Consider the following 54,412-nt stretch of genomic DNA (forward strand, 5'->3'; position numbering starts at 1 on the left):
TAGGACAGGTTGTCGTCGTTGCTCACGATGGCTTCGAGAAGTCCAGGATCCTCGCGCAGCAGGCTGGCGACATGGGCGATGGAGCAGACGTAGGTCGTCGCTGCCATCACGCAGCCTCGCTGCGTTTCTGATCTGCTGGCTTCCAGTTCCAAGGGAGCAATTCGGCCAGCCGGTTGACCATGTGATCGTGGATACGGTCCAAGACATCTGCGAGGTAGGCCTGCGGATCGAGGCCGTTCATCTTTGCCGTCTCGATGACGGTCATGGCGCGGGCGAGCGTTTCACCGCCGGTATCCGAACCCGCGAATAGCCAGTTCCGCCTTCCAACGCCAATGGGCCGCAGCGCGCGCTCGGCGGGATTGTTGTCGATGGCCACGCGCCCGTCCTCCAGAAACAGCGTGAATGAAGCCCAGCGGCTCAGCCCGTAGCGGAACGCTTTGGCCAGATCACTCTTACCGGGAATACGGGTGAGCTGCCTTTCGGCCCAGTCCCGGAACGCATCAACCTTGGGCTTGCTTTCCTTTTGGCGCACGGCCAGCCGCAGTTCGGCAGGCTTGCCGCTGATTTCCCGTTCGATGTCGTAGAGCTTGCCGATACGGTCGAGCGCCTCGCGCGCGATTGCGGATTTCGTCGCGGTCCAGACATCGTGAAAGTCGCGGCGAAGATGCGCCCAGCACGCGGCCTCCCGGAACTGGCTCTTGCCGTCCAGGTCCGCGGCATAGAGCTTGGCATACCCCTTGTAGCCATCAGCCTGGAGAATGCCGCTGGTCTCGCCAAGATGGGCGAGGACATGCTCTTCCTTCCAGTCCGGGGCAAAGTGATAGACCGCACCGGGCGGGGCCGTGCCCGCCCATGGGCGCTGATCCCGGACATAGGCCCAGATTCGGCCTTTCTTGACGCCCTTTCCGAGCCCCTTGTCGCGGCGGCCGCGATCGAGAACCCGGATGGGTGTGTCATCTGCGTGCAGAAGATTGCTGGCCATAATCTCAGCCTCGATCTTCTCGATCAGCGGCGCCAGCGTCTTCATTGCCCCGCCGCACCAATCGACCAGGGTCGTGTCCGGGATGTCTGCCCCCATGCGGGCGAAGATCTCGTTCTGACGATACAACGGCACGTGGTCGTCGAACTTCGAGGTCAGCACATAAGCCAGAAGGTTCGGGCCCGCCATGCTCCGTGGGATCGGACGGCTGGGTGCCGGGCTTTGAACCATACGCTCGCAGCGCCGGCAGGATTTCTTGATACGCGCGATCTCGATGACCTTCAGCTGGGCTGCAATCATGTCGATCAGCTCGCTGACATCCTCCCCGACCACACGCAGATCACCCCCGCAATCCGGGCAACTGTCGCCGGGGTCAAGCTCGCGGCGTTCGCGCGGCGTGTCCTGCGACACCTTCGGACGACGGCGCCTCGACTCCCGCGGTTCGGCTGGTTCCGGGGGCTGGTTGTCCGTCTCCGGCTCATCGTCGCCATCCGGCGGCAGTTCATCCGCCTCGGCGAGCGCAACCTGCAGGTCCTCCAGCGCCAGTTCCAGTTGCTCGATCTCCCGCTCGATCTTTTCCGAACTGGAGCCGAATTTCTGCTTCTGCAATCTGGCAATCCGGACGCGTAGCGCCTGAACCAGCAGATCATGCGCCCGCAAACTGGCGGACATCTTCTGGTTTTCCGCCTGCAACGCGGCGATCATCGCCTTCAGAACGGCGGGATCATTGGGGAGAGGCATGGCTTCTGCGGACATGGCCGTGGATACCATACCTCCAGTCCAGGCACCATAAAAACAAGAGATTTCAGGGGGATAAATCAGCCTGTCCGGGCTGGTGGCGCGCCCCAATCCGGCCTGCGCCAGTCGATCCCCTCCCAGAGCATGGCCAACTGAGCGGGGGTCAGGCGCACGCTGCCATCAGCTGCCGCGGGCCATGGGAAACGCCCTTTCTCGAGGACTTTGTAATACAGGCAAAAGCCCTGGCCATCCCAGTACAAAAGTTTCACCCTGTCGCCGCGGCGCCCACGAAACGCGAACACGGCACCGTTTGACGGCCTCTGCCGCAAGATATCCTGCGCGATGGCCGACAGGCCCGCGATGCCCTTGCGCATATCAGTGTGACCGCAGGCCAGGTAAACGCGAACGCCGGTGCCTGGGCCGATCATGCTGCCTCCACCGCTTGGATCAAACGGGTCAGAACCGCCGGCTCCAAATGGGCATCAACCCGCAAGCTGCGGCCATTGCGCAAGACAACCTCAATCAACGCCAAGCTCGCTTCAGGGGCGCACGCTTCCGGCGGCGACGTAATATCGACGGGCAGGAATAGCGTCGCGTCGTCTGGCGTCAGAAGCCCCTTCCTCCTCAGCTCGTATCGCCAGGCATAGATCTGCTGCCGCCTGATCTCGTGGCGCTGTGCGACCTGCGACACGGTCGCGCCGTTCTCCCCGACCGAAAGCACAATCGCCAACTTCTCGTCGTCACTCCAGCGGCGCCGACGCTCCAAGCCAAGAATTTCGCCCCGCACAGCTGCCTCCCTCCCTGTAGGAGACGTCATTAAAGACGTCTTTATGGACGTCTCTTAGCAATCTCCGGCACACACGAGCAGGCGGTTCAAATCGGGCGGTTACCAGATCTGCTGCCGCCTGATCTCGTGGCGCTGTGCGACCTGCGACACGGTCGCGCCGTTCTCCCCGACCGAAAGCACAATCGCCAACTTCTCGTCGTCACTCCAGCGGCGCCGACGCTCCAAGCCAAGAATTTCGCCCCGCACAGCTGCCTCCCTCCCTGTAGGAGACGTCATTAAAGACGTCTTTATGGACGTCTCTTAGCAATCTCCGGCACACACGAGCAGGCGGTTCAAATCGGGCGGTTACGCCGGGTCCATATTCCGATCCGCGTGGTTAGCAGCCAGCCGCCCGCCGCGACCACCAAAAATGCCGTCAGCGCCACAAGAAAAATAGGACCGTTTGCCAGCAGGTTACGTGTTCTTGCTGCGATCCGTTCCATCGCCGGGGCCAGCCGTTCCTCCAAAGTTCCGCTGATCTCGGTTTCGTTTTCGATCGCAACCACGCCCTCAACCCGGTTGATGATCTGGTTCAGCCGGTCCTGCGCCGCATTGTCGATCACTTGTCCGGTAATCCTGACGACACCCTCGGAGACGGACACGTCCACGGCGGCGAAACCATCAATCTGCGCCAGCAGCTTTTCGATCCGGTTGAGGATCTCACTATCGCGCACAGCCTCGGCGCCAACTTCGATCTGGCCGTCTGTCTGAACCGTACCGTCTGCGGATTGCGCCAGGCTGCCCGACGCAGTGAAAGAAAGCACCGCGGCTGCCGTCACCCCCAGAACCTTACGCAATAGAACGCGGCTTGCATTCGCGGACCTCTTAACTCCCCCATTCAGCCTCAACTCGACTTCCTCCTCAGAGCAATTGCGGCGTTAAAATACACGGCCTGTTCCGCGACCAATACCCCGGTGGATCCGACGGAGCATTACTTAAAGCAGAACAGCGGGGCCGAACTCGCAGAGTGATACATCACTGCGCCACTGAGAAGGTCCGCGGAGGGATCCTTGCAGCTGTCCGCCTCGGCTCGCTCATCGGTTTTTCTGAAGTATTGCTGCGCTCCTCGCCGGGGCTAATTAATCTGCGACAACTAAAACGCCAAGGAAGAAGGCCAGAGAAAGAGCCCGGAAACGACAAAAGCTCCTTCCTGCCTGCGGTCTAAAGTTGGAGGTATTACTTTGAAAGTAAACAGAAAAACCGAATGGTGAAACAACGACTCCTGTTCCGCAAACCAGCTCTGACAGAGCTGTAATTTTTTTGAGTAACTGCACACTAGTATGTCACAGTTTAATGCGGTTCTGCTATTCAAGTGGCATGGCTCCTTCATCACTTAAGGAGACCTTATGGGCACTGAACCTAGTAGTGCGGACGCACCTATTCTAATTCTGACCGAAAACACGTTCGAGGCCCTCGACATCAACGACTACTTGATGCGCCGGGGACTGGACAACATTGTCAGCGAAACCAAGATCGAGCATTGCGATACATTCCTGGATGACAGCACGCCGCCTCCACGGCTGGTGTTCTTCGCATTCTCCCTCGGCGTTCCTGCGGCCCGGAACTGGATTCTTGCCGCGCGTGACAGGGTGTGGCGCATCATTCTGATAAACGGGAAAACCACAGACCCGGATGTGAAGGGGTTGCCAATGCTGACCAGGCCATTCGCGACCGCGCATCTGGACGCAGTCATGAACCAAATCGGGGAATAGCCACTGCTGGCCTCATCACGCACGGCAAAAACAACTGAAAAGGCGTCATGGCCTTTTCAGACCATTCCCTAGGCGCGTACTGCAGATTTCCTTGAAGGTTTTTCAGAAACAGGAGTTCCCCCTGCTCCTATTTTCAGGCGTCCAATTCGGTATCCCAGTACAGGAAGTCCATCCAGCTTTCATGCAGGTGGTTCGGCGGGAACTTGCGCCCGGTATTCCGCAACTCCTCCGCTCCGGGCCGGCGCGGCGGCTTGCGCAGCGACATCCCGGCCCGGTGCAGAGATTTTGACCCCTTTTTGAGGTTGCAAGGGCTGCAGGCCGCAACAACATTTTCCCAGCTGGTCACCCCGCCGGCCGCCCGCGGCACTACGTGGTCAAACGTCAGTTCACCCTTGCTGCCGCAATACTGGCAGCAGAATTCATCCCTCAGAAACAAATTAAAGCGCGTGAAGGCCACGCGCTTTTGAGGTTTTACGTAATCTTTCAGAACTACCACAGACGGTATTCGGATCTCTGTACTCGGACTGTGCACCACCTCGTCATATTCGGCCACAATGGCCACCCGATCGAGCCAGGCCGCCTTGACCGCGTCCTGCCAGGACCATAGTGACAGCGGATAGTATGAAAGCGGCCGGTAGTCCGCATTCAAAACCAATGCCGGGTGCTGTTTCAGCGCCCCCGGAGATCTGACAAACTCTGCCCTGAAATCGCCATCCATTTTTGAACGTCTTCCTCGCCCTGATCTTCCGTTTCCCGGAACCAGAGCGGGGAACCCGCCCCAGCCTGACTTTGACTATATATCGTGGTTGGCACCTGACAAGCCCCAATGATCCACAATATGTCGGGAGCAAGCTGCGCTGATTCCATAACAGGCCTATGACAGTTATCCACAGGCCGGAACGTGGACAGCCTCTTGCCTTGCCACCCTGGTCCGCCTATTGCCCAGCCATGACCCGTCTGATCCGCTTCAACAAACCCTTTGACGTGCTACCGCAATTCACCGACCGCGGCAGCCAGGACAACCCGCGGCCAACGCTCAGTCAGTTTATCGACTGCCCCGGCGTCTATGCTGCCGGCCGTCTCGACCGCGACAGCGAAGGCCTGATGCTGCTGACGGACAATGGCCGCCTTCAGTCCTGGATCACCGATCCCAAGCACAAGATGGACAAGACCTACTGGGTCCAGGTGGAGGGCATTCCCAGCGCCGAAGCACTCAGGCTGCTGGCGGAAGGCATTGATCTGAATGACGGAAAAACCCGGCCCGCCAAGGTTCAGGTTATCCCGGAGCCGCCCGGTCTTTGGGCGCGCACACCGCCTGTCCGTATGCGCAAGACGATCCCCGATAGCTGGATCACGCTAACCATCCGTGAAGGACGCAACCGCCAAGTGCGGCGGATGACTGCGGCTGTCGGGCACCCGACCCTGCGGCTGATCCGCTACAGCATCGGCGCCTGGACGCTGGACGGGCTGGCACAGGGCGCCTGGGAGGACCTGGAACCGCCCCGCGTGCCCGGCCCGCCCAAGCCGTCTCAGAAACCGCCGCGGAGGCCCAAGGCCGCATCGCAGCGCCCGGCAAGAGGTGACAGGCCCCGGCGCCGCTGATAGCCTGCCATCATGCTGCCTCAAGCCCCTTCCCCCGATGCCATTCTGGAAGCGTCGCTTTATGTCGACGATCTCGACGCGGCTGAAGAGTTTTACGGCAACCTGCTGGGGCTCGAATGCATCCAGCGGGTGGGCAACCGGCATGTGTTCTTTCGGTGCGGCAGTTCTGTCGTGCTGCTGTTCAACGCTGCAGAAACTGTGAAACCTCCCGGCAATCCACGCTTGCCGGTGCCGCCGCATGGTGCGCATGGGCCTGGGCATCTGTGTTTCACGCAATCCCGCGAGGATCTGCTGCGCATGCGGGCGCGGCTGCTGGCAGCAGACGTGGAGATCGAGGCCGAATTTGACTGGCCCAGCGGCGCGCGGTCGGTCTATTTCCGGGACCCGGCAGGCAATTCGCTTGAGATCGCAGAGCCGCATCTGTGGGCCCAGTGACCCACAGATCAGACTTGTTCTAATTCAGCGCTTTACAGGCTCAGCTTGTCCCGCATGAAGGCCAGTGCGACACTCAGCCCGTCCGGCGCAATGCCATGAGCGGTGCCCTTCTGGATATGGGCAAAGACGTCCTGGAAACCGGCCTCCTGAAGTGCTTCCGCGGCTGATGGCAGCGACTGCACCGGCACCACGTCGTCCTGATCGCCATGCACCAGCAGAACCGGCATCTTGGAAACCGCTTCATCCTTCAGCAGTTCCGGCGCCAGCAGACGGCCGGAGAACGCAACAACCCCTGCCACTGCATCCTCGCGCCGCGGCGCCACATGCAGACTCATCATCGTCCCCTGGCTGAACCCGAACAGAACGACCTGCTCTGGCAGCACGTCCTCGTCCACCATGAGCGCATTAAGGAAGGCGTTCAGATCCTCGACCGCGGCCTGCATCCCGCGCATGCTTTCTTCTTCCGACGAACCGTCAATCCACGGAATCGGAAACCACTGAAATCCAAACGGGGCTCCGGCGCAGGCCTCCGGTGCGTCAGGTGCGACAAACAGCGTGTCCGGCAAATGCTCGCCCAGCGGATCCGCCAGGCCCAGCAGGTCCGCGCCATTAGCGCCATAGCCATGCAGAAACACCACAACGGAGCGGGTTTCGCCGGAGAGCGGCTCCTTGCGGCCGGCATTCAGTACACGAGTCATCGGATTCCTTCCCTGTCCTTTACCACCCGGTAATAGGCCCAGAGAATGCGCGCCGCAACCGACCGCCACGGCGACCAGGCCTCGGCGATTTGCCGCATCTCCCGCTCCTTTGGACGTGCGGGGAGGTCAAACAGAACCCGCGTGGCCTCCTGCAGGGCCAGGTCGCCATGGGCAAACACGTCCGCACGGCCCAGCGAAAACATCGCGTAAATCTCCGCTGTCCAGACGCCAATCCCTGGAACCTGAACCAGCGTGGCAATCACCTCCGCATCAGGAGCATTACGCAACGCCTTGAAATCAATGCGCGCCTCCGCCAGCGCCCGGGCATATCGTATCTTCTGACGGCTAAGGCCGACCGCGCGCAGATCCCCGTCCGTTGCCCACTGAATCTTACGAGGCCCGGTCAGCTTGGCGTCTTTCATCCGTTTCCAGATCGCATTGGCGGAAGCCACGCTCACCTGCTGGCTGACAATAGCGCTCAGCAGTTCGGCAAACCCCTCTGGCTTGCGCCGCAACGGCAGCGGACCAGTCAGTTCCAGTGCTCGGGCGAAACGGCTGTCTTGAGCTGCCAGCCATTCGGCACCCTCTATGACACAAGCGCCGCATTGAATGATCCGGCCCGCGCCGGGCAGAAACTTCTGCTGATCTGACGCCACGTCACCCCCTTTGGCCACGGCAAAACGGCGGCCCTACAACGCGGCAAGCGCCTTGCCCCGCCCCCGGTTCACCGCTACGCATCCCATATGAGCATGACCATGACCACCCCCAGCGACGCGGTCGCCAAGAAAAACGTTGCCATCCTGGTGCTGGCCCAGGCGATCCTCGGCGCGCAAATGCCGATGATCTTTATCATTGGCGGCCTGGCGGGCCAGTCGCTTGCGTCCAATCCCTGCTTTGCGACGCTACCGATCTCGCTGATCGTGGGCGGCTCGATGCTGGCGGCCACGCCGGTTTCGGCAATTATGCAGCGCTGGGGTCGCCGGGCTGGTTTCTTTGTAGGCGCCGCCTTTGGCGCGACGGGCGGGCTGGTTGGCGCCTACGGTCTGTATCTCGGCTCCTTCCCGGTCTTCCTGCTCGGCAGCCTGATGACCGGCGTCTACATGAGCGCGCATGGCTTCTACCGGTTCGCAGCCGCTGACACCGCCTCAGAGGCGTTCCGTCCAAAGGCGATTTCCTATGTGATGGCCGGAGGCCTTGCAGCTGCCCTGATCGGCCCGCAACTGGTCAAGCTGACCAGCCAAGCCTTTGTTATTCCGTTTCTTGGTACCTACCTGACGGTGATTGCCGTCAACGTGTTCGGCGCCGCTCTGTTCCTGCTGCTGGATATTCCCAAACCACCAGCGCCCAGCCATGACAGCCCCAAGGGGCGCAGCCGTCTTGAACTGCTGAAGACGCCGGTTATCGCCGTCTCGGTAATCTGTGCAATGGTTTCCTACGCATTGATGAACCTTGTCATGACATCGACCCCGCTGGCCGTGGTAGGGTGCGGTTTCACTCAGGGCAATGCCTCCGATGTGGTGATGTTCCACGTTCTGGCGATGTATGTGCCGTCCTTTTTCACCGGCCATCTGATTGCCCGTTTCGGCGTGGAAAAGATCGTCGCTGCGGGTCTGATCATTCTCGCCGGCGCCGGCGCAGTCGCGCTCCAAGGCGTTGAACTGGAAAACTTCTTCATCGCGCTTGTGCTGCTCGGCCTTGGCTGGAATTTCGGCTTCATCGGCGCCACCACCATGCTGGCCGGCGCCCATGACAGCCACGAGAAAGGCCGGATGCAGGGGTTGAATGACCTGCTTGTATTTGGCGGTGTCACCATGGCGTCGTTGTCCTCCGGCGGCCTGATGAACTGCTCCGGTGGCAATCCGGTGGACGGCTGGAACGCGGTCAACATGGCCATGGCGCCCTTCCTGGTTCTTGCAGGCGGTGCGTTGATGTGGCTGGTAATGCGGCCCAAAGAGGCCTGACCGGCTCCGCTTGAAACTCAGGAGAAATTAATACAGGCGCCGAAACGGGCGCCTATTATTTTCAATCACGTTCGTTACCAGCGCCCGGTGACCGCCCGCCGCATCAACCCCGCCCGGCGCCGGAACTCGCTCAGGCCTAGGCCCCCCTGCGCAACCCGCTCAGGCTCCCGGACGGCCTGTTTAAGAACCGCTTCCGCCTGCCAGCCTGCGAGCAGCGCTGTCCCAGCCGGCTTCGAAACAGCCGCCCTCGAAAAATGCGCTTCTTTTAGTTTTTTCAGCCCCTTGCGCGCCAAAGCTTGCACCCCTTCCAAGGTGCCATCCAGCAGCGGAATCCGCTTCTGCGACTCCAGTTCAGGGATAGCGCGCAGCCAGCTAGCAACACCCGCGCCATAGCCGAAGTCCCTGACCACTGCCTCATCGGCCGGCCCCAAGGAGGCTGCCGCCATCCACATCAGCGAGCCGCTGGTGCGGTTGATGTAGCGGTCAAACTCCGTCTCATCTTCAAAGGGGTCCTTGTAAATGTCCCAGCGCCGCGCCTCTGCCATGCCGTCGATACAGGCCGCCAGTTCGGGCTTCAGCAACCTCGCCAACGGTGTCGCCACATAGTGGCGGCGGACCGGCTTGCCCTCCGCTATCTCCGCGCCAACGTCGCGCCACCATTGCACCCTCATCTCCGCAATCATGCTCTCCTGGCTAGCCCAGGGCGCCCGCGCCAGTTCAATATTGAAAGCATACAGCGCAAACAGCAGCGGCCGCGCCTGAACCGGTGCCGCCATGGTGGCGAGAAACCGGTCCGGGTCGCTCTTCTGAACCAGGTCCGCGCAGGCGGTCAGGTCAGCGTCAAACTGCATCCGCCAGCCCGGCCCCGCTGTCATGGATCAGCTTCCAGCGGATTGCGTCCAGCAGCGCCTCGAAAGAGGCGTCGATTATGTTCGCGCTGACGCCGACGGTAGACCAGCGATGGCCCTGGCTGTCCTCGCTGTCGATGATAACCCGGGTAACGGCCTCGGTGCCGCCCTGGGTGATCCGCACCTTGAAGTCCACCAACCGCATGTCCTCCAGCTGTGCGGAGTAACGCCCCAGATCCTTGCTCAGCGCCCGCGCCAGCGCGTTCACCGGCCCGCGGTCGCTGCCGGTTTCATCCAGCGATTCACTGACCGACAGGCGTTTCTCGCCATCAACCTTCACCACGACCACCGCCTCGGACAGACTGACCATGCGGTTATACTTGTTCTTCCGCCGCTCAACGGTGACCTTGTAGCGCTTGACCTCAAAGAAGTCCGGCAGCTGGCCCAGCTCCTTGCGAGCCAGCAGCTCAAACGACGCTTGCGCGGTGTCGTAGGAATAGCCCTCAGCCTCGCGCTCCTTGATCCGCTCCAGGATCCGTGCCAGCGCCGGGTCGCCGTTTTCAACGCTCAACCCTGCATCGGTCAAACGCTTGCGCAGGTTCGACTGCCCGGCCTGGTTCGACATCGGGATCACCCGCGCATTGCCGACCCTGCCCGGCTCGATGTGTTCATAAGTGGACGGGTCTTTCAGGATCGCGCTGGCGTGCAGCCCCGCCTTATGGGCAAAGGCCGAGGCCCCCACATAGGCCGCCTGCCGCACCGGGACGCGGTTCAGGATATCGTCCAGCATCCGGCTGGTCCGGGTCAGGCCAGCCAGCGCCTCCAGGCTCACCCCGGTCTCGAACTTGCTGGCATAGGGCTCCTTCAGCAGCAGCGTCGGGATCAGCGCGGTCAGGTTGGCATTGCCGCAGCGTTCGCCCAGACCGTTCAGGGTTCCCTGGATCTGCCGCGCCCCGGCATCCACCGCCGCCAAGGAGCAGGCCACAGCATTTTCTGTGTCATTATGGGTATGTATGCCCAGTTTCTCACCTGGAATTCCGGCGGCAACAACCTCCGCAACGATGCGGCTCACCTCGGCTGGCAAGGCGCCGCCGTTGGTATCGCACAGCACCACCCAGCGCGCCCCGGCCTCCAGCGCGGCGCGGCAAGCCGCCAGCGCGTAAGCCGGATTGCCCTTGTAGCCGTCAAAGAAATGCTCGGCATCAAACAGCGCCTCGCGCCCCTGCGCCGCGATATGGGCGACCGAGGCGCGGATGTTGTCGAGGTTCTCTTCCAGCGTGATCCCCAGCGCATGGGTCACGTGGTAGTCGTGGCTCTTGCCGACCAGACAGACGGCCGGAGTGCCGGCGTTCATCACCGCCGCCAGCACATCGTCATTTTCCGCGGACCGCCCGGCCCGTTTGGTCATGCCGAATGCGGTCATGGTGGCGCGGGTTTCCGGCGCCTCCCCGAAAAAGGCGCTGTCGGTCGGGTTTGCACCCGGCCAGCCGCCTTCGATGTAATCGACCCCCAGCCCGTCCAGCGCCTGGGCGATCTGCTTTTTTTCAGCGGTGGAGAACTGCACCCCCTGGGTCTGCTGCCCGTCCCGCAGGGTCGTGTCGTAGAGGTAAAGGCGTTCCTTGGCCATCACAGCGCCTCCAGCTTGGCCGGATCAAACCCGGCTCCCGGCAGCAATTCGACCCCGGCCTTGCTCATCCGCACTTCCAGTCCCGCCTCTACAAAGGCAGCTTTCAGTTGATCGACTTCCGAAAAGTTCTTGCTTTCCATAGCCTTCTGACGGGCTTCGAACAGCTTTTGCTCAAATGCGGAAAGGTCGACAGAGGGCGCGGAGGCCCAGGCGCCCATCTCATCCGTCAGCAGACCCAGCATCTGCGCCGACGCCAGCAGCCCGGCGGCATCGCCCGCCGCTGCCAGCTTGTGCAGCTCGGCAATCGCGCCGGCCGAATTCAGGTCATCGGCCAGTGCATCCAGGACCGCGGCAGCAGCGCTGGACGCAGGTTCGATGCCCGCGGTCAGCGCCCGCCACTTGCGCAGCGTGGCTTCTGCTTCCTTGGCCTTCTTGTCGGTCCAGTCCATCGGCTTGCGGTAATGGGTCTGCAGGAACACCAGCCGGATCACCTCACCGGGATAACCCTGGTCCAGCAGATCGCGCACGGTGAAAAAGTTGCCTAGGGATTTGGACATCTTCTTGCCTTCCACCTGCAGCATCTCGTTGTGCAGCCAGAAACGTGCAAACTCACCTTCCGGATGGGCGCAGCAGCTTTGCGCAATTTCATTCTCGTGGTGCGGGAACATCAGGTCGTTGCCGCCGCCGTGAATATCGAAGGTCTCTCCCAGCAGCTCAAAAGACATCGCCGAGCATTCGATGTGCCAGCCCGGCCGTCCGCGGCCCCAGGGGCTGTCCCAGCCCGGCAGATCGTCGGTGGAGGGTTTCCACAGCACAAAATCCATCGGGTTCTTCTTGTAGGGCGCCACTTCAACCCGGGCACCGGCGATCATGTCATCAACAGACCGGCCCGACAGTTTGCCATAAAGCTCCTTCCAGCTGTCGACAGCAAACAACACATGGTCCTCCGCTGCATAAGCGTGGCCCTTGGCTATCAGATCCTCGATCATCGCCACCATCTGCGGGATGTATTCGGTTGCCCTTGGCATGTGGTCCGGCTCCAGGGCGCCCAACTCGCCCATGTCGTCAAGAAACCACTGGGTCGTCTCGGCGGTAATGTCCCCGATCGGCCGCCCGCTCTCGGCGGCGCGGTTGTTGATCTTGTCGTCAACGTCCGTGAAGTTCCGGGCGTAAGTCACTTTATCTGCGCCATAAACCTCGCGTAGAAGGCGATACAGCACGTCAAACACCACCACCGGCCGGGCATTGCCCAGATGCGCCCGGTCATAAACCGTGGGGCCGCAGACATACATCCGCACTTTGCTGGCGTCGATCGGCTCAAAGACCTCTTTCTTGCGGGTCTTCGTGTTCTGCAGCTTGATCACTCTGTCCTTGGTTCCCATGCCCGGTTCCTTTTGCATGCCCAGCTCTAAACGGCCGGCACCACCCATTGCGCGCAACGCGGGCTTAGCAACTTGTCAGGGAAATGAAAACGACAGAAACCAGCCCGCTGATATGTCAGCAGGTAATGCAGCAGATAATGGTGGTGCATTTCTGGTTCATGCAGGCTGCTTAGCACGGGGCGGCAGCCCCGCCAAGCCTTTTGGCAGCCTGAAACGGAAGAGGCCGCCCGGCCTGCCTTGGGTACAGACCAGGCGGCCAGCGGCGCGGCGGAACTAGAGTGCCGCGCCGGTGCTTGTGTCAGTTTAGAACTTGAAAGATGCGCGCAGCGACACCGAGGTGGCATCCGAGCCAACGCCCGAGGTGCCGAACTCGTCGAAGTCATGCTCCAGCAGTTCGCCGCCGATCTGCCACTGGTCGGTCACCTGATAGGCCAGGCCGACACCATAGAAGTCGCCGGTTTCGCTGCCCAGCGAACTGTCGGCCTCAGCCACTCCGCCGGTCACATAGGCCAGCACCCGGCCGAAGTCATAGCCGGCCTTCACCTTGGCGCGGGCCACCGAGTCGACAGTTGCGCCGCCGCCCAGATCCAGGTCGGTTGCGTCATAGTCCAGTTCCCCGCCCAGCACGAAACGGCCGAAATCATAATTGTAGCCGCCGTGGACACCGTAAGCGGTATCATCACCCGAGGCACCGTTGCTGGCATCCGCGTCCAACTGGCCGATCTGGCCACCCAGATAGAAACCGGTCCAATCGCCGCCCTCATTGACCACAACCGGCGCCGGAGCCGGCGCGGGTTCAACCACCGGCTCAACCAGATTGCCGGCAAAGGCCGCACTGCCCATTACGGTTGCGATGGCTGTCATAGCTACGAAACGAGTCATTCAGACTTCTCCTTTTGCAGTCCCGGCGCAGGCTGTGCGCCGTTGACGCCTACAAAAGGTCTTTGCCCCGTAGTTTCCAGAGCCGCCCGGTTCACGAGCTTTGACTTGGCGGTGAGTGGCCGAAACCCCGTACCCAAACGCGCTTTTCCGCCGGTGTCTGGAAGCGAAATTCCGCCAAGCCATTGAAATACCCAAGAGCTTTTCCTACCGCCGGGCTGAAACACGCTGACGCGCGATCAAAACCGGAATGCAGCACCCAGGGCCAGGGTTTCGCCGCGCGGACTGCCGCTGCCATCTCTCGGGCCGGCCTCATGATGGAGCAGTTCCCCGGTCAATTGAAGGGCGCGATTCAAGGAAACTCTCATACCGAAGCCAAACAGGGTCCCATGGCGGCTGCGGCCCGAATTTTCGGCCCGCAGCCCGCCGACAGTTACAAAGCCGGTTGCAGGTCCAAAGTCGTACCCCGCATGCAGGCGCAGCTGATGTGTTTCCTCCGCCTGCAGGGCCCGCGCAAGCGGCCCTGTCTGCCCGGTTGCAACGCTGCCTCCCAAGATCAACCCCTCCGAGTCCTGACCGTAACCAAAAGCAAAGGAACGGCCCTCCCCACCCGGAATGCTGTATGTGAACGGGCCTGATCCATCAGAAGCAGATCGACCGCGATCCTCGGCCAACCCGGATTGCCCGTGCAATGCGGCAATGGCAAATACCGCGGCGAACGTTTGGCAGAGTTTGGTCATCCTAACCATCGGCATGTGGCTTTGCCTTCTTGCAATGCGCCGTTCAGCGCGCCATCCCCCTAGCCCCCCGCTTATAAGCATTAATGCTTAATATTTCGTTCCAAGACTGCCTGAAAACCTGCTGTTCAAGAAGCGTTAAAAGCGACGCCTTCACCATAAAAAGTAGAGAAATTTATTTACTGTTCACGCTTAAGGGACTCCTCCCCAGGCCGCCATGAAAAAAATGTCGCATTTTTCACCGAAGTCGTTATCGTGCTAGAAACTTCGCAAATGCATGCCAAACTGCCGCGAAGACCACAGGAGACCGCATGCAGGAAGAACGCAGCCTTCTTAACCTCGTCTGCCGCACCATAGGCGCGGCACGGGGACGCGCCGCCAGGGGCAGGCCGTACTGAGTTGAAATAAAACACGTTTCAACTCACATACCTGAAAGGCTCCCAAAATGAACGACCAAGCCTCCCCTGCCCGCGCCACCCGCAGCGGCGGGCGCAATGCACGCCGTGCAGCCCGTGCCGCCGCCCTCCCGGATCATCTGCGCCCGGTCCGCCCCGGCATGGAATCCACCGCCCTGAAGATGCTGAGCCAGGCTGACATGGAAAAGATCCACGAGGCGGCCCTCACCGCGCTTGAGGAAATCGGCCTTGCTGACGCTCCGCAGAGCGGGATCGACTACCTGACTGCCGCAGGCTGCACTCTTGGCGACGACGGCCGCATCCGCTTTCCCCGCGCTCTGGTGGAAGACACAATCGCCAAGGCAAACCGCTCCGTCACCCTTTTCAGCCGCGATGGAAAATCCGATCTGCAGCTGTCCGGCGGCCGCGTCCACTATGGCACCGCAGGTGCGGCAGTCAGCGTGGTCGATGTGCAAGGCAGGAATTACCGCGATTCCACCGTGCAGGATCTGCATGACGCGGCCCGCATCTGCGACCAGCTGGACAACATCCACTTTGTCCAGCGCCCGATGGTATGCCGGGACATCCCCGACAATTGCGAGATGGACTTGAACTCCATCTACGCCTGCACTGCAGGCACCACCAAACATGTCGGCGTCTCCTTCACGGAACCAGGCTTTGTCAAACCAGGCCTTGAACTGCTGCACATGATTGCAGGCGGTGAGGACAAATGGCGCGAGCGCCCGTTTGTTTCCAACTCCAACTGCTTCGTTGTTCCACCGATGAAGTTCGCCACGGAATCCTGCGAAGTAATGGAGGAATGCATCAAGGGCGGCATGCCTGTGCTTCTTTTGTCGGCAGGCATGGCCGGCGCAACCGCTCCCTCGACCATTGCCGGCGCGATCACCCAGGCGGTTGCCGAATGCCTGGCAGGACTAGTTTATGTAAACGCTGTAACGCCCGGTGCCCCGGCGATTTTTGGCACCTGGCCCTTCGGCCTTGATCTGCGCACAGGCGCCATGTCCGTCGGCTCCGGCGAGCAGGCTTTGCTGACCGCGGGCTGCGCCCAGATGCACAAGTTCTACAACCTGCCTGGCGGCGCCGCCGCTGGCGCCTCGGATTCAAAATTGCCGGACATGCAGGCCGGCTGGGAACAGATGTGTTCCGCCGTTATGGCGGGGCTTTCAGGGCTCAACATGGTCTATGAGGCCGCGGGGATGCATGCCTCGCTGCTTGGCTTCTGCCTGGAATCGCTGATCCTGGACAATGACCTGCTGGGCCAGGCGCAACGCTGTGTCCGCGGTATTGAGGTCAACGACGAAACTCTCGCCCTCGACCAGATGCGCGCCACCTGCCTTGGCGGACCCGGGCACTACCTGGGCACTGATCAGACACTTGGCCGCATGCAAGTGGACTATGTGTACCCGGATCTGGGCGACCGCACGTCCCCTAAAGAATGGGCAGAGCGCGACAAGCCGGACCTGATTGAAAAAGCGGTCGCCAAAAAAGAGAAAATCCTGTCCGAACGCGCTGCAGCACGGTTTGACGCGGAAACCGACATGGCAATCCGCCGAAGATTCAATATTCATCTGCCTGCCTGACGCGGAGCTGGATGACTTTTCATCGGGCCGGGTTGACCGGCCCGTTTTCTTTTGGCTGACGGCTTTGGCATCAGTCAGAAGTGGCGCATTTCATTTCTGAAAATTTTCTTAACTTCAAACTTGAAGCACCCTGCCACCCAGGTTAACCTCTTGTTAAGAAGCGCATATTCACACACCGGAGCATCACTTCTGGCGTCTCAACCTGCAGAAATGAGACTGCAGGCGCACAAAACCGCCTTGCAAAATCGCAAAACATGCCGGTTTTGGGAAAACCTGAAGGCAGACGCATTGCAAAAATGCTGGAAGCGGCGCGCGAGCTGACCCGCGCACTAAAGTTTGCGCTTTTGCTTGCAAATAGCCGCGAGAGGTGAAAGCAAACGCCGATCTCTACAAAACAAAGTGCGCGCGTTAACTTTTCATTCGGCGGCACAGTGTTGCCGGGTTCAGAATTCACCGTATCTGACGACTGTCGCGTTAACTTGTTTCTAGGCGCTCGGAGACCTCTCCGGCACCGTCAGCAGCGCCAGTTCCTTTGCAGAACTCCCTGCCCGGACCGAAAATGCAAAAACGCAATTCGGTCTTGCAAAACCGCAGCTCGGAACGGTCTCCGCGCTGCGGTCTGGCGATCAGAAAAACGCCTGCAAACCAGTTTGGGCACGGCCCAGGATCAGCGCATGGACGTCGTGGGTGCCCTCGTAGGTGTTCACGGTCTCCAGGTTCACCATGTGCCGGATAACATTGAACTCCAGGCTGATACCGTTGCCGCCGTGCATGTCGCGGGCCATCCGGGCAATCTCCAGCGCCTTGCCGCAGTTGTTGCGCTTGATGATCGAGATCATCTCCGGCGCGGCATTGGCCTCATCCATCAGGCGGCCGACGCGCAGAGACGCCTGCAGACCAAGGGTGATTTCAGTCTGCATGTTTGCCAGCTTCAGCTGGAACAATTGGGTGTTTGCCAGCGGCCGGCCGAATTGGGTGCGGTCCAGCCCGTACTGCCGCGCGGCGTGCCAGCAGGCCTCCGCGGCCCCCATGGCGCCCCAGCTGATACCGTAGCGGGCGCGGTTCAAACAACCGAACGGGCCTTTCAGCCCCTGCACGTGCGGCAGCAGCGCATCTTCGCCAACCTCGACGCCATCCATCACAATCTCACCGGTGATCGAGGCGCGCAGGGAGGCCTTGTTTTCAATCTTCGGCGCGCTCAGGCCTTTCAGGCCTTTGTCCAGCACAAAGCCGCGGATCTTGCCGCCATGCGCTTCGGACTTGGCCCAGACCACAAACACATCGGCGATCGGCGCGTTGGAGATCCACATCTTGGAACCCGTAAGCCTATATCCGCCTTCGGTTTTTTCGGCGCGTGTCTTCATGCTGGCGGGGTCTGAGCCAGCGTCCGGCTCGGTCAGGCCAAAGCAGCCGATCCATTCGCCGGTGGCCAGTTTCGGCAGGTATTTCTGGCGCTGCTCCTCGCTGCCGTATGCATAGATGGGATACATCACCAGCGAGCTTTGCACCGACATCATCGACCGGTATCCGCTGTCGACACGCTCTACTTCACGTGCCACCAGACCGTAGGAGACATAGCCGCCGCCAAGCCCGCCGTATTCCTCCGGAATGGTGGTGCCGAGGAGGCCCATCTCGCCCATCTCGCGGAAGATCTCAGGATCAGTTTCCTCGTTCTCAAAAGCACTTAGCACGCGCGGCTGAAGTTTCTCCTGCGCGTAGGCCCGGGCCGAGGCGGAGATCATCCGCTCATCCTCGGTCAGCTGGTCCTCCAGCCGCAGCGGGTCTTCCCAGTTGAAACGGCCCAGATCCGGGGCATCCTTGGCGCGCAGGGCGGGTTTGTCGGTCATCTTGTCACCTCAGTGGTTCGCGATTTGAGCAAACCCTAACGGGAGGTGAACGGAAAAAACAGCGAGACTTTCGCAACTATCCATGACAAACACTCATACATGACCGTGCCACGCAAATTCCTTCCCTCGATTTCCTCGCTGCGCGCCCTGGAAGCGCTCGACCGGCTCGGCAGCGCCTCATCCGCCGCCGATGAACTGGCGCTTACTCAGGGTGCCGTTAGCCGCCAGTTGCAAACGCTGGAGCGGCAATTGGGGATGGACCTGGTGCAGCGCGACCAGAAGCGGCTGACCCTGACAACGGAAGCGCAGGACTACGCGGCTGAGATCCGCCAGGCATTGAACCAGATCGTGCAATCCACCCTGCGTTTGCAGGCTGCACCGCTGGCCGGGACGCTTAACCTGGCGATCCTGCCGGCCTTCGGGATGCGCTGGCTGATGCCGCGGCTGCCGGAATTTGCCCGGCACCACCCCGATGTGACCATCAATATGGCCACCCGGCTGGAACCATTCAATTTTGCCACCGAACCCTTTGATGCAGCGATACATTTTGGGGACGCATCCTGGCCCGGCACCCAGTCTCTGCTGCTGAAGCACGAACAGCTGCTGCCCGTCTGCGCACCGCAGCTGCTGGAGGGGCGGACGGTCAATCAACCGAAGGACATCCTGAAGCTGCCGCTGCTGCACATCCAGACCCGGACAACCGCCTGGAAAGACTGGTTTGAACAGCAAGGCATTGAGGCCGGCGCAGATCTCGGTGGGACGATCTATGATCAATTCGCAACTATCACCCAGGCAGCGATGCACGGGCTGGGGGTCGCCCTGATGCCGGATTACCTGGTGGAGCAAGACCTGGCCACCGGCCGCCTGGTGGCGCTTCATCCGGAGCCGGTGGAGACCGCAGGCGCCTATTACCTGGTCTGGCCGGAGCGGAAATCACACGCCCCGGCGCTGGTAAAGTTCCGTACCTGGCTGGCCGGAAAAGCGCAGCCGGAAGACCCGCTGCCGCGGTGAAACACAGGGGGTGGCATGCGTGCACCCCCTGTGCACCCTTTGTGCACCCCCTGGTGCCGTTTCAGCCCAGGCTTCAGCCCAAGGCGTAGCCCGCGCCGCGCACAGTGCGGACCGGATCGTCGCCGCCATGCTGGGTCAGCGCCTTGCGCAAGCGGCCGATGTGAACGTCGACGGTGCGGGTGTCGACATAGATGTCGCGGCCCCACACCCGGTCCAGCAGCTGCTCCCGGCTCCAGACCCGGCCCGGCTTCTCGATAAAGGTGGACAGCAAGCGGAACTCGGTCGGACCCAGCTTGAGCGGGTTGCCGCCCCGGCTGACCTTGTGGGTTTCCGCATCCAAGACGATGTCGTCATACTCCAGCCGCACGCCGACAGTGGAGGGCCGGACCCGGCGCAGCTGGCTGCGCACGCGGGCCATCAGCTCCACCACCGAATACGGCTTCACCACGTAATCATCGGCACCGGTTTCAAGGCCGCGCACCTTGTCCACTTCCTCGGACCTTGCTGACAGCATGATCACCGGAATATTGCGGGTCTCAGCACGGGTCTTGAGGCGGCGGCAGACCTCGATGCCGCTGAGGTTGGGCATCATCCAGTCGAGGATGATGATATCGGGCATATCCTCTTCCACCACCAGCAGCGCTTCTTCGCCATCCCTGGCCTTGAGCACGCGGAAGCCGTCGGCTTCGAGATTGTAGGCCAGCACTTCCCGCTGGGCCATTTCGTCTTCTACAACCAGAACGGTGGGCTGGTCGGCAGCCATCGGTCAGATCTCCTGCGGTGTGGTCGAGGTGATGTCGGCTTTCTTGCGGTCTTCCTCCGGTTTTTCGCCGGTGACCAGATAGATCACCTGCTCGGCGATCGCGGTCACGTGGTCGCCCATGCGCTCGGTGTTTTTTGCTATGAAATGCAAATGCATACAGGCCGAAATGTTGCGCGGGTCTTCCATCATGTGGGTCAGGAACTCGCGGAACAGGGCGTTGTACATCTGGTCCACGTCGCGGTCGCGGGCAATCACGTCAGCCGCCAGTTCAGCGTCACGCTGGATGTAGGAGTCCAGCGCGTCCTTGAGCATCCGCTCCACCTCGCGCGCCATGCGGCGCAGGGCGGCGGCGCCTTCGCTGGTGTTCGGCCCCTGCGCCAGCACAGTGGTGCGCTTGGCCATGTTTTTCGCATAATCGCCAATACGTTCCAGGTTGCCGGCAATCTTCATCACCGACAGCACCAGCCGCAGGTCGGAGGCGGTCGGCGACCGCAGGGCGATCAGCCGGGCGGTTTCCTCGTTGATCAGCTCTTCCAGCCCGTCGATGGCCTTGTCACCCTGGCGCACGGTCAGCGCCAGCTCCTCGTCGCGGGTTTCCAGCGCGCGGGCGGCTTCGCGGATCGCGTCCTCGACCAGGCCGCCCATTTTCATAATCCGAGCCTGAATTGCCTCCAGATCACGGTCGAAAGCAGATGCAATATGCTGTGCTACCATTTTGATTTTCCTTGAAATCAGCCGATTCGGCCGGTGATGTAGCTTTCGGTGCGGGGATCTTCGGGGTTGGTGAAGATCTGACCGGTCGGACCGAATTCAACCAGATTGCCAAGATGGAAGAAGGCAGTTTTCTGGCTGACCCGCGCGGCCTGCTGCATCGAGTGGGTAACGATCACCACAGAATACTGGCTGCGCAGTTCGTCGATCAGCTCCTCCACCTGCGCGGTGGCGATCGGGTCAAGCGCCGAGCAGGGTTCGTCCATCAACAGCACCTCAGGCTCCGTCGCGACGGCGCGGGCGATGCACAGGCGCTGCTGCTGGCCGCCGGAAAGACCGGTGCCGGGGGCGTCGAGACGGTCCTTCACCTCATCCCAGATGGCGCCGCGGCGCAGGGATTTCTCCACGATTTCATCGAGTTCCGTCTTGTTCTTGGCCAGGCCGTGAATGCGCGGGCCATAGGCCACGTTGTCATAGATCGACTTGGGGAACGGGTTCGGCTTCTGGAACACCATGCCGACCTTGGCACGCAGCTGCACCGGGTCGACGCGCTTGTCGTAGATGTCCTCGCCATCCAGCAGGATGTCGCCCTTCACGCGGCAGATGTCGATGGTGTCGTTCATCCGGTTCAAGCAGCGCAGGAAGGTCGACTTGCCGCAGCCCGAAGGGCCGATGAATGCGGTGACGGTCTTGTCCTCGATCTCGACGTTCACGTCCTTGATCGCGTGACTGTCGCCGTAGTAGACGTTCACATCCTTGGCGGCGATTTTGATTTTCTGAGTGTCCACGGTGTTATCCATCAAGGTCATGTCGTTCATTACTATGCCCCCTTACCAGCGGCGTTCAAAGCGGCGGCGCAGGATCACCGCGAGGGTGTTCATGGTCACCAGGAAGAGAAGAAGGATGATGATGCCGCCCCAGGCGCGTTCATAGAACGCCGGGTCGGCGCGTTTGGCCCATTCGTAGATCTGGGCGGGCATCGCCGAGTTCGGCGCCAGCAGCCCGTCCGCCAGGGTTTCCGGCGCGTTGGAGGCGATGAAGCCGACCATGCCGATGAGCAGCAGAGGCGCGGTTTCCCCCAGCGCCTGCGCCAGGCCGATGATGGTGCCGGTCAGGATGCCCGGCGCGGCCAGCGGCAGCACGTGGTGGAACACCGCCTGCATCTTGGAGGCGCCGACACCGAGGGCGGCGTCGCGGATCGACGGCGGCACCGATTTCAGCGAGGCGCGGGTGGAGATGATGATGGTCGGCAGGGTCATCAGCGTCAGCACCAGGCCGCCCACCAGCGGCGCCGAGGTCGGCAGGTGCATGTAGTTGATGAAAACCGCGAGGCCCAGGATACCGAACACGATCGACGGCACCGCGGCGAGGTTGGAGATGTTCACCTCGATCAGGTCGGTGAGCCAGTTCTGCGGCGCAAATTCCTCGAGGTAGATCGAGGCAGCGACGCCGATCGGCAGCGCCAGCGCCAGCACCACAAACATCATGAACAGCGAGCCCAGCATCGACACGCCCATGCCGGCCGCTTCAGGGCGGGCGTCAGAGGCATCGGCGCCGGTGATGAAGTCGAGGTTGAAGGTTTTTTCCAGCACACCGGCAGCGGCCAAAGCGTCAACAAGATCAAGCTGTTCGGGCGAGATGTTCTTGTCGTTGACGATGCTGTCGCGGGTGACGCGGCCCTTCATGTAGCCGTCGACCCGGCCGGAGGCGAGGAAGCGGAACTCGACCGTCTGGCCGATCTGGTCCGGGTTGGCGATCACATAGTCGCGCAGCTGGGCGGCGACGTCCTTGGACAGGATGCCGGCCAGTTCCTTGGCCTTCAGGCTGGTTTCGATCCCCAGCTCCTCGACCGCGGCCTCCATCGCGCCCTTGATGATCGGGGCATAGCCGAAGGTGGTGACCTTCTTGATGTCCTCGATGTTGCGCTCCCCCTTCTTGTCGAGCTTGCTTTCCAGCAGCTCCACCTGAAGCGTCACAAAGGTTTGCTGGAAAGCGCCGGTGCCCTTGCTGACAATGGTGGTCACCAGGATGACCAGCATTATGAGGCCTGCGGTAATCGCGGCGATTCCATAGGCGCGGAAACGCGTTTCGGCTGCGTTGCGCCGCTTGGTGCGCGGAGTCTGCTCCAGCAGCGAACCGCCGTGCTTGCGGGGCGCGGCGCCCGCGGGGGATTGGCTGAGGTCAGTCATTATTCGTACTGCTCCCGGTATTTGCGCACGATGTAGAGCGCCAGGACGTTCAGGCCGAGGGTCAGGACAAACAGGGTCAGGCCCAGGGCAAAGGCAACGAGGGTTTCGGGGCTGGCAAAGTCGGTGTCCCCGGTCAGCTGGCTGACGATGCGGGTGGTGATTGTGGTCATCGATTCCAGCGGGTTGGCCGAGAACTTGGCAATTGCCCCAGCCCCCATCACCACGATCATGGTCTCGCCGATGGCACGCGATGCGGCCAGCAGCACGGCGCCGACGATGCCCGGCAGCGCTGCCGGCATCACCACCTGGCGCACGGTTTCGGATTTGGTGGCGCCCAGCCCCAGCGAGCCGTCGCGCATCGCCTGCGGCACCGCGTTGATGATGTCATCAGACAACGAGGAGACGAAGGGGATCAGCATGATGCCCATCACCAGCCCCGCGGTCAGCACCGAGGTGGCGCCGGCCATCCATTCGACGCCCAGGAGGCCACCCTTGGCGAAGAGGTTTGCCAGCGCCGGACCCACGGTCAGCAGCGCAAACAGGCCGTAAACGATGGTGGGGATGCCCGCGAGGATCTCCAAAAGCGGCTTGGCAAAGGAGCGCACCGCGCCGCTGGCGTATTCCGAAAGGTAGATGGCGGCAAACAGGCCGACCGGGACCGCAACCGCCAGCGCGATGAAGGAGATGTAAAGCGTGCCCCACAGCAGCGGCAGGATCGACAGTTCGCTGCCGCCGCGGAAGTTGGGGGCCCAGGTGGAGCCGAAGAAGAAATCGGTCCAGGAATGCAGGCCAAAGAAGTTCTTGGTTTCGAACAGCATCGACAGCACGATGCCAACGGTGGTGAGGATCGCCAGCGAGGCGGCCAGGATCAGCAGCGCCAGCACCGCGCGTTCCACGACATTGCGGGCACGGAAGTCCTTGTGGGTGCGGCTGTAGGCCCAGGCGAAGCCGCCAAGCGCCAGCAGCGCCACAACCACGGTCATCGCGGTCCGGCCGGTTTTCGAGAGGTTGCGGTAGGCCTGTGCGGCGGTCAGCACTTCGGGGCGCACGTCGTCGCCCAGAGCCACGCCCATCTCGCCCATCAGGGCGCGGACGTCCTGCCCGCTGTTAGCGACGTTGCGGGCCTCGCGAGCGGTCAGACGTCCCTGCTCCACCGCCAGGTCCAGCCCCTCGGCCACCCGGCGCACGTCGCTCATCACCAGTCCGATGGTGGAGCTTTCCGGAACCGCCTCAGCCGGGATCATGCCGGAGACACGGGTCTCGATGAACATGGGCTGGGCCAGAAGCCAGATGGCCAGCGCCCCGATAGCCGGCACAAAGGCGGCCAGGGCAACATGGTAGCCATAGTAAGATGGCAGCGAATGAAGGTCTTTGACGTCACCCGCGGCAGAGGCTATCGCACGGCGGCGGCCGCCGTAGAAGCCGGCGGCAGAGAGCGCAAGCAGGAGGGCAACAAGCCAGAAAGTGGGCATGAAAAGCTCCGGTTGTGGCGGTGGCGTATTGGCTGCGGCAGCCCTGCCGCGGAAAGAAAGCGCCGGGGCGGAGGATGGCTCCGCCCCGGCAAGGATCAGATCACAGGCGGGGCAGCTTAGGAGTTGCCGCCCATCACGGCTTCGTTGGCAACCGCTTCCTGGGTGTCCGCCAGTTCCGGGTCGGCAACCAGGCCGTATTCGGCCAGCGGGCCGTCGGGGCCTGCAACTTCGTCCGCAACGAAGAACTCAGCATATTCTTTCAGGCCCGGGATCACGCCGATGTGGGCTTTCTTCACGTAGAAGAACAGCGGGCGGGAGACCGGGTATTCGCCGCTTGCGATGCTCTCGGTGGAGGGCACCACGCCGGACATGGTGGCAACCTGCAGCTTGTCGGTGTTGTTCTCATAGAAGGCCAGGCCAAAGACGCCGATGCCGTCCTGATTGCTTTCGATGCGGGCCAGGGTCTCGGTGTAATCGCCGTCGATGTCGACCGACTTGCCGTCGGTGCGCAGCGCGATACAGGCCTTCTCGGCTGCTTTCTTGTCGCCGCCGTTGGCTTCCTTGAAGGCTTCAAAGGCACCGGTTTCCTCGCAGCCTGCCAGGATCACCTTGTCTTCGAACACTTCGCGGGTGCCGTGCTTGGTGCCCGGAACGAAGGCCTGGATGTCGACCGCCGGGAATTCGGCGTTCACGTCGGCCCAGGTGGTGTTCGGGTTGTCGACCAGCTGGCCGTCGACCAGAACCTTGTCGGACAGCGCCAGGAACCAGTCGGCCGGGGTGAACTCGAAGGAGTTGGCGCTGCTGTCGGAGGCAAACACGATGCCGTCATAGCCGATGCGGACTTCGATGATGTCGGTCACGCCGTTTTCGGCGCAAGCGGCGATTTCCTTGTCCTTGATCTTGCGCGAGGCGTTGGCGACGTCGATGGTGTTTTCGCCGACGCCTTCGCAGAAGCGCTTGAGACCAGCGGAGGAGCCGCCGGATTCCACAACCGGGGTCGGGAAATCGAAGTTCTCGCCAAAGGCTTCTGCCACGATGGAGGCGTAGGGCAGAACGGTGGACGAACCGGCAACCTGGACCTGGTCACGCGCGGCTGCTGCGGTGGCGGAAACGGCGGCGATTGCCAGGGTGGAAGCGGTCAGTTTCACAAAGGACATTTGTGTCTCCAAGAGTTTCAAAGTTCGATCACCCCCTCGATGATCTTGCCGCCTCTCCTATGGGGTGCTGATGAGGCTTTTGTGACAGGTGTGTAACAGCTGTATGACAAACGCGGTTTTTCCGGAAAAAATTCTGATACAAACCGAAACGCAGCCGCCGGGCGACCAGCAGCGGCGCTTGTCATTGCAGCACCGCAGCCCGTGCGGGCGAAGATGCCGCGCTACTCCGGCAGAATGACTGTAAAAACAGCGCCTTTGCCCACATCGCTTTCCACCCGCAGCCGCCCGCGGTGGCGGTTGATAATGTGTTTGACAATGGCCAAGCCCAGCCCGGTGCCGCCCATCTCGCGTGAGCGGTGGCTGTCGGCCCGGTAGAAACGCTCTGTCAGCCGCGGCAAGTGGACCGGGTCAATCCCCGGCCCGTTGTCAATAACCTGCACGCAGGCGGCGGGCGCACGGACCGCCGGATCGCGCTCGGAATGGGTCAGCACGACACGCACATGATCGCCGCCGTATTTCACCGCGTTTTCCACCAGGTTTGTGAACACCTGCTGCAACTGATCCGGATCGCCGGTGACACTGACCGGTTCCTCAGGGGCTTCCAGCGCCATCGTGGCGCCGCGGGCCTCTGCCACCGGCGCCAGTGTTTTGAGGGTGGAAGCCAGATGGCCGGTCAGATCCACTTTTTCCTTGGGGCGCACCCGTTCTTCGCTTTCCACCCGGTTCAGCGACAGCAGGTCTCCAACCAGGCGGTTCATGCGGCTGGCCTCGCCCTCCATGATCGTCAGGAACCGGTCGCGGGCGGCAGCATCGTCCCTGGCCGGACCGCGCAGGGTTTCGATGAACCCGATCAGTGCGGTCAGCGGCGTGCGCAGCTCGTGGCTGACGTTGCCAACGAAATCACGGCGCATCTGGCTGGCCTGCTCGCGTTCGGTAATGTCATCGAAACAGGCCAGAACCGCTCCGCCACCCACTGCGCCGATGCCGGGCACATAGCGCAGGGTGACTGTATAGGTGGTGTCCTGGGCGCCGTCGTTGGACAGGTGCCGAGCGGTGCGGGAGTCCTTGTCTTGCAGGCAGGCCTCGATGGCGGTGGCAACACTAGGCTGGCGCAGGATGGTGGCGAAGTGGCGGCCCTTGACACCCTGCCCCAGCAGCGCATCGGCGGCGCTGTTCACGGCGATGAAACGTTCGGTCTGGTCCACCAGAACCGCAGGCAGCGGAATGGCCGCTAGAAATTCTTCTATCAGATCGGTCGTCATCTGTTCCCCGCTGATGAGAGTCCGGCCTGCTTACCGCCGCAGTGTAAAACTGCTGTGGCAGCAGCCGTTGAAGCAGCGCAAAACCGCGCTGCCTGCGGCGCCGGTTACAGCGGTTTCAATTCCTCCCGGAAACGGCGCATGTTGTCCTGGTAGAGCAGCGCGCTTTGCGTCAGTTTCTCGGCCAGGGCCGCGTCCACTTCGCGCACCACCTTGCCGGGGCTGCCCATCACCAGGGAGTTGTCGGGAATTTCCTTGTTCTCGGTGATCAGGGCGCCGGCGCCGATCAGGCAGTTCTTGCCGATCTTTGCACCGTTCAGAATGGTCGCCCCCATGCCGACAAGGGTGTTTTCGCCGATGGTGCAGCCGTGCAGCATCGCTTTGTGGCCGATGGTGCAGTTCTTTCCGATGGTCAGCGGATAACCCGCATCGATGTGCATCACCACGTTTTCCTGCACATTGGTGCCTTCGCAGATACGGATTTCCTCGTGGTCGGCGCGGATGGTGACGCCGAACCAGACAGAGGAGCCCGCCTCCATCACCACTTTGCCGATCAGGTTAGCATCGGGTGCGACCCAGGTGTCTTCGTGGATCTGCGGCTGGTGCGGGCCAAGAGCGTAAAGGGTCATGACTGTTCCTCGAACTGGGTTTGCAGAGCGCGCACATGCTCCTGCAGCTTGGGCTGCTGGATGCGGCGCATGCGCTCGGCCTCGACGATGGTTTTCAGCTTGGCCTCGGTCTCGTCCAGGTCGTCGTTGACCAGAACATAGTCATAATAGCCCCAGTGGCTGATCTCGTCCCAGCTTTTCATCATCCGCTTGGAGATCACCTCGTCGCTGTCCTGGGCGCGGGTTTCCAGGCGGCGGCGCAGTTCGGTGATCGACGGCGGCAGGATGAAGATCGACAGCGCGTGCTTGCCCAGGTCAGAGTTGCGGATCTGGATCTCGCCCTGCCAGTCGACGTCGAACAGCACGTCCTGGCCGGCCTCTATGGTGTCCTTCACCGGGCCTGCGGGCGAGCCGTAGAAATTGCCGAAGACGTGGGCGTGCTCCAGCATCTGCCCTTCGGCAACCTGCTGTTTGAAGGCGTCCTCGGACATGAAGTAGTACTCGCGTCCGTGCTCCTCTCCCGGGCGCGGCGCGCGGGTGGTGGCGGAGACCGAGAACTTGAGCCCCGGGTCCCAGGCCATCAGGCGGCGTGCCAGGGTGGATTTGCCGGCGCCCGAAGGCGATGAGAGGATGATCAAAAGGCCGCGGCGGTCCGCCATCTTGGCACTCCTTTTCTTATTCTATGTTCTGCACCTGCTCGCGCATCTGGTCGATCACGGTTTTCAGCTCTAGCCCCACCGCCGTCAACCCGGCATGCTGCGCCTTGGAGCAGAGCGTGTTGGCCTCGCGGTTGAACTCCTGCATCAGGAAGTCGAGCTTGCGGCCCACCGCGCCGCCTTTCTGCAGCAGATCGCGGGCGGCGGAGACATGGGCGCCGAGACGGTCCACTTCCTCGGTCACATCCGCCTTGACCGCAATCAGTGCCAGCTCCTGCGCTACCCGGTCCGGGTCGGCGCCATCAGTGTTGTCCATCACCCGCGCCAGGTTGGCTGTCAGCGCATCGGCCATTTTCACCCTGCGCTCTTCGGCGCGCTCCGCCGCCTGGGCGGTCAGCGCCGCCACCTGCTCCAGCTGGGTGTTAAGAATTACGGCAAGCGCGGCGCCTTCCGCCTCACGCATTTGAACGAATTCCGCCACAAGGGTTTCCAGTTCCTTGCTGAGCGCGGCGACCAGAGGCGCCGGGTCATCATCGCCCGCGGACTGTTCCAGCACGCCCTTGAAGGACAGAAGTTCGGCCGCAGAAGCAGGACGCACCTCCACCCGGTTCTGCTTGGCGATCGACTGCGCTTCCCCCAGCGCCTTGACCACCGATTTCAGAACCGTGCTATTGACTTGCACTTGCCCGGCGCTGTCTTCGGTGCGGGTGATCCGCAGGGTCAGCGAGACATTGCCCCGTGCCAGCGCCTTGGAAAGGACAGAACGGGTTTGATTTTCAAGGCCTTCCAGCCAATCCGGCACCCTGAGCCGGATATCCAGCCCCTTGGCATTCACCGACCTGAGTTCCCAGCTCCAGCTGTGCTGATCGGAGCTGCCCTGCGCCGAGGCAAAGGCGGTCATGCTGCGGATGGTCATAGGAAGGCCCCCTGTACGCTGGTGATTGATCTGCTCTACTGTCTTGAAAGTACAGGGCGCAAGCGCAATTGCAAAAAACGGGGGCAAGCAAGGGCGTTAACCATTGCTTTAAGATTTAGTCCAAATTTGAATTAGATTGTGTCATCTTAACTTCAGGGTAACCATACCGGCCTTAAGTCTTAAGGCAGCGAAGAGCTGCGCAGGACCACGGGATGTCCGGTGTTGCAGGGGAAATTGAGATGATTTTTGGCAGCCGCAGTGGAGATGGCCTGTCTGACGGACAGGGAAACGTCGTGTCCATGAACCGTTTCCGCAAGGGCGGCGCGCTGTCGCCGCTGCGCCAGGCGGAGGCATACTGGACTGCGCTGCGCCGTGGCGATGATGTGCCCAGCCGCTCGCAGATCGACCCGCGCGGGCTGGAAAACATCCTGAGCAACACTTTCATTCTGGAACGGATCGCGCCGGGCATCGCCCGTTTCCGTCTGGCAGGTTCCCAGGTCAATGAGATGGCCGGCATGGAAGTGCGCGGCATGCCGGTGACGGCGTTTTTCACTTCGGATGCGCGCAAGCAGCTGAGCAATGCAATGGAGCACATGTTCGACACGCCTGCGGTCGTTGAGCTGGAATTGCAGATCCTGGCGCCGCGTCTCAGCAGCCCGCGCGAGGCCCGCATGCTTCTGCTGCCGCTGCGCAGCGACCTGGGTGATATCAGCCGGGTGCTGGGGGTTCTGGTGGCGGATGAGGTAACGTCAGTCACATCCCAGCGGTTCTCGATCACCTCGATTGAGATGCGCGCCGTTGGCAAAGCCGACACCTCCGCCGAGTTCAAAGCCAAGCCGCGTGCCGAGGGCAAGGATGCCCCTGCAGACGTGAACCAGCCCAATCCGGGCTTTGCCGAGACTCAGGCCCGTTTCAAGCCGGAACGCTCACTGCTGGATGAGGCCAAGGCAATGCTGGACCGCAGCCGGTCCGGCAAGGCTGAGGAACCGGCCGGTCCTGCCCCCGGCAAGCGCAAGGGCACGCCGCATTTGCGCCTGGTGGTCAGCCGCGACTGATCCAGGCCCGGCACTGAGAGTATTCAAGGTTCAAGTACAAGGTCATAGCTGCTTGAATTGACTGCGCCCCGGAGGAGAACCTCCGGGGCGCCTTTTCTTGCTTGGCCCAAACTGCAGCTGCCGGGGTGCAGCCTGCTAAGTGTCAGCCGGCCTGACGGGCTCCTTGCTCCGCACGCAGGGCGGACAGCTCTTCCGCCACCAGGAATGCCAACTCCAGCGACTGGCTGGCGTTGAGGCGCGGGTCGCAGGCGGTATGGTAGCGGTCGCTTAGGTCCTCTTCGGTCACCGCGCGCACGCCACCGGTGCATTCGGTCACGTCCTGGCCGGTCATCTCGAAATGAACGCCGCCGGGGACGGTGCCCTCGGCCTTGTGAACGCCGAAGAAGTCGCGCACCTCGCGCAGAACGCTGTCGAAGGGGCGGGTCTTGTAGCCGGTCGAGGACTTGATAGTGTTGCCGTGCATCGGGTCGCAGACCCAGGTGACATTGGCGCCCTCTTCCTTTACGGCCTTGATCAGCCGCGGCAAATGCTCACCTGCCTTGCCGGCGCCGAAGCGGGCAATCAGGGTCAGCTTGCCCTCTTCGTTATCGGGATTCAGGCGGGACATCAGCACCTTGAGGTCTTCGGCCGTGGTGGTCGGGCCGCATTTCAGGCCGATCGGGTTCAGCACACCGCTGCAGAATTCCACATGGGCGCCGTCCGGCTGCCGGGTGCGGTCGCCGATCCAGATCATGTGGCCGGAACCGGCCAGCCATTTGCCGGAGGTGGAGTCGAGACGGGTCAGCGCCTCTTCATACTCCAGCAGCAGGCTTTCGTGGCTGGTGTAGAAATCGACGGTGGAGAATTCATGGGTGGTGTCGGCAGTGATGCCGGCGGCTGCCATGAAATCGATGGTATCCTGAATACGGGTCGCGATCTCGCTGTATTTCTGGACTTCCTGCTCGTCGGTGAATCCCAGGGTCCAGGAGTGCACCCGGCTCATGTCGGCAAAACCGCCGGTGGAGAAGGCGCGCAGCAGATTCAAAGTTGCGGCGGCCTGGGTGTAGGCCTGCAGCATCTTCTGCGGGTTCGGGATACGGGCGGCGGCGGTGAAGTCCAGCTCGTTGATGATGTCGCCGCGGTAGCTGGGCAGTTCCACGCCATCGATGGTTTCGGTCGGTGCGCTGCGTGGCTTGGCGAACTGGCCCGCCATACGGCCCACCTTCACCACCGGCACCTTGGCGCCATAGGTCAGAACCATCGCCATTTGCAGCATCACCTTGAAGGTGTCGCGTATCGCGTCGGCGCTGAACTGGTCAAAGCTTTCGGCGCAATCGCCGCCCTGCAGCAGGAAAGCCTCGCCGCGGCCGGCAGCGCCAAGGTGCTGTTTCAGGCGGCGTGCCTCGCCGGCAAAGACCAGCGGCGGGTACTTGGAGAGCTGAGCTTCTACAGCGTTCAGCGCTGCGGCATCGGTGTAGTCCGGCATCTGCACCCGCGGCTTCTTGCGCCAGTCCGATTTCTGCCATTCGCTCATGACTTTATCTCCGCATCAGAGGTCTTTAGAATATATTGGGTGCTCTATACAAAATCCGCTGGAGAGAGGCCAGTTTAGAATTGCGGCCACTTGACCCCGGGTCCAACCTGTGAGCACGGTTTTCCGACTTGCCGCGGAGCGTGCTCCCGCGGCCCGACTTGTTTCTTGAAGGACGCCCGCCATGCAGACGCCACGCAAGCCTGCTGTTTCAGGAGTAGCCGCCGGCCAGCCGAAAAGGTTTGTCTTCGTACTCCTCGACAAATTCACCCTGCTTTGCTTTTCGGCGGCGATGGAGTCGCTGCGGATCGCAAACCGGATGGCTGGCAAGGAACTGTACACCTGGTCGGTGGTCGGTGAAGGCGGCGAGACGGTAACCTGCTCCGCAGGAACTGTTTTTCAACTCGATTCGGATCTGGACGAGCTGCTGCGCGACGACACCATCATGCTGTGCGGCGGTATTGATGTTCAGGACGCCTCCACCAAGAAAGTGCTGTCCTGGCTGCGCCGCGAGGCCCGCAAGGGGCTGATGGTCGGCGGGTTGTGCACGGCGTCCTACACGCTGGCGAAGGCCGGGCTGCTGGACGGCAAGCGCGCGACGATCCACTGGGAAAACGCCGACAGCTTCAACGAGGAATTCGACGAGGTGGAGCTGGCGAAGTCGGTCTTCGTGATTGACGGGAACCGGCTGTCGACTGCCGGCGGCACCTCCTCCATCGACCTGATGCTCAAGCTGATTGCCAACGACCACGGCGAGGATCTGGCCAATGCGGTGGCGGATCAGCTGATCTATTCCTCGATCCGCACCGACCAGGACACCCAGCGGCTTTCGATCCCGACCCGGATCGGCGTGCGCCATCCCAAGCTGTCGATGGTGATCCAGATGATGGAAGCCAATATCGAAGAGCCGATCAGCCCGTCAATCCTGGCGCAGGATGTGGGCATGTCCACCCGCCAGCTGGAACGGCTGTTCCGCCGCTACCTGAACCGCTCGCCCAAGCGCTATTACATGGAGTTGCGGCTGCAGAAGGCGCGCAACCTGCTGATGCAGACGGATATGAGCGTGATCAACGTGGCGCTGGCTTGCGGCTTTGCCTCGCCGTCGCATTTCTCCAAATGCTACCGGGCCCATTACGACACTACCCCCTACCGTGAGCGCGGCAGCAAGGCGGCCGCGTATAAAGCTTAGGCACAAGGCCGGGGCGGCGGCTAGCGGGAAATCCTGAAAACAGCTCCTTCGCCTTCCGAGGCGAACCAGATGCTGCCGTCGAGCGCCTCCTGCACATCGCGGATGCGCCCGGTTTCCCTGCTGCGCAGTTGTTCGGCCTCCTTCAGCGGCGCTCCGGACAGGCGGGAGATATAGTCGAATTTGAGCGAGCCGACGAAGAAATGCCCCCGCCACTCAGGCCACATCCGGCCGGAGTAGATCATCATGCCAGACGGCGCGATGGAGGGGTCCCAGTACCATTCCGGCTGCTCCATGCCGGGTTTCGCTGTGCCCTCACCGATCTTCGCGCCGGAATAGTGGCGCCCGTAGGAGATCACCGGCCAGCCGTAGTTGGCACCCTTGCGAACGCGGTTCACCTCATCGCCGCCCTTGGCGCCATGTTCCGCCACCCAGAGGTTGCCCTGCAGATCCAATGCCATGCCCTGCGGGTTGCGGTGGCCATAGGACCAGATCTCCGGCTGCGCATCTGAGCGGCCCGCAAACGGATTTGCAGCCGGAACAGTGCCATCCCGATTGATCCGCACGACAGATCCCTGATGCAGCCGCAGGTTTTGAGCACTCGGACGGTCGCCGCGTTCCCCTAATGTAAGGAACAACATGCCATCTTGCGCCTCAACCACGCGGGAGCCGAAGTGGCGGCCGCCCCTGGCACCGGGCGCGGCTTCGAACAGGATGCGCAAATCTGTCAAGGCGCTGTTATCCGCAGTGAGACGGCCCGCGGCCAGGGCGGTTCCCGCACCGCGCCCCTGGCGTTTCGCAAAGGTCAGGAAAACCTCCCGGCTGGTTCTGAAATCCCGCGGCACCATCACATCCAGCAAACCGCCCTGCCCCTCAGCCACAACCGCAGGCGTGCCGCTGACGCGATTCTTTTTTCCGTTCCGCACATGGAAAAGCGCGCCGTCCCGATCCGTCACCAGAAAGCCGCCGTCCGGCAGAAAAGCAAAGGCCCAGGGCACATCGAACCCGCCAGCCATTTTCGTCACGCGAAGCTGGCCAAGGCTGCTGTCCATCGTATCTGCCTGAGCAGCCTTGGAAAACGGCACCAGCAGAAGCACAGCCGACAAAATGAGTAACCGGTGCAACATTTTCGCTTCCCCTTTTGTTACTTCAAGCTTAAATTAAATGGAGCTCCGCAGAACATAAACTGATAATAGCGGAGAAAAACGGGACGGACTCTTTGCTGTCTCACGCCTCAACGGGACTTTTCTTTTCCAGACGGCTTGCCTAGGGTCCGATGTGAACATTTTTGTTCCAACAATGGGAGTTCTCAAATGAAGAAACTGCTGATGGCCACCGCGGCCGCTGCGCTGACCGCTGGCACCGCATATGCCGGCGGCCACGCCAAGGAAGTGAAACTGGGCGTGCTGTTCGGCTTCACCGGCCCGATTGAATCGCTGGCCCCGGCCATGGGTGACGGCGCTGAGCTGGCCATGGAGGAAGTCACCAAATCCGGCAAGCTGCTGGACAGCGCCACTGTTACCCCTGTCCGCGCCGACACCGGCTGCATCGACAACGGCTTGGCCGTGGCAAACGGCGAGAAGCTGGTTGCTGAGGGCGTGAACGGCATCATCGGCGGCGACTGCTCCGGCGTGACCGGCGCCATCCTGCAGAACGTGGCGATCCCGAACGGCATGGTGATGATCTCTCCGTCCGCAACCTCGCCCGGCCTGTCGACCATGGAAGACAACGGCCTGTTCTTCCGCACCTCGCCGTCGGACGCGCGCGAGGGCCAGGTGATGGCCGAGATCCTGAAAGAGCGCGGCATCAACTCGATCGCCCTGACCTACACCAACAACGACTATGGCAAGGGCCTGGCGGACGCGATCCAGTCCTCGTTCGAGGAAGTCGGCGGCGAAGTCACCATCGTGACCGCGCATGAAGACGGCAAGGGCGACTACTCCGCAGAAGTCGGCGCGCTGGCATCGGCCGGCGGCGATGTGCTGGTTGTGGCGGGCTACCTGGACCAGGGCGGCCTGGGCATCATCCAGGGCGCGCTGGATTCCGGTGCGTTTGAAACCTTCGGCCTGCCCGGCGGCATGATCGGCGACAGCCTGCCTGCAAACGTTGGCGCAGACCTGGACGGCTCGTTCGGCCAGATCGCGGGCTCCGACAGCAAGGGCGCGGAAATCTTTGCCGAAATGGCAAAAGAACGCGGCTTTGACGGCACCTCGGCCTACGCGTCCGAATCCTATGACGCAGCGGCGCTGTTCCTGCTGGCAATGCAGGCCGCCAACTCCACCAACCCGGCGGACTATGTCGGCAAGATCCTGGAGGTGGCAAACGCCCCGGGCGAGCCGATCAACCCGGGTGAACTGGGCAAGGCGCTGGAAATCCTCGCCGCTGGCGGCGACATCGACTATCAGGGCGCAACCGGCGTTGAGCTGATCGGCCCGGGTGAGAGCGCAGGCTCCTACCGCGAGATCGAAGTGAAGGACGGCAAGAACGAAACCCTTCGCTTCCGCTGATAAGCATCTGAAAAGCAACCAAGATAGGTCAGCCCGGGTTCCGCCCGGGCTGTTCTAAATTAAAAACGCCGCGAAAACGCGGCAGGGGATGAAATGACATGATCGTCGTCGAGGACTTGCACAAGCACTTCGGCGGGTTCCACGCGGTTGACGGCGCCTCGCTGGAAATCGCCAAGGGGTCCATAACCGGTTTGATCGGCCCGAACGGTGCCGGGAAAACCACTCTTTTCAACGTTATCGCAGGCGTGCTTGAACCGACCTCAGGCCGGGTCACCATGGACGGTGAGGATATCACCGGCCTGCCGCCGCATGAGCTGTTCCACAAGGGGCTGCTGCGCACCTTCCAGATCGCGCATGAGTTCTCCTCGATGACCTGCCGGGAAAACCTGATGATGGTGCCGGGCGCGCAATCGGGCGAGACCCTGTGGAACACCTGGTTCGGCCGCAAGCGGATCGCCGACGAGGAACGCGCGCTGCGGGCCAAGGCTGATGAAGTGCTGGAGTTCCTGACCATCAGCCACATCGCGGACCTGAAGGCAGGCCAGGTCTCCGGCGGCCAGAAGAAATTGCTGGAGCTGGGCCGCACCATGATGGTGGACGCCAAGATCGTCTTCCTTGACGAGGTCGGCGCCGGTGTGAACCGCACCCTGCTTTATACCATCGCCGACGCGATCAAGCGCCTCAATGAGGAGCGCGGTTACACCTTCGTCGTGATCGAGCACGACATGGAATTCATCGGCCGCCTGTGCGACCCGGTGATCTGCATGGCCGAGGGCAAGAAACTGGCCGAAGGCACTCTGGACGAGATCAAGGCAAACGAGCATGTGATCGAGGCCTACCTGGGCACCGGTCTGAAAAACAAAGACAAGCTGGAGGCGGACGCATGAGCGACAACCCCTACCAGGACGATCATGGCAATAAGGATGCCTCGATCACCAACGTGAAAGGCATCGGCACGATGCAGCCGGCCCATCTGAAAAGCGGCCCCACGCACAAGGTCGAGGGCGGCCCGTTCCTGATCGGCGACACCATGACCGGTGGCTACGGCAAGGGTCCGGACATCCTGCATGACTGCACCATCGCCGTCGACAGGGGCGAGATCGCGGTGATCGTCGGCCCCAACGGCGCCGGCAAGTCGACCGCTATGAAGGCGGTGTTCGGAATGCTGAACGTGCGCTCCGGCGCTGTCCGGCTGGACGGCGAGGACATCACCCAGCTCACCCCCCAGGACCGGGTGATCAAGGGCATGGGGTTCGTGCCCCAGACCAGCAACATCTTCACCTCGATGACGGTGGAGGAAAACCTGGAAATGGGCGCCTTCATCCGCACCGATGATTTCCGCGATACCATGGAGCAGGTTTATGACCTGTTTCCGATCCTGCGCGACAAGCGCAACCAGCCGGCCGGTGAGCTGTCTGGCGGCCAGCGTCAGCAGGTCGCGGTGGGCCGCGCGCTGATGACCAAGCCCAAGGTTCTGATGCTGGACGAACCGACAGCGGGCGTCTCCCCCATTGTGATGGACGAACTGTTTGACCGCATCATCGAGGTCGCCCGCACCGGGCTGCCGATCCTGATGGTGGAGCAGAACGCCAAGCAAGCGCTTGAGATCGCGGACAAAGGCTATGTTCTGGTGCAAGGGCGCAATGCCTATACCGGCACCGGCAAAGAGCTGCTGGGTGATCCCGAAGTGCGCAAGTCGTTCTTGGGGGGGTGAGAATGCGGGCTGAACTGTTTTATGCCTCGCGGCTTGCGCAAGCTAGGCGCGGCCTCGCTGCGACAATGTTCGCCACGGTGGCGCTGATGACAGCGAGCTCCCAGAGTTTTGCGCTCACGCTGAGTTGCAAGTTTCAGAACTGCTACTCAACGGGAGACTGCAAAGACAAGGAGGATGAGGTCTCTGTCGAAGTGGATGCCAAGGGTGAAACGGCAATAGTCCATTCACCTGGACCGCGCCCCTTCAAGGCAACAATTCATAGCGACGAGACCACTCAAATTACCAACTTTGTTACAAGAAACGAAGGGGGTGCTGTACACATGCTAACCGTGTTTTCGAACGGCAACGCCGCTTTCTCGTCACACACATCTTTAGAGGTCGATCCCAAGCCCATTTGGATTTCGGGAACTGGCTTCTGTGAGGAGCAAGATTAATGGATCTTCTCAACGCCCTCGTGGCGCTTACCAACTTTGTACTTGTCCCCGGGCTGGCCTATGGCAGCCAGCTGGCGCTCGGCGCGCTGGGGGTGACGCTGATTTACGGGATCCTGCGGTTCTCGAACTTTGCCCATGGCGACACCATGGCGTTCGGCGCGATGGTCACGATCCTGTTCACCTGGCTGTTCCAGTCGATGGGGCTCAGCGCTGGCCCGCTGCCGACCGCCCTGCTGGCGCTGCCGTTCGGCATTCTGGGCACCATTGCGCTGGCGCTGTTCACGGATAAGACGGTTTACCGGTTCTACCGCCAGCAGAAGGCGAAACCTGTGATCTTCGTCATGGTCTCGCTCGGCGTGATGTTCATGATGAATGGCATCGTGCGTTTCATCATCGGGCCGAGCGACCAACGCTTTACCGATGGCGAACGCTTTGTGATCTCGGCCCGCACCTTCAAGAAGCTCACCGGGCTGCAGGAAGGCCTGGCGATCAAGACCACAGAAGCGCTGACCGTGGTCACCGCGGTGATCGTGGTGGCGGTGTTGTTCTGGTTCCTGAACAAGACCCGAACCGGCAAGTCGATGCGCGCCTACTCCGATAACGAGGATCTGGCGCTGCTGTCCGGCATCAACCCGGAGCGCGTGGTGATGTACACCTGGATGATCGTGGCGGCGCTGGCGACCATTGCCGGGGTTCTTTATGGCCTCGACAAGTCGTTCAAACCCTTCACTTATTTTCAGCTGCTGCTGCCGATCTTTGCCTCTGCCATCGTGGGCGGCCTCGGCAACCCGATTGGTGCGATTGCGGGCGGGTTCATCATCGCCTTCTCCGAAGTGACGATCACCTATGCCTGGAAAAAGGTTCTGACTTACGGCCTGCCGGACAGCCTGGCGCCTGACGGGCTGGTTCAGCTCCTCAGCACCGACTACAAGTTCGCGGTTTCCTTCGCGATCCTGATTGTCGTCCTCCTGTTCAAGCCCACCGGCCTTTTCAAAGGGAAAGCGGTATGACCGAGACCATGAAACATACCCTTCTTTTCGTCTTTGTCGGCGTGATGATCCTGCTGGAAGGCATGACCGACTTCCTGTTCTTCTCCGGTTCCTGGAACTCGGCGCTGGTGATCCTGAACATGGGGCTGATCTCGGCCATCATGGCTATCGGTGTGAACATCCAATGGGGCTTTGCCGGGCTGTTCAACGTCGGCATCATGGGCTTTACCGCGCTTGGCGGTCTGGCCGTGGTGCTGGTGTCCACGCCGGTAATCCCCGCGGCCTGGTCGTCGGGCGGCGTCAGCATCGTGATGGCGCTGGTGATGGGCGCGCTGACCGTGGTGTCCGCGGTGATGATCACCAAGTTCATGCCTGCGGGCAAACTGCGCACCGTTGTTCTGCTGGCTGTGCTGATCATCGGATTCTTTGTCTACCGCGCGATCTTCGATCCGGCGGTTGGTTCGGTTGAGGCGATCAATCCGGCGCTGCAAGGCAATATCGGCGGCCTCGGCTTGCCGGTGCTGCTGGCCTGGCCCGCGGGCGGGCTGCTGGCGGCTGGGGCTGCCTGGCTGATCGGCAAGACCGCTTTGGGCCTGCGCTCGGATTACCTGGCGATTGCCACCCTGGGGATTGCAGAGATCATCATCGCAGTTTTGAAGAACGAGGACTGGCTGTCGCGTGGCGTGAAGAACGTCGTCGGCCTGCCCCGCCCGCTGCCCTACGAGGTGGATCTGCAAAACGATCCGTCCTTCGTGGAGCGTGCGGCAAGCTGGGGCATGGACCCGGTCACCGCGTCGACTGTCTATGTGAAGGCGGGCTATGCGCTGATGTTCACCGTGGTGCTGCTGGCGCTTCTGTGGATGGCGCAGATGGCACTGAAAAGCCCCTGGGGCCGGATGATGCGCGCGATCCGAGACAACGAGACCGCGGCAGAGGCGATGGGCAAGGATGTGACCCGCCGCCACCTGCAGATCTTCGTGCTCGGCTCCGCCATCTGCGGCATTGCCGGAGCGATGATGACCACGCTGGACAGCCAGATGACGCCGGGCACCTACAACCCGCTGCGCTTCACCTTCCTGATCTGGGTGATGGTGATTGTCGGCGGTTCCGGCAACAACTTTGGCGCGGTGCTAGGCGGCATGCTGATCTGGTTCTTCTGGATCAAGGTGGAGCCGATGGGAATCCTGCTGATGGAGCTGGTGACCTCCGGCATGGCTGAAGGCAGCGCGTTGAAGGCGCATCTGCTGGAAAGCGCCTCGCATATGCGGCTGTTCACCATGGGGCTGATCCTGCTTCTGGTTCTGAGGTTCAGCCCGCGCGGACTGATCCCTGAAAAATAATATGGCATAGGCCCGGACCAAAACGTTGCGGTCCGGGCCCGGCCAATCTTCATGGCGGTTCAGCGCTTCTGAACCGTTCCAATTCCCCCGCGCCATTCACCGCCTCAGCTTTGCCTTAGAACCGCGAAAGTGGCGCCTCAATCATTTGTTGTTTAAACAGCAGGTACTACCCAGCTGAGTTCAATGAGGCAGACAGCAATGCAAACTGTTTATAAATTACTTGCCGCCACAAGCGCTGTTGCAGCTTTGACGGGCTGCGTTTCCCCCGAGCAGTTCGAAACAACCCCTGTGCAGCTCCAGACCAGCAAGGGCGTGGTAACTTGCCAGCTGTACACCAAGGACCGGGTGCTTTGGGACCGTTCGATCGACCGCCCTGCCTCGATGCCAGTCCAGGAAGCCGATGAAATCTGCAAACAGGAAGGCTACAGGCAAATGAAAGAGGGCTGACTGCGGCCCTCAATGCGCGCATCCACTCCGCTCAGCGGCCTTTGAACAGGCTGCCAAGAATACCGCGGACAATCCGGCGGCCCGTGGTTCCTTTCAATTCCTTGATCACCGCCTCCGACATGGCGGAGGCAAAACTGTCCTTCTGTTTGTAAGCGCGTGATGAGGACCGGCTGACCCGCGCCCCGGAATAGCGGCGCGCGGCATTAAACTCGCGCGCCATCGGTTCCGGGGAGGCCTCGGCGGTTTCCTCGGCGGCTTCCGCCTCCTGCGCTGCAGCCTGCGCCCGCTGGGCCAGGATTTCGAAGGCCGATCTGCGGTCCATCGGCGTGTCGTATTTCCCGGCCATGTCAGAGACCTTCAGCATTTTCTTTCGCTCATCCGCTGTGATCGGCCCCAGTTGCGTGCTGGGCGGGCGGATCAAAGTCCTTTCCACCACGCCAGGCACACCCTTTTCCTGCAGCATTGAAGTGACCGCTTCGCCAACCCCGACCTCGCGAACGGCGTCTTCGGTCGAGAACCGCGGGTTCTCCCGGTAGGTCTCGGCGGCAAGCCGCAGGTTCTTTCGGTCCTTGGCGGTAAAAGCACGCAGCGCGTGCTGGATGCGGTTGCCGAGCTGACCCAGAATATCCTCAGGCACGTCTGCGGGGTTCTGGGTTATGAAATAGATCCCGACCCCTTTGGAGCGGATCAGCCGGGCCACCTGTTCAACCTTGTCGATCAGCGCCTTGGGGGCGTCGTCGAACAGCAGATGCGCCTCGTCAAAAAAGAATACCAGCCGGGGCTTGTCCGGGTCGCCAACCTCCGGCAGTTCCTCGAACAGTTCGCTCAGGAGCCAAAGCAGGAACGTGGAGTAAAGGCCCGGCGCCGCCATCAGCTTGTCCGCGGCCAGAATATTGACCATCCCCTTGCCGGCCGCATCACACCGCATCAGGTCGCTGAGCGCCAGCGCCGGTTCGCCGAACAGGCCAGCGCCACCCTGGTTTTCAAACACCAGGAGGCGGCGCTGAATGGCTCCGATTGAGGAGGTGGAGACGTTGCCGTAGCGGAGCGACAACTGGCTGCGGTTTTCGCCGATCCAGACCAGAAGCGCCTGCAGATCTTTCAAATCAAGAAGCGGCAGCCCTTCCTCGTCGGCAAGCCTGAAAGCGATGTTCAGGATGCCCTCCTGCGCCTCGCTCAGCTCCAGCAGGCGCGCCAGCAGCAGCGGCCCCATCTCGGCAACTGTGGTGCGCACCGGGTGGCCCTGCTCACCATAGAGATCCCAGAAGGTTACGGGACAGGCTTGGTAGCCGTAGCCCTCAAACCCGATCTTGCCTGCGCGCGACATGAACGCTTTGTGCAGCTTGTGGTCCGGAGATCCGGCCAGTGCCAGCCCGGACAGATCTCCCTTCACATCCGCAAGGATCACCGGGACGCCGGCATTGGAAAACCCTTCCGCGAGGATTTGCAGGGTGACTGTCTTGCCGGTTCCGGTTGCGCCTGCGATCAGGCCATGGCGGTTGGCGTATTTCAGATCCAGCCCTTGCGGATCGCCGTAACCTTCTCCACCGCCGCCAAGAAATATTTTGTCCGTCATACCTGCCCTGCCTGATCTTTTCCCTGTGGACAACAATACAAAGTTAACTTTTGGATGCGATAGTCAATCTTGCCCGCCCCTGCAAAAGCGGTTGCCGTGGCGGACATTTCCTCCCTGTCAGACTGGGCCGTGCCATGCGCACGGCCTTCTTTTTGGGCAAGAACTGCCTGTAAAACGGGCATATACTTCTGCCCACTCAGCCCAAAACCTGCAATTTTCATGAAATCCGGCCCGTCCGGATTTTTTTTGAACTTCGATGTTGACCGATGGCCAGCCCTTTCGTAACGTCCTACGCAATAACTAAGTCGGCCAGTCCGACGGGGAGATACAAACTCGAGAAAGGGGACCAACAGGTTCCCTTTTTTGCATTTTTTCAGGAACTTCCGCGGTTGAGCTGTTATGCGCGGAATTCCCCGCTTATCCCTTGTAATAAGCCTGACACCGTCCGGGCGGCGTGCTAAACGCGTTGACAGCGTCTTTAGAAAAATGAGGCATTCATGTTGAAGTCCCTGACCCCGATCACGCTTGCCGCGGTGCTGGCCATGACCGCGCCGCTGGCGGCGCAGGAAACCACCACCGAGGACACTGGCGCCACGGAACAGGCCGCCGGGGCGGAATCCGCAGAGCAGGCAGAACAATCGGGATCGACTGCAGACCAGCTGCTGGACCTGGGCGAACCGGTTAATGACGGCCCCAAACTGGGAGACCGCTACTCCAAAGAGAAGCATGGCGACTGGGATCTTGCCTGTATCCGGACCGAGCAAGAGAACGACCCGTGCTCCCTGCTGCAGGTTCTGGCCGGGCCGCAAGGCAACCCGATGGCCGAAGTGTCGCTGTTCCGCATCGAGCAGCAAGGCGGCCAAGCGGTTGCCGGAGCCACTGTGATCGTGCCGCTGGAAACCCTCCTGCCCGCCGCGCTGACCATCTCCATAGATGGCGCGCCGGCCAAGCGCTACAACTATTCCTTCTGCAACCCGTTGGGCTGTGTCGCACAGATCGGTCTTACCCAGAGCGATATCGACGCCTTCAAGAAAGGCAAGGAGGCTGTGCTGTCTCTGCGTCCGGCGCCTGCACCGGATCAGATTGTCGAAATGAAGCTGTCGCTGAGCGGCTTTACCGCAGGCTATGATGTTGTGGACGTGGTCAAGCAGTAACAGCAAGCATCAGCCGAAGATCACGCCGCGCGCCTTGAGGGCCGCGGCGTTTTCTGTTTCCGCTCTCTCAGATCCTGCGCAGCGCCAGCACCGCGTTCAGCCCGCCAAAGGCAAAGGCATTGGACAAGGCGACATCTACCTTGGCCTCGCGCGCCTCATTCGGCACCACATCGAGCGCACATTCCGGATCCGGCTCCTCATAGCCGACGGTCGGGGCGATCACCCCGTCGCGCAGCGCCATGATGCAGGCCAGAAGCTCCACCGCACCGGTACCGCCGATCAGGTGGCCGTGCATGGACTTGGTGGAAGAGATCATCAGGCTGTCTGCATGCGGCCCGAACACATCCGCCACCGCTGCGCATTCCGTTTTGTCATTGGCCGCCGTGCCGGTGCCGTGGGCATTGATGTAGCCAACCTCGGAAGCACTGATGCGGGCGTCCTGCAGCGCGCCGGAAATGGCCCGTGCCGCTCCCTGCTTGCTTGGCATCACAATGTCAGCTGCGTCAGAAGACATTGCAAAGCCGATCACTTCGCAGAGGATCTCTGCACCGCGGGACCTGGCGTGCTCATACTCTTCGAACACGAAGATGCCGGCGCCCTCTCCCTGCACCATCCCGTTGCGGTTGGCGCTGAACGGGCGGCAGGCGTCTTTGGACATGACCCGCAGCCCCTCCCAGGCTTTGACACCGCCAAAGCACAGCATGGATTCCGATCCGCCGGTGATCATCACCGGGCTCATGCCCGAACGCACCATCTGAAACGCCTGCGCCATTGCGTGGTTGGAGGAGGCACAGGCTGTGGAGACAGTGAAGCTGGGCCCCTTGAGGTTGAACTGCATCGACACGTGGCCGGCTGCGGCATTGTTCATCAGCTTGGGCACGACAAACGGATGCACCCGGTTCTTCCCGTCCTCGTACACGCTGCGGTAATTCTCATCCAGCGTCTGCATGCCGCCGCCGGAATTGCCAAGGACCACGCCGGCCTTGGCAGACAGCTCGCCATGGAACTCCAGCCCCGATTGTTCAATCGCCTCCTTGGCAGCGGTCAGAGTGAACTGGGTGAACCGGTCATAAAGGCTCATCTGCTGGCGATTGAAACGCCCCTCGGCCTCGAACCCTCGGACCTGGCCGCCGATCCTGATCGCCAGCCGCTCCACATCTCGGAAGTCCAGTTCGCTGATGCCGCAGCGGCCCTCGCGCATGGCGGCAAGCGTGGCGGCTACAGAATGGCCCAGGGCGTTGATGGTGCCAGCCCCGGTAATGACGACGCGTTTCATAGAGCTTTACGCTTTTTCCAGAACCAGCTTGTCGATCCCGGCAACAATTGCCGCGACATTGGAAATGTCAAACTCGCTTTTCTCAGGCTCATTGGCGTTGAAGGGAATCGAAATGTCGAACTCTTCCTCGATCGCGAAGATGCTTTCGACCACGCCCAAGCTGTCGATGCCCAGATCCTCAAGCGTGCTGTCGAGGGTCACATCCGACGGCTCCAGAACTGCCTGTTCGGCTATGATTGCAATGACCTTGTCCTGCGTGCTCATGTGAAGATCCTCGATTTTCTGCCTGAGGCTGATGTAGGTATTAGCCGGTTACTTGAAAACAGCCTTTTTTAACAATTCGATGTCACGCATCAAACGCGGCAGGCGGCGTTGTGCTTTGTACATCTCGGTGTTGGTCTCCATCTTGACAGCGGGATAGCCCATGATGACACGGCCCGCCGGCACATTGGACAGGATCTTGGTGCCGCCGCCGGCAATCACCCCGTCGCCGATGAAAATATTGTCGACCACACCGCACTGGCCGCCAAGCACGACGTTGTTGCCAATGTCCACCGACCCGGAAATCCCGGTCTGGCCGCACAGCAGGCAATCATTGCCGACGCGGGTGTTGTGGCCGACATGCACGAGGTTGTCGAGCTTGCTGCCGCCGCCGATAACCGTGTCGCGGATGGTGCCGTTGTCGATGGTGCAGTTGGATCCGATCTCCACATCATCACCAATTGTGACAGCGCCCAGCGAATGGATACGGATCCAGGATTGCGCCTTGGCCTCCCCCTGGTCGCCTAGGGTCTTGCGCACATTTTCTGCACCGGAGACTTCGGGAGTGACATAGGAAAAACCATCGCCGCCGACCCGCGCTCCGGGCTGTGCGCGGAAGCGGTCGCCAATGGTTGCTCGGGCGCCGATTGAGACCATTTCGCGCAGATGCGCGTCCTCACCGATAGCGGCGTCTGCCCCGACATAGCAGTGCGGGCCAATCTCGGATCGGGCGCCGATCTTGGCGCCCGCCCCGATCACGGCCAGCGGACCGACTGAGACATCTTCGCCCAATACTGCCGTGGGATCGATGACGGCGGATGGATGAATACCCTTTGGGAAACCCTGGCCGCGGTCCAGCATTGCAGTCACACCCGACATGGCCATGCGCGGGCGCGAGGCAAAGATTGCCGCTTTGAGCCCAAACGACTGCCAGTCCGCTCCTTCCCAAAGAATGGCAGCCAGAGCCTGGCTTTCCTTCAGGCCGTCGGCATACTTCGGCGCCATTGCCATGGCCAGCTGACCTGCCTGCGCGTCCTGAGGCTCCGCCGCTTCTGCAACTAGCAGGTCAAGGTCGCCCTCGGCATCAGCGCCCAGAGACTCGGCGATCTGGCGGATTGTGAACATGTCAGGCCCTCTCAGAATATCCTGTATGGGCCTGACATTTACCCCTGAACGCTGGGCAGCACCACCCCTGCCCGTTCCAGTGCCGCCCAGACTTTGGCGTCGCGGCCATAGACATCCCGGCGGAACTCGGCGCGGCCTTTGCCGGACACCACGGCGGTCCGGTAAATAATGTGCACCGGCACTTTCGTCTGAAGCTCGACCTTGGTTTCTTTGCCCGAATTCAGAATGCGGTGAAAGAAATCCTTGGGATTCTCGGTCTGCTTGGCCAGCAGCGCATAAGCAAACTCGAACGGCTGGGCCAGACGGATGCAACCATGCGAAAAGGCGCGAACCTCGCGGGCAAACAGGCTCTTCTGCGGGGTGTCGTGCAGATAGATGTTGTATTTGTTCGGGAACATGAATTTGACCAGCCCCAGCGCGTTGCGGCTGCTGGGCGGCTGTCGCATGGAGAATGGGAAATTCCGCGCCGTGTATTGCGAGAAGTCTGCCGAACCGCGGTTCACAACCCGTCCGCGCCGGTCGGTGATCTGGATGTGTCCAACGGCGTTCGGGTTGTTCTTCAGCTTCGGCAGGTATTCCTTGGTGATAATCGAGCGCGGAACATACCAGCTCGGGTTGATCACCATATGCTCCATCTCGTCGGAAAACTCGGGGCTGCGGCGGTCGTGTGTGTTTTTTCCGATCACCGAGCGGGTCTCAAAAGTCACATCACCATTGTCGACGATCTTGGCGGTGAAATCGGTCTGGTTCACCAGAATATGCCGTTCTCCGCGATCAGGTGTCAGCCAGCGTTCCCGCTCCATCGCTATGATGACAGACTTGAGGCGGGCGCTGACAGGCTTGTTGATCTCATCAATCGTGCCGGGCCCAGCCACACCATCGGTTTCCAAACCGTGATCGGACTGGAAACTTTGCACGGCCTTCTCAAGGGCCGCGTCATAGGTCCGGGCGGCACTGCGCGGCAGGTAGCCCATCAGCATCAGCCGGTTGCGCAACGCTATCACGGCCGGGCCCTGATCTCCTGCTTCAAGTTTCTTGGCATTCACGGCCGGGCCCCAGCCGCCGGCAGCCATGACCTGCTCCAGCCGCAGCTTTTCCCGCATCAGCCCGCGGTATTGCGGAGAAGCCGGAACGAGGCTGCGCAGATAGGCATAGGGCTGGGTGTCACGGATCCCGGCCAGGAAACTGGCCCCGTCCACAGTATGCTTCTTGCGCACCATGCCTGCGTCGATTTGCGACGGCACCAGAAGCCCGGTCTGCAGATCTGTGGCATATTGCACCAAGGCCCGGCTCAGCGCTGCCTCGACGTTGCCGATGTCACGGGTCGTGCGCACATCGCGCATCTGCTCAATCAGCGCGCTGACCTCGGCAGAGCGGTCCGGCAGGCCATGTGCTTGAGTGTCACCCAACGCTGCCAAAAGGGCATTGCGGCGCTGGCGGGACGCCTCATCCTGACCGGTCCAGATCGCCTGGTAACCGTTATTGCGGTAGAATTCCGCCACAGCGTCGCTGCCGTAGGCCGCCTCGGCGACCGCTTGGCGGAAAGCTGCCGAAACGTCTGCCTGTGCTGAACCGGAAACAGCCCCGGCGGACAAACCGCCCAGTGCAAGGGCAAACAGCCCGGCCTTGATCCCTGGCAAGAAGTTTCCTGCAGTCGCACGAGTCATATTTCCGGTCCTTGCGCCGATTTTTGTCAATTCTGGCAGTGCCTAAATGAAATTCTGGTAAATGCCAGCCGCTGTTGTCCATTCACAATTGCGAAAAGTCAGCTTTGATGCAGCAATGCCGCGTCTATGAAACCCGGCGGCAACAGTCTCGGGGAAAAGTTCCCCGGACCTCCCCTTATGCGCAAAAAATCGCCGAAAACCGGGCTATCCGTTACAGCGCGGCAAAGAAATGTTGGATCAGGATTCTCTGTATGCCATACATGCCGCACGTTAACTCAGATCGTTAACGAGCCCGTAACATCGGGCACTAGGCAGGACAAAAGCGTACGGGACGGCGCAGTGACAATGGCAAAAACCACGGGCACGGGGATTTCCCGGCGTTCTCTTTTGGGTGTGTTTGCGGCAACCGCAGTGGCAGCAGCCCCGACTTTCTCCAATGCAGCAGGCTTTCTTCGCGGCGGCGGTGATATCCGGCGCATCCGGATGTACTCGGGCCGCACCGGGGAGCGCCTGGACATGGTGTACTGGATCGACGGCGACTACATCAAAGATGCAGTCAAGGAAATCAATCACTTCATGCGAGACTGGCGCACTGATGAGGTCAAGAGCATCGACCTGCGGACCATTGACATCATGGCGGCCTCCCACAACCTGCTGGATGTGAACGAGCCCTATATGCTGCTGTCCGGCTACCGCAGCCCCAAAACCAACGCCATGCTGCGCAGCCGCTCTCGCGGGGTCGCGAAGAACTCTCTACACATGCGCGGCCAAGCCGCCGATCTTCGTCTGGCCTCCCGCTCCGTGTCCCAGATGGCACAAGCCGCCGAGGCGTGCCACGCCGGCGGTGTTGGTAAATACCATCGTTCGAATTTTGTGCATATGGATTGCGGCGTTGTCCGCACTTGGCGCGGCTGAACGCACCAGCCTTTGCGTAAATGCATGCCTGCACACCCGGTGCAGGCATTTTTTGTTTCCGGGATACCCAAGCGAAGCCGCAAATTCCGGCCGATGTCAGGAAATTAGAAACAGGCAGTTTTTCCCGTTGCAGAGGCAATCAAGCACGGGTATACCCCGGCTCAACAACGCACCTGTAGCTCAGCTGGATAGAGCGCTGCCCTCCGAAGGCAGAGGCCAGAGGTTCGAATCCTCTCAGGTGCGCCATTTTCTGCTAAAAAGTATCAAAAAGTCTCGCCTCTTTAAGGCTTCTTAAAGGGCGTGATGTTAGCAACACTGGCTACAGTTCTTGGTGCGGCCAGCGAGGCAGAATGGTACATTCAAACTCTATATTCCGCGAAGCGGAACCGACAGAACCCCGGCTTCGACTGAACTTGCAGTGTTCCCTCAATCTCTCCGGATCCAGACTGGACGCCGCGCTGTACAACATCAGCTACAGCGGCTTTGCTGTCCGCCTGCCGGAAGGGCAAAACACTTTCCCTCTCGCTGAACTAAAGTCTGTGACCATCGAGCAAATCGACGAGTTTGAGGTATGCGCCCGCTGGCGCAAGGACGACAGGATAGGCTTCAAATTTCTGAGCAAGCGCGGCGCCCGTCCGGTGCTGGATGAATTTTTTGCCGGAATTGGAGAGTACCCGACCTGACATCGCCGCCGGTTATTCTTCCCAATAATCTTTACAAGTTCTGGAGCGCTGCGGTGAGTGATGCCAGAACTTCAGCCTGCCGCTTGGATTTTCCCAGGCTGGCGGGCCAGGTCATCCAGTAGCCGTCGATGGTGGCCAGCTCCGGAGCCGCAACACATTCGAGCTGCCCGGTCTGCAACAGGCTGGATGCCAAAGCCCTGGAACCCAGAACCACCCCAATGCCCAGCCGCGCCGCCCGCAGCGCGTGCCCCATGGAATCGACGGAGACCGGCCCCATCTCCGGCTCGCCTTCGCCGGTCACACGTGCCCATTCGGACCAGCCCGGCCGCTCGCCGCGCAGCTCGATCGCCGGAAGGCTGCGCCAGGCTTTCGCATGTTCCGGTGCCGTCATCGGCTGCAGAACCTCATTGGCCAGCAGAACACCTTCACGCCGGTCCCAAACACCGCGCCCGTAGCGGATATGCAAAGCCCGGTCGGCAGCCTCAAAGTCCTGCCGCTTGGGCACGGTTTCCGTGACAATCCGCATGTCAGGATAGTTTTCAGAAAACACAGTAAGCCGCGGCAGCAGCAGCATTTCCAGATGGGACGGCTGCGCGGCAATACGCAGCTCCCTGACGCTGTGTCCGAACAGATTCTCAGTTCCCTGCTCAAGGGCGCGCAGGGAATCATGCACCAGCGGCAAATAGCTTTCACCGTCCACTGTCAGCGAAACGCCGCGGGCCGAACGGATGAACAATTGCCGCCCGAGCCAGGATTCCAGGTTGCGGATCCGCTGGCTTACGGCAGCCTGCGTTGCGCCGAATTCCTCTGCAGCAGCAGTAAAGCTGCCGTGGCGGCCTGCGGCCTCAAACACCTTCAGCCAGTCCAGAGGCGGCAATCCCTGCCTAGTCACTTTCTTCGGCATTAGAAAACCTAACTCTCAAACCCAAATTTCCGTCGTTCTCTTGATGGCTCAGCAGCGGTAGCAAGGCAAGAAAGAACCAGGCCAACCGGAGTGACCCTTATGCCCCGTTCCGTATCCGCCGACGCATCCGGCAGCTTTCTGACCCTGACCTTCGAAGACGGCAGCGAAAGCCGCTTCCATGCGATCTGGCTGCGTGACAACGCGCTGGATCCCGAAACCCGTTCCCCCGGCAATGGCCAGCGGCTGATCACCATCGGCGACATTCCGGTGGACACCAAAATCAGCACCGCGCTGGTGGAAGACGGATCTTTGACCGTCACATTCGCCCCGGAAGGCAAAACCGTTAGCTTTCCCGGCGCATGGTTGAGGGATAACGCTTATGACATTGAACAGGCTTCGCAATTCGGCCGCGTGGCCCCGGGGATCGACACTTGGAGCAGTAGTCAGCCCGCACCGGCCTTCGACTGGAACGAGGTGATATCGAGCCCTGAGGTCAAACGCGACTGGCTGGACGCCATTGCCCGGCTCGGCTTTGCCAAACTGGTGAACGGCCCGGTCAAGGAGGGCGCGCTGGTCGACTGCGCCGAAATGTTCGGCTTTATCCGCGAGACCAACTACGGCAAGTTTTTTGAAGTCCGCACCGAGGTGAATCCGACCAACCTAGCTTACACCGGTCTAGGGCTGCAGGCGCACACTGACAACCCCTACCGCGACCCGGTGCCCTCCTTGCAGATTCTCTATTGCCTGGAGAACTCCGCTGAGGGCGGCGAAAGCATTGTGGTGGACGGTTTCCGCGCAGCCGAACGTCTGCGTGACGAGAACCCGGAAGGCTTTGCGCTGCTGGCCGGCTACTCGGCTCGGTTTGAATACAAGGGCTCCGACGGTGTGCACCTGCGCTCGCGCCGCCCGATGATCGAACTTTCCCCCGACGGGGAGATGATCGGCATTCGGTTCAACAACCGCTCCTCCGCCCCATTTGTCGACATTCCATTTGACAAGATGGAGGACTATTACGCCGCTTACCGCCGGCTAGGTGAATTCATCGATGATCCGGACATGGGCGTCTCCTTCAAGCTGGAACCGGGAGAGAGCTTCATCGTCGACAACACCCGCGTGATGCATGCGCGTCTCGGGTATTCGGGGTCCGGCTCGCGCTGGCTGCAGGGCTGCTACGCCGACAAGGACGGTCTGCTTTCGACCCTCAACGTGCTGAATGCGCAGCTGGAGGGCTGAGCGATGAGCAAGCCAGACGTCAGCCAGCTGAACCGGGACAATATCGTAGACTTCATTGGTGGCATCTTTGACCGCCGCGGCGATGAGGAATACCTGGGCGAGCCGGTCACCATGGCCGAGCACATGCTGCAGGGCGCCACCATCGCCGAGGCGAACGGCCAGCCGGAAGAGATCATCGTGGGGGCGCTCCTCCACGATATCGGCCATTTCACCAGCGAGTTCGGCACTTTCTCCATGGACGACACCGAGGACCGCTATCACGAGGAAGCCGGAGCCGAAGTTCTGGAACAGTTTTTCCCGTCGGTGATCACCGATTGCGTCCGTTACCATGTGGCCGCCAAGCGCTATCTTTGCGCCACCAAGCCGGAGTATTTCAACCGTTTATCAGAGGCTTCGATCCATTCCCTGAACCTGCAGGGCGGGCCGATGAATGCGGAGGAAGTGGCCGAGTTCAAGAAGAACCCGAACCTCAAGCAGATTATCGCGGTGCGCTATCTGGATGAGGCTGGCAAACGCGACGACATGGACACTCCGGATTACTGGCACTTTGCGCCGATGGTCCAGCGGATGGTGGACAAGCACATGGGAACGGGAGGTTCCGCAAAATGAGCGCGCCCGAGTATATCTTTGAGGCCAGCACCAAACCCTCGCTGCCCTGGCATGAGGTTCCGCTGATCCGGGCCACCGAGGAAAGCGTCAAAGGCTATGGCTGCCTGGTGGACGATCCGGAAAACTTCGAGATCGAAATCGTGCAATGGCCCGCGCAAGGCTGGCGGCCGATTGACGACGGCACCGGCGACGAGGCCGGCTGGGTCGAAGGCACCTTCCGCGGTGGCTGGCTTGGCGATGTGCTCTATGGCGAGAACGAAGCGGTCAACGGCAATTATGTTCTGGGCTGGTCCACTGACCCGCAGCAGGCGAAGATTGAAGCGCAAACAGCACCGCGGGACCAGGTGCTGTTGTGGCACATGAACTACCATCCCGACGGCGGTCAGCTGTTCTACCCGCTGGACAACAAGCCATTCATAATTCCGGCCGCTCTCCCCGGTGATGATCTAACACCGGAAAAAGTTGTCGCGTTCTGGTGCGATGGCTCCAAGGGTCTCTATATCCACCCGAACATCTGGCACGAGGGTATCTTCCCTGTGGAGGACAGCCAGCGCTTCCTCGACCGCCAAGGCAAGGTGCATGCAAGGGTCAGCTGTGATGTCGGCAAGGAATTCGGCGTCTACCTGTCCTGCCCGCTGCGCGAAGACAAGATCCGCAGCTGACATCCTGTATCCAAACAAAAACGGCGCCGGTAACGGGCGCCGTTTTCCTTTGGTCCGCCTCTTCGCTCAGGCAAACAGTTCGTGAGCCAGCTCCAGCGCATCAACCAGCGTGTCGATTTCTTCCTTGGTGTTATAGAGGCCAAAGGACGCGCGGCAGGTCGCCGAAACCCCCAGGTGATCCATCAGCGGCCCGGCGCAGTGATGGCCGGCGCGCACCGCGACACCTTTCTTGTCGAGGATGGTGGAAATGTCATGAGCATGTGCGGCACCTTCCATGGTGAAGCTGAAAATCGCGGCCTTGCCGGGTGCTTGCCCCTGCACATTGATCCAGTTCAGGCCGGTCAGCCGCTCCATCGCATAGTCGCGAAGGCCGCCCTCGTGCTTGGCGATGTTCTCCATGCCAAGCTCCATCATATACTCCAGCGCCACACCCAGGCCGATGGTCTGCACGATGCCCGGCGTGCCGGCCTCGAACTTCATCGGCGGATCGTTGTAGATGACCTGCTCCTTGGAGACTTCTTTGATCATGTCGCCGCCGCCGATGAAGGGGCGCATCTCGGCCATGCGCTCAGGCTTGATGTAGATCGCGCCGGACGCGGAGGGGCCATAGAGCTTGTGGCCAGTGATTGCATAGAAATCGCAGCCGATGTCCTGCACATCGACCGGCATGTGCACCGCGCCTTGCGAACCATCAACAAGCACCGGAACGCCCTTGGCATGAGCGCCCTGGGTAATCGCCTTCACGTCCACAACCGTGCCCAGCACATTGGAGCACTGGGTAACAGCCACCAGTTTGGTCTTGGGGCCAATCTCGTCGATCACCTTCTGCGGATCAAGGCTGCCGTCATCGGCCACATCAACCCATTTCAGCACCACGCCCTGGCGTTCGCGCAGGAAGTGCCAGGGCACGATGTTGGCGTGATGCTCCATCACCGACAGGACAATCTCGTCACCGGCCTCGAACCGCGGCATCGCCCAGCCGTAGGCAACCAGGTTGATGCCCTCGGTGGTGCCGGAGTTCAGCACGATGGTGTTTTCATCGCCCGCGTTCAGGAACCGGGAAATGATACCGCGGACGGCCTCATATTTTTCGGTCGCCAAGTTAGAAAGAAAGTGCAAGCCGCGGTGAACGTTGGAATATTCCTCGGCGTAGGCCTTAGTGACTGCGTCGATCACGGCCTGAGGCTTCTGGGCCGATGCGCCGTTGTCGAGATAAGTCAGCGGCTTGCCGTTCACCTCCCGCGACAGGATCGGAAAGTCGGCACGGATTTTGTCCAGGTCATACATTTTCGGGAAGTCCCAGATTGGCTGGGCCGATCAGACCCACGATAAAGAGAAGGGCAAAGACCAGGATCATGCTGGCCATCAATACCACCCCGAGCGAACGCCAGACGGAACCGAAACGGTGCGCCGCATTGACGAAATGCAGGAGGATGAAGAACACAACGATATTGGCTGCAATATTCAGCAGTGCAGCCAGCGAGGGCATCACCAGAAAGACAACCACGATGGCGCCATTCAGCCCCGCTTGCAGCAGCTGCAGCCAGGTGACGAGCGCCAGCAGCGCGGGCAGGTTTCCCTGGCCGCCCAGCCAGCGGCCGGTCGACGACAGCATGGCGATGAAGCAGAGTTGCAGCGCCAGAACCATGGCGAAATAAACGCCTGGCGTGAACCGTGGCAGCAGGACCTCTGGCGGCAGCGGAAACAGGATTTTCTGCAGGGTGTAGACGAAGGTGTTCAACACCACGGACAGCAGAAAGGCGGTCCACAGCGCCTCCCTCGGCCAGTCCCGGGCCAGGATCTGCTGCGCTGCATCACGCGGTGATTTCAGCGTCAGCAGGGCAAAGGAGGCCAGCGCATTCATGGCTTGGCCCAATAGCCCTGGACCATGCCGGATACCCAGAACCAGAAGAACACGGCGCACCAAAGGGCCCCCACCAGGTTCAATGCTGCGCCGGGGCCGATGAAACCGGCCACCAGGCCGTTCAGCAGCATCAGCGGGCTGGCCGCCAGGAAAGCCCAGAACAAAGCCAGCCGCGCACGGTAGGCATCGCCCTGCCCGCCCATGGCGCGCGCAATCCAATGGGCGACCAGCGCCAGCACATACAGCAGCAGCGGCGCGATGAAGACCAGCGCCAGCAGTGATCCGCCCAGCA

57 protein-coding genes and 1 tRNA gene (1 of these 58 cut by a window edge) are annotated in these 54,412 nt (G+C 61.3%); 22 read left to right on the forward strand and 36 right to left on the reverse strand.

The annotated features are described in order from the left end of the window. Positions 1–106: 106 nt before the first annotated feature. The 5 genes from GKC28_RS11045 to GKC28_RS11065 form a co-directional block, all read right to left on the reverse strand. Positions 107–1,735, reverse strand: coding sequence for an IS66 family transposase (locus tag GKC28_RS11045; protein ID WP_174147074.1), 1,629 nt, complete (start codon positions 1,733–1,735; stop codon positions 107–109). Between the two features lie 62 nt (positions 1,736–1,797). Next, positions 1,798–2,145, reverse strand: coding sequence for an IS66 family insertion sequence element accessory protein TnpB (gene tnpB / locus GKC28_RS11050; RefSeq protein WP_174146948.1), 348 nt, complete (start codon positions 2,143–2,145; stop codon positions 1,798–1,800). Continuing rightward, positions 2,142–2,504, reverse strand: coding sequence for a transposase (locus GKC28_RS11055; RefSeq protein WP_217434051.1), 363 nt, complete (start codon positions 2,502–2,504; stop codon positions 2,142–2,144). The genes tnpB and GKC28_RS11055 overlap by 4 nt, the downstream gene beginning before the upstream one ends. A 99-nt stretch (positions 2,505–2,603) precedes the next feature. Further along, a complete protein-coding gene (locus tag GKC28_RS26825) occupies positions 2,604–2,780 on the reverse strand; it encodes a transposase (protein WP_368041111.1) in 177 nt (58 codons plus the stop codon). A 56-nt stretch (positions 2,781–2,836) separates the two neighbouring features. Continuing rightward, the gene (locus GKC28_RS11065; protein ID WP_254604207.1) at positions 2,837–3,340 is read right to left on the reverse strand and encodes a BON domain-containing protein; all 504 of its coding nucleotides are present in this window, start codon (positions 3,338–3,340) and stop codon (positions 2,837–2,839) included. 549 nt (positions 3,341–3,889) lie between these two features. Between GKC28_RS11065 and GKC28_RS11070 the strand changes: the two genes are divergently transcribed. Continuing rightward, positions 3,890–4,255 (forward strand): hypothetical protein, encoded by a 366-nt coding sequence (locus tag GKC28_RS11070; protein WP_174146951.1) that lies wholly within the window; start codon positions 3,890–3,892, stop codon positions 4,253–4,255. Positions 4,256–4,388: 133 nt separating this feature from the next. On the opposite strand, the gene GKC28_RS11075 is transcribed toward GKC28_RS11070, so the two are convergent. Then, entirely contained in the window at positions 4,389–4,973 is a 585-nt protein-coding gene (locus tag GKC28_RS11075; RefSeq protein ID WP_019297838.1) for an HNH endonuclease, read from the reverse strand. A gap of 230 nt (positions 4,974–5,203) precedes the next feature. Here GKC28_RS11075 and GKC28_RS11080 point away from each other — a divergent pair, with 230 nt between their 5' ends. Both GKC28_RS11080 and GKC28_RS11085 read left to right on the forward strand, forming a co-directional pair. Continuing rightward, positions 5,204–5,857: a pseudouridine synthase gene (locus tag GKC28_RS11080; RefSeq protein WP_174146952.1), complete on the forward strand. Its 654-nt coding sequence runs from the start codon at positions 5,204–5,206 to the stop codon at positions 5,855–5,857. A gap of 12 nt (positions 5,858–5,869) precedes the next feature. Further along, a complete protein-coding gene (locus GKC28_RS11085) occupies positions 5,870–6,292 on the forward strand; it encodes a VOC family protein (RefSeq protein ID WP_174146953.1) in 423 nt (140 codons plus the stop codon). A gap of 32 nt (positions 6,293–6,324) precedes the next feature. On the opposite strand, the gene GKC28_RS11090 is transcribed toward GKC28_RS11085, so the two are convergent. Together GKC28_RS11090 and GKC28_RS11095 are read right to left on the reverse strand one after the other, a co-directional pair. After that, entirely contained in the window at positions 6,325–6,990 is a 666-nt protein-coding gene (locus GKC28_RS11090) for an alpha/beta hydrolase (RefSeq protein ID WP_174146954.1), read from the reverse strand. Then, on the reverse strand, positions 6,987–7,646 hold the full coding sequence (locus GKC28_RS11095; protein ID WP_368041112.1) for a DNA-3-methyladenine glycosylase: 660 nt from the start codon (positions 7,644–7,646) through the stop codon (positions 6,987–6,989). Before GKC28_RS11095 ends, GKC28_RS11090 begins: the two co-directional genes overlap by 4 nt. 87 nt (positions 7,647–7,733) lie before the next feature. Here GKC28_RS11095 and GKC28_RS11100 point away from each other — a divergent pair, with 87 nt between their 5' ends. Then, a complete protein-coding gene (locus tag GKC28_RS11100) occupies positions 7,734–8,951 on the forward strand; it encodes an MFS transporter (RefSeq protein ID WP_174146955.1) in 1,218 nt (405 codons plus the stop codon). A gap of 74 nt (positions 8,952–9,025) precedes the next feature. On the opposite strand, the gene GKC28_RS11105 is transcribed toward GKC28_RS11100, so the two are convergent. The 5 genes from GKC28_RS11105 to GKC28_RS11125 all read right to left on the reverse strand — a co-directional run bounded on the left by GKC28_RS11105 (position 9,026) and on the right by GKC28_RS11125 (position 14,427). Next, positions 9,026–9,802: a squalene/phytoene synthase family protein gene (locus GKC28_RS11105; protein WP_174147076.1), complete on the reverse strand. Its 777-nt coding sequence runs from the start codon at positions 9,800–9,802 to the stop codon at positions 9,026–9,028. Then, positions 9,792–11,426 carry a citramalate synthase gene (cimA, locus tag GKC28_RS11110; protein ID WP_174146956.1) on the reverse strand — a complete coding sequence of 545 codons (1,635 nt, stop codon included), beginning with the start codon at positions 11,424–11,426 and terminating at the stop codon, positions 9,792–9,794. The genes GKC28_RS11105 and cimA overlap by 11 nt, the downstream gene beginning before the upstream one ends. Beyond that, positions 11,426–12,808: a cysteine--tRNA ligase gene (cysS, locus tag GKC28_RS11115; RefSeq protein WP_174147077.1), complete on the reverse strand. Its 1,383-nt coding sequence runs from the start codon at positions 12,806–12,808 to the stop codon at positions 11,426–11,428. Before cysS ends, cimA begins: the two co-directional genes overlap by 1 nt. Positions 12,809–13,111: 303 nt before the next feature. Continuing rightward, positions 13,112–13,690: an outer membrane protein gene (locus GKC28_RS11120; RefSeq protein WP_174146957.1), complete on the reverse strand. Its 579-nt coding sequence runs from the start codon at positions 13,688–13,690 to the stop codon at positions 13,112–13,114. Between the two features lie 236 nt (positions 13,691–13,926). Continuing rightward, positions 13,927–14,427, reverse strand: a complete 501-nt coding sequence (locus tag GKC28_RS11125) for a hypothetical protein (RefSeq protein WP_254604208.1) — start codon at positions 14,425–14,427, stop codon at positions 13,927–13,929. A 442-nt stretch (positions 14,428–14,869) separates the two neighbouring features. On the opposite strand from GKC28_RS11125, the gene GKC28_RS11130 reads away from it, so the two are divergent. After that, positions 14,870–16,420 (forward strand): trimethylamine methyltransferase family protein, encoded by a 1,551-nt coding sequence (locus tag GKC28_RS11130; RefSeq protein ID WP_174146959.1) that lies wholly within the window; start codon positions 14,870–14,872, stop codon positions 16,418–16,420. A 626-nt stretch (positions 16,421–17,046) separates the two neighbouring features. Here the strand turns inward: GKC28_RS11130 and GKC28_RS11135 are convergent. Further along, positions 17,047–18,267: an acyl-CoA dehydrogenase gene (locus tag GKC28_RS11135; RefSeq protein ID WP_174146960.1), complete on the reverse strand. Its 1,221-nt coding sequence runs from the start codon at positions 18,265–18,267 to the stop codon at positions 17,047–17,049. A gap of 99 nt (positions 18,268–18,366) precedes the next feature. Here GKC28_RS11135 and GKC28_RS11140 point away from each other — a divergent pair, with 99 nt between their 5' ends. Then, positions 18,367–19,278, forward strand: a complete 912-nt coding sequence (locus GKC28_RS11140; RefSeq protein WP_174146961.1) for a LysR family transcriptional regulator — start codon at positions 18,367–18,369, stop codon at positions 19,276–19,278. Between the two features lie 73 nt (positions 19,279–19,351). On the opposite strand, the gene phoB is transcribed toward GKC28_RS11140, so the two are convergent. From phoB to GKC28_RS11190, 10 genes are all read right to left on the reverse strand, one after another. After that, positions 19,352–20,041, reverse strand: a complete 690-nt coding sequence (gene phoB, locus GKC28_RS11145; protein WP_174146962.1) for a phosphate regulon transcriptional regulator PhoB — start codon at positions 20,039–20,041, stop codon at positions 19,352–19,354. 3 nt (positions 20,042–20,044) lie between these two features. Then, positions 20,045–20,755 (reverse strand): phosphate signaling complex protein PhoU, encoded by a 711-nt coding sequence (gene phoU, locus GKC28_RS11150; RefSeq protein ID WP_174146963.1) that lies wholly within the window; start codon positions 20,753–20,755, stop codon positions 20,045–20,047. 17 nt (positions 20,756–20,772) lie between these two features. Then, on the reverse strand, positions 20,773–21,570 hold the full coding sequence (gene pstB, locus GKC28_RS11155) for a phosphate ABC transporter ATP-binding protein PstB (protein WP_174146964.1): 798 nt from the start codon (positions 21,568–21,570) through the stop codon (positions 20,773–20,775). A gap of 12 nt (positions 21,571–21,582) precedes the next feature. Beyond that, positions 21,583–22,941 (reverse strand): phosphate ABC transporter permease PstA, encoded by a 1,359-nt coding sequence (gene pstA, locus GKC28_RS11160; protein ID WP_174146965.1) that lies wholly within the window; start codon positions 22,939–22,941, stop codon positions 21,583–21,585. Continuing rightward, entirely contained in the window at positions 22,941–24,413 is a 1,473-nt protein-coding gene (gene pstC / locus GKC28_RS11165; protein ID WP_174146966.1) for a phosphate ABC transporter permease subunit PstC, read from the reverse strand. Before pstC ends, pstA begins: the two co-directional genes overlap by 1 nt. A 116-nt stretch (positions 24,414–24,529) precedes the next feature. Then, positions 24,530–25,570 (reverse strand): substrate-binding domain-containing protein, encoded by a 1,041-nt coding sequence (locus GKC28_RS11170; RefSeq protein ID WP_174146967.1) that lies wholly within the window; start codon positions 25,568–25,570, stop codon positions 24,530–24,532. Between the two features lie 221 nt (positions 25,571–25,791). Further along, positions 25,792–26,832, reverse strand: coding sequence for an ATP-binding protein (locus tag GKC28_RS11175; RefSeq protein WP_174146968.1), 1,041 nt, complete (start codon positions 26,830–26,832; stop codon positions 25,792–25,794). 104 nt (positions 26,833–26,936) lie between these two features. Continuing rightward, entirely contained in the window at positions 26,937–27,458 is a 522-nt protein-coding gene (locus GKC28_RS11180; protein ID WP_174146969.1) for a gamma carbonic anhydrase family protein, read from the reverse strand. After that, entirely contained in the window at positions 27,455–28,096 is a 642-nt protein-coding gene (gene gmk, locus GKC28_RS11185) for a guanylate kinase (protein ID WP_174146970.1), read from the reverse strand. The genes GKC28_RS11180 and gmk overlap by 4 nt, the downstream gene beginning before the upstream one ends. 16 nt (positions 28,097–28,112) lie before the next feature. Further along, positions 28,113–29,009 carry a YicC/YloC family endoribonuclease gene (locus GKC28_RS11190; RefSeq protein WP_174146971.1) on the reverse strand — a complete coding sequence of 299 codons (897 nt, stop codon included), beginning with the start codon at positions 29,007–29,009 and terminating at the stop codon, positions 28,113–28,115. Between the two features lie 299 nt (positions 29,010–29,308). Between GKC28_RS11190 and GKC28_RS11195 the strand changes: the two genes are divergently transcribed. Beyond that, the gene (locus GKC28_RS11195; RefSeq protein ID WP_254604209.1) at positions 29,309–30,064 is read left to right on the forward strand and encodes a PAS domain-containing protein; all 756 of its coding nucleotides are present in this window, start codon (positions 29,309–29,311) and stop codon (positions 30,062–30,064) included. 142 nt (positions 30,065–30,206) lie between these two features. Here the strand turns inward: GKC28_RS11195 and GKC28_RS11200 are convergent, their stop codons facing one another. Continuing rightward, entirely contained in the window at positions 30,207–31,577 is a 1,371-nt protein-coding gene (locus GKC28_RS11200) for a class II 3-deoxy-7-phosphoheptulonate synthase (RefSeq protein WP_174146973.1), read from the reverse strand. A gap of 181 nt (positions 31,578–31,758) precedes the next feature. Between GKC28_RS11200 and GKC28_RS11205 the strand changes: the two genes are divergently transcribed. After that, a complete protein-coding gene (locus tag GKC28_RS11205) occupies positions 31,759–32,763 on the forward strand; it encodes a GlxA family transcriptional regulator (protein WP_174146974.1) in 1,005 nt (334 codons plus the stop codon). A 20-nt stretch (positions 32,764–32,783) separates the two neighbouring features. Here GKC28_RS11205 and GKC28_RS11210 read toward each other — a convergent pair whose 3' ends face one another. Then, positions 32,784–33,887 carry a PQQ-dependent sugar dehydrogenase gene (locus GKC28_RS11210; RefSeq protein ID WP_174146975.1) on the reverse strand — a complete coding sequence of 368 codons (1,104 nt, stop codon included), beginning with the start codon at positions 33,885–33,887 and terminating at the stop codon, positions 32,784–32,786. A 186-nt stretch (positions 33,888–34,073) separates the two neighbouring features. Here GKC28_RS11210 and GKC28_RS11215 point away from each other — a divergent pair, with 186 nt between their 5' ends. The 7 genes from GKC28_RS11215 (at position 34,074) to GKC28_RS11245 (ending at position 40,191) form a co-directional block, all read left to right on the forward strand. Then, positions 34,074–35,267: an ABC transporter substrate-binding protein gene (locus tag GKC28_RS11215; protein ID WP_174146976.1), complete on the forward strand. Its 1,194-nt coding sequence runs from the start codon at positions 34,074–34,076 to the stop codon at positions 35,265–35,267. A 98-nt stretch (positions 35,268–35,365) separates the two neighbouring features. After that, the gene (locus tag GKC28_RS11220) at positions 35,366–36,154 is read left to right on the forward strand and encodes an ABC transporter ATP-binding protein (protein ID WP_027237606.1); all 789 of its coding nucleotides are present in this window, start codon (positions 35,366–35,368) and stop codon (positions 36,152–36,154) included. Next, complete coding sequence (locus tag GKC28_RS11225; RefSeq protein WP_174146977.1) at positions 36,151–36,981, forward strand: ABC transporter ATP-binding protein; 831 nt, start codon at positions 36,151–36,153, stop codon at positions 36,979–36,981. The genes GKC28_RS11220 and GKC28_RS11225 overlap by 4 nt, the downstream gene beginning before the upstream one ends. A gap of 2 nt (positions 36,982–36,983) precedes the next feature. Continuing rightward, positions 36,984–37,415 carry a hypothetical protein gene (locus GKC28_RS11230; protein WP_174146978.1) on the forward strand — a complete coding sequence of 144 codons (432 nt, stop codon included), beginning with the start codon at positions 36,984–36,986 and terminating at the stop codon, positions 37,413–37,415. Then, complete coding sequence (locus GKC28_RS11235) at positions 37,415–38,425, forward strand: branched-chain amino acid ABC transporter permease (RefSeq protein ID WP_174146979.1); 1,011 nt, start codon at positions 37,415–37,417, stop codon at positions 38,423–38,425. The genes GKC28_RS11230 and GKC28_RS11235 overlap by 1 nt, the downstream gene beginning before the upstream one ends. Further along, complete coding sequence (locus GKC28_RS11240; RefSeq protein ID WP_174146980.1) at positions 38,422–39,744, forward strand: branched-chain amino acid ABC transporter permease; 1,323 nt, start codon at positions 38,422–38,424, stop codon at positions 39,742–39,744. Before GKC28_RS11235 ends, GKC28_RS11240 begins: the two co-directional genes overlap by 4 nt. A gap of 198 nt (positions 39,745–39,942) precedes the next feature. After that, complete coding sequence (locus GKC28_RS11245; RefSeq protein ID WP_174146981.1) at positions 39,943–40,191, forward strand: hypothetical protein; 249 nt, start codon at positions 39,943–39,945, stop codon at positions 40,189–40,191. Between the two features lie 31 nt (positions 40,192–40,222). On the opposite strand, the gene GKC28_RS11250 is transcribed toward GKC28_RS11245, so the two are convergent. After that, complete coding sequence (locus tag GKC28_RS11250) at positions 40,223–41,767, reverse strand: helicase HerA-like domain-containing protein (protein ID WP_174146982.1); 1,545 nt, start codon at positions 41,765–41,767, stop codon at positions 40,223–40,225. After that, complete coding sequence (locus GKC28_RS11255) at positions 41,764–41,988, reverse strand: hypothetical protein (RefSeq protein ID WP_174146983.1); 225 nt, start codon at positions 41,986–41,988, stop codon at positions 41,764–41,766. The genes GKC28_RS11250 and GKC28_RS11255 overlap by 4 nt, the downstream gene beginning before the upstream one ends. A 276-nt stretch (positions 41,989–42,264) precedes the next feature. Between GKC28_RS11255 and GKC28_RS11260 the strand changes: the two genes are divergently transcribed. Beyond that, on the forward strand, positions 42,265–42,921 hold the full coding sequence (locus tag GKC28_RS11260) for an invasion associated locus B family protein (RefSeq protein WP_174146984.1): 657 nt from the start codon (positions 42,265–42,267) through the stop codon (positions 42,919–42,921). 67 nt (positions 42,922–42,988) lie between these two features. Here the strand turns inward: GKC28_RS11260 and GKC28_RS11265 are convergent, their stop codons facing one another. The 4 genes from GKC28_RS11265 to GKC28_RS11280 are packed head-to-tail and all read right to left on the reverse strand — an operon-like array spanning position 42,989 to position 47,250. Further along, positions 42,989–44,197: a beta-ketoacyl synthase gene (locus tag GKC28_RS11265; RefSeq protein ID WP_174146985.1), complete on the reverse strand. Its 1,209-nt coding sequence runs from the start codon at positions 44,195–44,197 to the stop codon at positions 42,989–42,991. A 6-nt stretch (positions 44,198–44,203) separates the two neighbouring features. Next, positions 44,204–44,461, reverse strand: a complete 258-nt coding sequence (locus tag GKC28_RS11270; protein ID WP_174146986.1) for an acyl carrier protein — start codon at positions 44,459–44,461, stop codon at positions 44,204–44,206. A gap of 48 nt (positions 44,462–44,509) precedes the next feature. Continuing rightward, positions 44,510–45,583, reverse strand: coding sequence for a UDP-3-O-(3-hydroxymyristoyl)glucosamine N-acyltransferase (gene lpxD, locus GKC28_RS11275; RefSeq protein WP_174146987.1), 1,074 nt, complete (start codon positions 45,581–45,583; stop codon positions 44,510–44,512). 38 nt (positions 45,584–45,621) lie between these two features. Beyond that, entirely contained in the window at positions 45,622–47,250 is a 1,629-nt protein-coding gene (locus GKC28_RS11280; protein WP_174146988.1) for a murein L,D-transpeptidase, read from the reverse strand. A 345-nt stretch (positions 47,251–47,595) separates the two neighbouring features. Between GKC28_RS11280 and GKC28_RS11285 the strand changes: the two genes are divergently transcribed. The 3 genes from GKC28_RS11285 to GKC28_RS11295 all read left to right on the forward strand — a co-directional run bounded on the left by GKC28_RS11285 (position 47,596) and on the right by GKC28_RS11295 (position 48,848). Next, complete coding sequence (locus tag GKC28_RS11285; protein WP_174146989.1) at positions 47,596–48,165, forward strand: DUF882 domain-containing protein; 570 nt, start codon at positions 47,596–47,598, stop codon at positions 48,163–48,165. Between the two features lie 169 nt (positions 48,166–48,334). Further along, positions 48,335–48,411, forward strand: a tRNA-Arg gene (locus GKC28_RS11290). Between the two features lie 104 nt (positions 48,412–48,515). Then, positions 48,516–48,848 (forward strand): PilZ domain-containing protein, encoded by a 333-nt coding sequence (locus GKC28_RS11295; protein WP_174146990.1) that lies wholly within the window; start codon positions 48,516–48,518, stop codon positions 48,846–48,848. Positions 48,849–48,879: 31 nt separating this feature from the next. Here GKC28_RS11295 and GKC28_RS11300 read toward each other — a convergent pair whose 3' ends face one another. Next, positions 48,880–49,752 carry a LysR family transcriptional regulator gene (locus GKC28_RS11300; RefSeq protein ID WP_174146991.1) on the reverse strand — a complete coding sequence of 291 codons (873 nt, stop codon included), beginning with the start codon at positions 49,750–49,752 and terminating at the stop codon, positions 48,880–48,882. Between the two features lie 99 nt (positions 49,753–49,851). On the opposite strand from GKC28_RS11300, the gene GKC28_RS11305 reads away from it, so the two are divergent. From GKC28_RS11305 to GKC28_RS11315, 3 genes are read left to right on the forward strand one after another with little or no spacing between them, the layout of a single operon-like run. Then, positions 49,852–50,985 (forward strand): gamma-butyrobetaine dioxygenase, encoded by a 1,134-nt coding sequence (locus GKC28_RS11305; protein ID WP_174146992.1) that lies wholly within the window; start codon positions 49,852–49,854, stop codon positions 50,983–50,985. A gap of 3 nt (positions 50,986–50,988) precedes the next feature. After that, positions 50,989–51,594, forward strand: a complete 606-nt coding sequence (locus GKC28_RS11310) for an HD domain-containing protein (RefSeq protein WP_174146993.1) — start codon at positions 50,989–50,991, stop codon at positions 51,592–51,594. Continuing rightward, complete coding sequence (locus GKC28_RS11315; RefSeq protein ID WP_174146994.1) at positions 51,591–52,256, forward strand: ureidoglycolate lyase; 666 nt, start codon at positions 51,591–51,593, stop codon at positions 52,254–52,256. The genes GKC28_RS11310 and GKC28_RS11315 overlap by 4 nt, the downstream gene beginning before the upstream one ends. 66 nt (positions 52,257–52,322) lie before the next feature. On the opposite strand, the gene GKC28_RS11320 is transcribed toward GKC28_RS11315, so the two are convergent. The 3 genes in view from GKC28_RS11320 to GKC28_RS11330 are tightly spaced (each overlapping or abutting the next) and all read right to left on the reverse strand, a layout consistent with a single transcriptional unit that may run on beyond the window. Continuing rightward, entirely contained in the window at positions 52,323–53,543 is a 1,221-nt protein-coding gene (locus GKC28_RS11320) for a cysteine desulfurase (RefSeq protein WP_174146995.1), read from the reverse strand. Then, positions 53,536–54,120: a YIP1 family protein gene (locus GKC28_RS11325; protein ID WP_174146996.1), complete on the reverse strand. Its 585-nt coding sequence runs from the start codon at positions 54,118–54,120 to the stop codon at positions 53,536–53,538. Before GKC28_RS11325 ends, GKC28_RS11320 begins: the two co-directional genes overlap by 8 nt. After that, on the reverse strand, positions 54,117–54,412 hold the 3' portion of the coding sequence (locus GKC28_RS11330; protein WP_174146997.1) for a YIP1 family protein. It continues 190 nt past the right edge of the window; 296 of the gene's 486 nt are visible here — the last part of the coding sequence; the start codon falls outside the window, past its right edge — the gene reads right to left on this strand; the stop codon is at positions 54,117–54,119. Before GKC28_RS11330 ends, GKC28_RS11325 begins: the two co-directional genes overlap by 4 nt.

Origin of the sequence: Leisingera sp. ANG59 (genome assembly GCF_013317235.1) — a bacterium.
Taxonomy (GTDB): domain Bacteria; phylum Pseudomonadota; class Alphaproteobacteria; order Rhodobacterales; family Rhodobacteraceae; genus Leisingera.

What these genes read in the sequence shown, in the direction of transcription:
- GKC28_RS11045 (WP_174147074.1), bottom strand. Translation starts at nt 1,735, where the DNA reads ATGTCCGCAGAAGCCATGCCTCTCCCCAATGATCCCGCCGTTCTGAAG.
- tnpB (WP_174146948.1), bottom strand. Translation starts at nt 2,145, where the DNA reads ATGATCGGCCCAGGCACCGGCGTTCGCGTTTACCTGGCCTGCGGTCAC.
- GKC28_RS26825 (WP_368041111.1), bottom strand. Translation starts at nt 2,780, where the DNA reads ATGACGTCTCCTACAGGGAGGGAGGCAGCTGTGCGGGGCGAAATTCTT.
- GKC28_RS11070 (WP_174146951.1), top strand. Translation starts at nt 3,890, where the DNA reads ATGGGCACTGAACCTAGTAGTGCGGACGCACCTATTCTAATTCTGACC.
- GKC28_RS11075 (WP_019297838.1), bottom strand. Translation starts at nt 4,973, where the DNA reads ATGGATGGCGATTTCAGGGCAGAGTTTGTCAGATCTCCGGGGGCGCTG.
- GKC28_RS11080 (WP_174146952.1), top strand. Translation starts at nt 5,204, where the DNA reads ATGACCCGTCTGATCCGCTTCAACAAACCCTTTGACGTGCTACCGCAA.
- GKC28_RS11085 (WP_174146953.1), top strand. Translation starts at nt 5,870, where the DNA reads ATGCTGCCTCAAGCCCCTTCCCCCGATGCCATTCTGGAAGCGTCGCTT.
- GKC28_RS11090 (WP_174146954.1), bottom strand. Translation starts at nt 6,990, where the DNA reads ATGACTCGTGTACTGAATGCCGGCCGCAAGGAGCCGCTCTCCGGCGAA.
- GKC28_RS11100 (WP_174146955.1), top strand. Translation starts at nt 7,734, where the DNA reads ATGAGCATGACCATGACCACCCCCAGCGACGCGGTCGCCAAGAAAAAC.
- GKC28_RS11105 (WP_174147076.1), bottom strand. Translation starts at nt 9,802, where the DNA reads ATGCAGTTTGACGCTGACCTGACCGCCTGCGCGGACCTGGTTCAGAAG.
- cimA (WP_174146956.1), bottom strand. Translation starts at nt 11,426, where the DNA reads ATGGCCAAGGAACGCCTTTACCTCTACGACACGACCCTGCGGGACGGG.
- cysS (WP_174147077.1), bottom strand. Translation starts at nt 12,808, where the DNA reads ATGGGAACCAAGGACAGAGTGATCAAGCTGCAGAACACGAAGACCCGC.
- GKC28_RS11120 (WP_174146957.1), bottom strand. Translation starts at nt 13,690, where the DNA reads ATGACTCGTTTCGTAGCTATGACAGCCATCGCAACCGTAATGGGCAGT.
- GKC28_RS11125 (WP_254604208.1), bottom strand. Translation starts at nt 14,427, where the DNA reads ATGACCAAACTCTGCCAAACGTTCGCCGCGGTATTTGCCATTGCCGCA.
- GKC28_RS11130 (WP_174146959.1), top strand. Translation starts at nt 14,870, where the DNA reads ATGAACGACCAAGCCTCCCCTGCCCGCGCCACCCGCAGCGGCGGGCGC.
- GKC28_RS11135 (WP_174146960.1), bottom strand. Translation starts at nt 18,267, where the DNA reads ATGACCGACAAACCCGCCCTGCGCGCCAAGGATGCCCCGGATCTGGGC.
- GKC28_RS11140 (WP_174146961.1), top strand. Translation starts at nt 18,367, where the DNA reads ATGACCGTGCCACGCAAATTCCTTCCCTCGATTTCCTCGCTGCGCGCC.
- phoB (WP_174146962.1), bottom strand. Translation starts at nt 20,041, where the DNA reads ATGGCTGCCGACCAGCCCACCGTTCTGGTTGTAGAAGACGAAATGGCC.
- phoU (WP_174146963.1), bottom strand. Translation starts at nt 20,755, where the DNA reads ATGGTAGCACAGCATATTGCATCTGCTTTCGACCGTGATCTGGAGGCA.
- pstB (WP_174146964.1), bottom strand. Translation starts at nt 21,570, where the DNA reads ATGAACGACATGACCTTGATGGATAACACCGTGGACACTCAGAAAATC.
- pstA (WP_174146965.1), bottom strand. Translation starts at nt 22,941, where the DNA reads ATGACTGACCTCAGCCAATCCCCCGCGGGCGCCGCGCCCCGCAAGCAC.
- pstC (WP_174146966.1), bottom strand. Translation starts at nt 24,413, where the DNA reads ATGCCCACTTTCTGGCTTGTTGCCCTCCTGCTTGCGCTCTCTGCCGCC.
- GKC28_RS11170 (WP_174146967.1), bottom strand. Translation starts at nt 25,570, where the DNA reads ATGTCCTTTGTGAAACTGACCGCTTCCACCCTGGCAATCGCCGCCGTT.
- GKC28_RS11175 (WP_174146968.1), bottom strand. Translation starts at nt 26,832, where the DNA reads ATGACGACCGATCTGATAGAAGAATTTCTAGCGGCCATTCCGCTGCCT.
- GKC28_RS11180 (WP_174146969.1), bottom strand. Translation starts at nt 27,458, where the DNA reads ATGACCCTTTACGCTCTTGGCCCGCACCAGCCGCAGATCCACGAAGAC.
- gmk (WP_174146970.1), bottom strand. Translation starts at nt 28,096, where the DNA reads ATGGCGGACCGCCGCGGCCTTTTGATCATCCTCTCATCGCCTTCGGGC.
- GKC28_RS11190 (WP_174146971.1), bottom strand. Translation starts at nt 29,009, where the DNA reads ATGACCATCCGCAGCATGACCGCCTTTGCCTCGGCGCAGGGCAGCTCC.
- GKC28_RS11195 (WP_254604209.1), top strand. Translation starts at nt 29,309, where the DNA reads ATGAACCGTTTCCGCAAGGGCGGCGCGCTGTCGCCGCTGCGCCAGGCG.
- GKC28_RS11200 (WP_174146973.1), bottom strand. Translation starts at nt 31,577, where the DNA reads ATGAGCGAATGGCAGAAATCGGACTGGCGCAAGAAGCCGCGGGTGCAG.
- GKC28_RS11205 (WP_174146974.1), top strand. Translation starts at nt 31,759, where the DNA reads ATGCAGACGCCACGCAAGCCTGCTGTTTCAGGAGTAGCCGCCGGCCAG.
- GKC28_RS11210 (WP_174146975.1), bottom strand. Translation starts at nt 33,887, where the DNA reads ATGTTGCACCGGTTACTCATTTTGTCGGCTGTGCTTCTGCTGGTGCCG.
- GKC28_RS11215 (WP_174146976.1), top strand. Translation starts at nt 34,074, where the DNA reads ATGAAGAAACTGCTGATGGCCACCGCGGCCGCTGCGCTGACCGCTGGC.
- GKC28_RS11220 (WP_027237606.1), top strand. Translation starts at nt 35,366, where the DNA reads ATGATCGTCGTCGAGGACTTGCACAAGCACTTCGGCGGGTTCCACGCG.
- GKC28_RS11225 (WP_174146977.1), top strand. Translation starts at nt 36,151, where the DNA reads ATGAGCGACAACCCCTACCAGGACGATCATGGCAATAAGGATGCCTCG.
- GKC28_RS11230 (WP_174146978.1), top strand. Translation starts at nt 36,984, where the DNA reads ATGCGGGCTGAACTGTTTTATGCCTCGCGGCTTGCGCAAGCTAGGCGC.
- GKC28_RS11235 (WP_174146979.1), top strand. Translation starts at nt 37,415, where the DNA reads ATGGATCTTCTCAACGCCCTCGTGGCGCTTACCAACTTTGTACTTGTC.
- GKC28_RS11240 (WP_174146980.1), top strand. Translation starts at nt 38,422, where the DNA reads ATGACCGAGACCATGAAACATACCCTTCTTTTCGTCTTTGTCGGCGTG.
- GKC28_RS11245 (WP_174146981.1), top strand. Translation starts at nt 39,943, where the DNA reads ATGCAAACTGTTTATAAATTACTTGCCGCCACAAGCGCTGTTGCAGCT.
- GKC28_RS11250 (WP_174146982.1), bottom strand. Translation starts at nt 41,767, where the DNA reads ATGACGGACAAAATATTTCTTGGCGGCGGTGGAGAAGGTTACGGCGAT.
- GKC28_RS11255 (WP_174146983.1), bottom strand. Translation starts at nt 41,988, where the DNA reads ATGAAAATTGCAGGTTTTGGGCTGAGTGGGCAGAAGTATATGCCCGTT.
- GKC28_RS11260 (WP_174146984.1), top strand. Translation starts at nt 42,265, where the DNA reads ATGTTGAAGTCCCTGACCCCGATCACGCTTGCCGCGGTGCTGGCCATG.
- GKC28_RS11265 (WP_174146985.1), bottom strand. Translation starts at nt 44,197, where the DNA reads ATGAAACGCGTCGTCATTACCGGGGCTGGCACCATCAACGCCCTGGGC.
- GKC28_RS11270 (WP_174146986.1), bottom strand. Translation starts at nt 44,461, where the DNA reads ATGAGCACGCAGGACAAGGTCATTGCAATCATAGCCGAACAGGCAGTT.
- lpxD (WP_174146987.1), bottom strand. Translation starts at nt 45,583, where the DNA reads ATGTTCACAATCCGCCAGATCGCCGAGTCTCTGGGCGCTGATGCCGAG.
- GKC28_RS11280 (WP_174146988.1), bottom strand. Translation starts at nt 47,250, where the DNA reads ATGACTCGTGCGACTGCAGGAAACTTCTTGCCAGGGATCAAGGCCGGG.
- GKC28_RS11285 (WP_174146989.1), top strand. Translation starts at nt 47,596, where the DNA reads ATGGCAAAAACCACGGGCACGGGGATTTCCCGGCGTTCTCTTTTGGGT.
- GKC28_RS11295 (WP_174146990.1), top strand. Translation starts at nt 48,516, where the DNA reads ATGGTACATTCAAACTCTATATTCCGCGAAGCGGAACCGACAGAACCC.
- GKC28_RS11300 (WP_174146991.1), bottom strand. Translation starts at nt 49,752, where the DNA reads ATGCCGAAGAAAGTGACTAGGCAGGGATTGCCGCCTCTGGACTGGCTG.
- GKC28_RS11305 (WP_174146992.1), top strand. Translation starts at nt 49,852, where the DNA reads ATGCCCCGTTCCGTATCCGCCGACGCATCCGGCAGCTTTCTGACCCTG.
- GKC28_RS11310 (WP_174146993.1), top strand. Translation starts at nt 50,989, where the DNA reads ATGAGCAAGCCAGACGTCAGCCAGCTGAACCGGGACAATATCGTAGAC.
- GKC28_RS11315 (WP_174146994.1), top strand. Translation starts at nt 51,591, where the DNA reads ATGAGCGCGCCCGAGTATATCTTTGAGGCCAGCACCAAACCCTCGCTG.
- GKC28_RS11320 (WP_174146995.1), bottom strand. Translation starts at nt 53,543, where the DNA reads ATGTATGACCTGGACAAAATCCGTGCCGACTTTCCGATCCTGTCGCGG.
- GKC28_RS11325 (WP_174146996.1), bottom strand. Translation starts at nt 54,120, where the DNA reads ATGAATGCGCTGGCCTCCTTTGCCCTGCTGACGCTGAAATCACCGCGT.